This is a genomic window from Pseudovibrio sp. Ad26, assembly GCF_001623285.1.
GTDB classification, from domain to species: domain Bacteria; phylum Pseudomonadota; class Alphaproteobacteria; order Rhizobiales; family Stappiaceae; genus Pseudovibrio; species Pseudovibrio ascidiaceicola.
In genome coordinates, this window is sequence record NZ_LMCE01000095.1 from 112,153 (window position 1) to 169,823 (window position 57,671).

The window sequence follows — 57,671 nt, forward strand, 5'->3', positions numbered from 1 at the left end:
TCGATAGGTCTGATCAGAAACTCCAGTTTCCTGCGGAGTCTTAGTGTAATTACAATTTGAATTAATATTAACTCTTATTTTCAGAAATATTGATTTAACTGATATTCAATTTTGATTTAAATACTTCTCAATTTTGATTAAATACTGACTTTAAAGATTATAACCAAATAAAAATGCGCGAAGGAAAGTAGAGCCTGCCATGATTGGAGGGCGCTACTTGTGTTTGAGTATAAGCTGTTCGCGAAAAGTGTTTTGGGGGTCGCATTGGGTGGGCTAATCAGCCTGTCTCAGGCTCACGCTGAGCAAGTTCCAGGACGCTTTATGCCAATTATCGGACAAGCTACTGCCCCCGTTGGTCATATTGAATTTTGTCAAAACTACCCGCAACAGTGCCGCTATGGTACCAACACGCCGCTGGTTGTCCGCTTGACCAAAGAGCGCTGGCAGGAATTGCTGGATGTAAACGCTTCAATCAACACACAAGTTCGCCCGCTAACAGACGAGCAACTGTTCGGAGTGCCTGAATATTGGACATACCCGCAAGGTGCTGGTGATTGCGAAGAGTACGTTCTGGAAAAACAGCGGCAACTCATTGCCTTGGGCTGGCCGCCAAGCTCCCTGCTCATAACGGTCGTGAAAGACCTGAGTAACGGCGGGCACGCTGTCTTAAGCGTGCGCACTGATCAGGGAGATCTCATTCTCGACAATCAGATCTCTTCAATCTTGCCTTGGTATTCAACCCCATACCGCTACGTGAAACGCCAGTCCGCTCGCCATGCTTCTGCTTGGTCTGCTATTTCGGATAAACGCGTCACCACCGTTGCAAGTATTCCAGAATAAAGCTGCCAAGATCTTGGCAAACAACAAAGCCGCGGGAAATGCCGCGGCTTGTTTTATTTTCAAAAATCGTGATGGCTTCAGAGTTCAACCAGCTGCTCTTTAAAGCGCTGTGCATTCATCACATAGCCATCTGCTGAGCGGATAAGCATGGCCTGAGCTTCATCATCCAACTCACGAACCACCTTCCCCGGCATTCCCACAACCAGAGAACCATCTGGAATAACCTTGCCTTCAGGAACCAGTGCATTTGCGCCGATGATACAGCCCTTACCAATCTTAGCGCCGTTCAAGATTGTCGCGCCCATGCCAATAAGCGAGCCCTCCCCCACAGTGCACCCATGCAAAATCGCCTTGTGACCAACCGTGCAGTTTGCACCAACAACCAGCGGATACCCCAAATCTGTATGAAGAACCGATCCGTCCTGAATGTTGGAACGCGCACCAATATGGATAAGCTCATTGTCACCGCGCAAAACAGCGCCAAACCAAATATTCGCTTCTTCATCCAACTGCACATGCCCAATCAGACTTGCACATGGCGCGACCCAGTAGTTTCCATTTTCAGGAACATTAGGGCTTCTGTCTCCAAGCTTATAAAAAGGCACAAGGTTCTCCTAGATTGCACAAATCAAATCCCGCGCAATCTAGCATACGGCTTGCTCAAAGTGCCAAGAGAAAACTCAAAACAAACGTGCCGGAAAGAATGCTCCACATAGCGGTGAGCCCCCCCGCCGCAGCGAGCATCTTGGGACTAAACGACTCTCGGTAATACCCTTGGATCGCATTGCGCATAAATATAAAAGGACCAGCAACAAGCCATAACCCAACGACAATAAGCCAGGACAGAGGCCCTTTCATCTCAGCAAAAAATCGCGGCGGCTCCCCAGTCACCAAGTGATAGAAGCTACCCAGAATTCCCGCAGTCACAAAACCAGAAGCCGCTATAAACGCGGCCAACAGCAAATCGCCTAGCATGCACTTCCCCCATTCTCAGCTGGCTCAATCCAGCTCAAACGCGTTACTGTGCAGTTGAAAGCAATTCCTATGCCGCGTGCTATCCTCGAGTTAACCTCCTGTTAATATTTACATATGAAATCCGCATAGGAAATAAAGGCAGGTGAACAAACTCCATCCCGTTTCAATTCAGGACGCCCACAGCCCTTAGGAGTCTCATTTTGATGCAAAAAGGGCCCCAAAACGGAGCCCTTCAAATCAATCAGATTTTGCATGAAGCCTTAGAGGCCTTCCACGTCAATATCAAGGATAGCCATCTGGAAGTTCCAGCTCAGTTCGCCATCTTCCTCGTCGCGGAAGATAACGCCAAGAAACTCATCCTTGATATAAACTTCTGCGGAATCATCTTTACGAGGACGCGCACGCACTTCAAGTTCTGGCGACTTGAAAGTATTGCGCATGTAGGTTTGCACCTTACGAATTTCATCAGGCTTCACAGCCGTCTCCTTACCAATTTCACTTCAAACTTGGGGCACAAACTATACAAGTTTATCGTCCTGCCAACCCTAGGAAACTAGCTTATCCTTGTTTGTTTTGCGAGGAAAGTCCTTGACCTTGACCGATCATTTGATCCATGGCACGAGCCGGCTGGTCGCAACCAGCTTCACCCACAACCTTGGCAGGAACACCCGCCACAGTCGTGCACGGATCAACGTCTTTAAGAACCACAGATCCTGCTGCAACACGTGAGCAATGGCCAATTTCCAGATTGCCTAGAACTTTAGCACCTGCACCAATCAGCACGCCCTGACGGATCTTCGGATGACGGTCGCCAGAGACCTTGCCCGTACCACCAAGTGTCACACCTTGCAGAATAGAGACATCATCTTCAATCACAGCAGTTCCGCCAACCACAATGCCGGTACCATGGTCAAAGAAAACACCCCGCCCGATTGGAACCTGAGGATGAATATCCATCTGGAACACTTCAGAGCAACGGCTTTGCAGGTAAAGCGCGAAATCCTCTCGCCCCTGCTTCCACAACCAGTTGGCTAACCGGTGTGTCTGCAGCGCATGGAACCCTTTGAAATAAAGCAGAGGTTCCAGGAAACGGTCACAGGCAGGATCACGATCAAAAACAGCACCCAGATCAACACGGAAGGCCTGAACAATATCAGGAGCCTGATCCAGTACATCCAGATAAGTCTGGCGGATAAGAGAAGAAGAGACAACCACATGGCCTAGCCGGTCAGCCACACGATGAACAATCGCTTCCTCTAGAGAAGAGTGGTTCAGCACCGTCTCGTAAACAAAAGACGCAAGTGCTGGCTCAGAGCTGGCCATCGCCTGGGCTTCAGCTTTCACGCGATCCCAAACAGGATCATGCGATGCGAACTCCTTGGGGCTACTTGAAGAAAATTGCACCATGAAAGAGCGTTCCTTTATGGATAGGACCTATTCAACCTTACATAGGTGCAGACTGTCTCGATCCAAGCCCCACCCACTCACTATGAATTATCCGCCTATAGTACATCACGCAGTATTGCCATTAGAGAAAGCGCGTACCAAACCTGCATAGGCAATTAGAAAGTGAACCTACATTTCCTTCAAAAATCAGAAACTGGTTCTAATTTTAAGCTGCCGCTTGGTACTCTTTTAAAAATGGCATGATCGCAGCAGTGAAAATATCATTCACATCGCCTGCCACCATATGACCAGCTTCTTTCACATCTGTGAATTGTGCATGGGGAACCAATGCGAGAAATTCATCTACATGGCTCTGTTTCACAAGCTCTGATGCCGCTCCACGAACAAGCATACTCGGCACTTTGAGATTAGCCGCTGCCTCCAACAGCTCACTCTGTACCTTGTCTTTCATATCAGCACGATCAGCGTGATGCGTGATAAAGCGAGGGTCCCAGTGCCAGCGATAGCGCCCATCATCCCGTAAACGCAGGTTTTTCGAAAGGCCGTCCAATGTCTTGGGCCGCTTTCGATGCGGAAGATAAGAGGCAATCATGTCCGCCGCTTCTTCCACACTGCCAAACCCGTCCTCAACTTTTTCAGCCATAAACGACAGGATCTTGCTCACCCCGCCTTCATCTAGGCGCGGGGTCACGTCAACCAGAATAACGCCAGCCAGAACGCCAGGACGCAAAGCCCCCTCAGCCAGAATAGACGCAAGACCACCCAAAGAAGCACCGATCGCAATTGGCTTGAAACCGGTTTCCTCATAGATTTGCGAGGCAGCTGCAGCAACATCTGCGCCGAAGTCAGAAAAGAAGTACTTCTCCCCTTCAACCCACGCACTGTCACCGTGCCCACGCATATCAAGACAGAACGCCTGCATACCTGCATTGGCGATCATCTCAGCAGTCTTGCCCCACGAATGTCTCGTCTGCCCGCCACCATGCATCATCATCACCGGCTGGCCTTTTGAGCCGAACCGGTCTGCAACAATGCGGTTGCCGTCGGCTCCGATAAATTCGTGGGTGCCTCTATTCATGAAAATTGCTCCAAAAACTCTAATGTGCCTTTTTTGAAAATCTTGTCGCCAACAGCGGTCATATGGTCCCGGTTGGTAATCTCCAAATAACTGGCATTCGGCATAAGATCAGCAAGCGCCTTTGGATCACCGGCCACGTCATCGTTTGTACCAACAGCAACAAGTGTCGGTGCCGTAATCTTAGATACCATATCCTCAGAAATAGGCTTCCGGGCTGACTGCATACACGCAGCAAGCGCCCGCCGGTCTGATTTGGTCTGCTCTGCAAAGGCTCTGAAGGCACGACCCGTCCGGTCTTTCACATCAGAGATCTTGTCAGCCAACAATCCTTCAATGATTGGCTCAGGATTACCAACACCAGAAATCAAACCATACCCCATCCCGCCAAGCGACAGCGAGCGCACCCGATCCGGCGCTTGCAGCGCACAAAACGCAGAAATGCGGGTGCCCATGGAATAGCCAAGCAAATCCGCTCTATCGATATAGAGATGATCCAGCAGTTTCAGCGCATCTTCGGCCATAACCGGAGCGCCATAATCCTCTGCATTGTAGTACTTGTAGCTTTCACCATGACCACGATTATCAATCGCAATCACACGGCGGCCATCCTTCACCAACAAATCAACCCAGCCGGGATACACCCAGTTGACGAACTTGTTGGATGCGAATCCGTGGATCAGCAGGATCGGATCGCCCTCTCCTTCATCAAGATAAGCGATAGGGTGATCATTATTATTGAATATTGGCATATTACCTAACGTTTACGTAAAGGAAAACTACGGGATCATGGGAGGGTAAATGTAAGGGTGGAGAAAGAAAAGGCCAAAGAACTATCAATTTGGACTAGTCCATCAACTATTCACAGAGGCTGAGACAACACCAGTTCCGCGGTAAAACCTCGGTCCTAGGTGAAAAAACGCAGTACAGTTGTGGACCGCATCGATCTCAAGGCAATCAATCAACTAGAAAACCTGTCTTTTTCACCCGAACCAATTTAATGTCGGCGGCAAATTTTTTGTTCCATGGAGCTTGGCGAAAAAATGGCCGGTAAAGTCGTACCCCACTTTCACAACACCAATGGCGTTGACGCCATTAAAATCGGCGCCAAAGAATTTATGTGCATTGGCGCACGCCCCCCACAGGATCACCCACACGTATTCCTCGACATGGGTGCTGATGACAACATAATCTGCCCATACTGCTCAACGCTTTACCACTACGATGCTGCACTCGCTTCCGCAGAATCTAATCCGGCTGACTGCGCCTGGGCACCTGATGCGGCCTAACAACCGTGTCATCTGATCGATAAAACGAATAAATCGTAATCACATTGCTTTGCCTGGTCCCGATAACCTCAGGCAAAGCACGGCAGGCAAGCTGCGTAATGATACCAAAAAATATTGCTATCGCAGGAGCCGGGATCGCCGGACTTACAGCTGCGTTATACCTTGCCCGTAAGGGCCATAGTGTTTTCCTGTTCGACGCTGCCCCAGAGCTTTCCGAAGTCGGCGCGGGAATTCAGCTATCTCCCAATGCGATGAGATGTTTGCAGGCGCTTGGCTTAGGCCCTGCACTCATGTCCAGAGCCGTCTCTCCGGCCAGCGTCAATATACGCTCCGGCCAGGATGGGTCTCAACTTGCAACCGTTCCGCTTGGCCGCATTGCTGAAGACCGCTATGGCGCACCATACTACGTGATCCACCGGGCAGATCTGCAACAGCTGTTATTGGAAGCTGTCCAGAACACACCGGAAGTCACTCTGCGGCTGGATACCAAGGTAGAATCCGCCGAAATCAACGGTGACACTGTCACGCTCAAGGGAGCGGCTTTCTCAGAAGCTCTTGCAGGTATACCGGATCAGTTTGACCTGCTTATCGGCGCCGACGGTGTCCGTTCAAGCATCCGCCAGACCACATTGGGTGGCGCACCTGCCAAACACACCGGTTTCGTGGCCTACAGAGCAACAGCAGAGCCGCCGTTCAATCTGGAACCTCTCCTAAGCACCTCGGGCCTGTGGCTCGCTCGTGACGCTCATCTGGTTCAGTATCCAGTAAAGAATGGCAAGCTACTCAACATCGTCGCCATCACGAAGGAAGACTGGGAAGAAGACAGCTGGTCCCATCCGGTTGGCAGTGATCATGTCCGCAAGCACTTTCGCAACTGGGCTCCAGAGGCCTTGCGTCTGGTCTACCTGCCGGAAACATGGACCCGATGGTCATTGTGCGAGGTCGACACCCGCCCTGCATGGACCCAGGGCCCTGTGACACTTATCGGCGACGCCGCCCACGCGATCCTGCCATTTTCAGCTCAAGGCGCTGCAATGGCAATCGAAGATGCTGCAGTCCTGTCCAAAATGGTCGACAAACACGGCGCAACACCACAGGCCCTGCAGGCCTATGAGGCTGCCCGCCGTCCACGCATTGAAAAAATGAGCAAGCTCGTGAAGTGGAATGACTGGGTCTACCATATGGGCTTCCCTCTTCGTATTGCACGAGATCTCGTCATGCGGTCCAACACCCCAAGTCAGCTTCTTGATCGGTTTAACTGGATCTATGAATGGACGCCGGAAGACCATACCGACTAAAAACTGATACATGTTCCCGAAAAGTGGGGCCGGTTTTCGGGTAAGAATGCGCATAAGAATAAGCAGCTATAGCTTGGCGCGTGAATGCAGATGAACGCGACACGCTCTGGCTGTCAAAGCCACCCATATTTCAGGAATACAGAAAGCCATGACCAATAAGATCATCACAGCGGGATATGTCGTTATTGGCGATGAAATCCTGTCTGGCCGCACCAAAGATAAAAACATCGGCTTTCTGGCAAGCTATCTCACGGATATCGGCATCGACCTGTCTGAAGTGCGTGTCGTGCCTGACGTAGAAGAAAAGATCGTCGAAGCCGTCAACGCTCTTCGCGCAGAATACACCTACGTGTTCACATCCGGCGGGATCGGCCCGACACACGATGACATCACAGCAGATGCCATCGCGAAAGCTTTCGGTGTCTCAATTGATCTGGACCCACGCGCTTACAAGCTTCTGGAAGATCACTACGGCGCTGAGAACTTTACCCCTGCCCGCAAGCGCATGGCCCGCCTGCCTGATGGCGCCGACCTGATTGAAAACAAGGTGTCCATCGCACCCGGCTTCAGAATGGAAAACGTGCACGTCATGGCAGGTGTACCGGCCATCATGCAATCCATGGTCGATGCCATCGCACCAACACTGGAAACCAGTCAAAAGATGCTTTCTGTGACTATTGAGGCCTCTCTTCCTGAGAGTCGCATTGCCACAGACCTAGGGGAAATCCAGAAAAACTTCCCCGAAACCTCAATTGGCTCCTATCCGCAGTCAAAAGATGGAGTATTTTCCACACAGGTTGTTGTGCGATCTAGGTCAAATGATGTACTGGAACAGGCCAGTGAAGCCGTCCGAGCAGCCGTAGAAGCTGCAAAGACAAAATTTCTTTGAAAGAAGACACATGGATAATCAGCAGCAATCCAAAGCATTCCCGGTCTCTTGGGACCAATTCCACCGCGATTGCCGTGCCCTCTCTTGGCGCCTCGCCGACAAAGGCGAATTTACAGCGATTGTAGCCATCACACGTGGTGGCCTTGTTCCAGCTGGCATTATTGCGCGCGAATTGGGTGTTCGCACCATCGAAACAGTTTGCATTGCATCTTACCACGACTACGACGATCAGGGTGAATTGAAGGTCATCAAGCCAATCGACCCGAAAGTGGTCGGCTCTGAAGGCGGTGAAGGCATTCTCATCATCGACGATCTGGTCGACACCGGTAAGACTGCAAAAGTTGTTCGCGAAATGCTGCCAAAAGCACACTTTGCAACCGTCTACGCCAAGCCAATGGGTCGCGATCTGGCTGATACCATTGTGACTGAAGTTTCTCAGGATACCTGGGTGTACTTCCCATGGGATCTGGGCATGCAGTTCCAGCCGCCAATCTCTAAAGATACCGCAGGCTAATCAGCCCACCGGAATTCTGCATAAGAGTTTCAAAAGCCTCGGCCTCACCGCCGGGGCTTTTTCCGTTCATAAGCCGGTAATGATCCAACCTTCACGAATGCATTTTGGCAGCACGAGACGAAGCGATGAATAACATCGGACTAGCGGCTATCTTAGACAAACTTATCCCCCTTGCTCAAATGTGCCCCCATACTAACTTCATGCCCACGTGACGGGCAGCTGGCGGACCGTCCGTCAGCGTGTCGTGGGCTGGGTGGGGCTTTTGAGAGAGGTAACGCATCTTTCAAAGGTCCGGTGGAACCGATTTTCAGACGTGACTGCATGGTCTGAGAGGAAGGGCCCAAGCTTGAGGGGCATCACGCAGTGGCATTTGTTGGTCAGAGCAATAAATGTCAGGGACAGAGGACCTGTTTAGGCCGGGAAACTTGCCAAAGCAAAGCCGTTGTCTTTCCAGGAAACTGGCTATCGTGTCTTTCAGGATAAGAGGCGATGTTGTCCATATCAAAATGCCCGGGCAAGGCGCGTAGCCAATGCCAAAGACTCATTTCTAACAAGTAGCGCAGGTGTTGCCTGCCGCCTTGCTCATCCCGACTTACGGGAACTCTGGTTCAACACTACATGGGAGGCTATGCGGTGCTTTCAGTGCAGGTGTACACGCATCATCAGATACCATGCTCTTCTTAGGCTTATCCGCCTTAACAGCGCACCTCAATAGACCGATCAGCAATGATCTCGTCAGTATCCAGCCGGCACCCAATCGCGTAGATTTCAACACCTGCCTTTACAGCCGCATCAAAAGCCTCACCATATTTCGGGTCAATATCACGCGCCAGAACAAGCGCATCGCAATCATCACGCTGGATCAGAAACACCATAGCAGAACGATGGCCTTCCCGGACCATATCAGCAAGCTCATCCAGATGCTTTGCACCACGCGCGGTCACAGCATCAGGAAACTCTGCAATCCCATCTTCGCGGGCCAGCGTGACGTTCTTCACCTCAACATAGGTGCGCTTGTCACCCTCACCTTCCAGCAGAATATCGATACGGGAGTTCTTGCCGTACTTCACTTCACGGCGCAGCTTCTCATAACCCACAAGCTCAGGAATACGCCCAGCTTCAATCGCTTCTTCGACCAAGCCATTCGGACGGCTGGTATTGATGCCCACCATCGCACCATCAATCTCGAGCATTTCCCAGGAGTATTTCAACTTGCGCTTCGGATCATCATTTGGCGTCAGCCAGACCTTAATACCCGGATCTTTCAAACCCATCATGGAACCCGAGTTGGCACAGTGCGCTGTGATTTCAGCACCGCCATCATCGAGGGCAACATCAGCCAGAAACCGTTTGTAACGCTTAATCAGCCGGCCAGTGACCAGCGGTACATCAAATCGCATAGCGACCTTCCAAATTATTCAGATTATTTGGACCAGAAATCAGGATCCAGAAGAATGAGAACCGTAAACAGTTCCAGACGCCCCAACAACATCGCAGCACACAAGATCCATTTCACTGGATCAGGCAGCGCAGCAAAGTTGCCGGATGGCCCGATCATGGTGCCAAGGCCCGGGCCAACGTTACCAACGGATGTCGCGGCGGCAGACACAGCGGTCACCAGATCCAGATGGAACAGGGACAGGATCAACGTCAGAATACCAACTGTACCGATGTAAACCACAAGGAACGCAAGAACGGAGAACGTCAGTTCTGGTGTCAGGTGCGTGTTACCATAGCTCACAGAGATCACGCGGTTAGGCCGCACCATCCGCCGCATATGCGCAATCACGGTTCCGAAGAACACAAGAAAACGGAAGACCTTGATGCCGCCCGTTGTCGAGCCTGTACAGCCACCAACAAACTTGAGCAGGAACGCAAGACCGATCACCGGAGCTCCCCAAGCGGTGTAATCCCCCATGGCATAGCCAGTACCCGTCACCACAGAAATCACGTTAAACGCGGATTGCAGGATCGCACTACCAAAACTATCTGCATTGCCAGAAGTGCCGAGATAAATCGTCAGAGCAAGAGAAATCAAACCCACAAGCCACAGAAACGCACGTACCTGCGGATCCCGCCACAGCAACATCGGCTGACCGCGTAGCCCCTGAATGATCAACACGAACGGCAGCGCGCCCACAATCATGAAAACAACTGCAATCCAGCCAGTCACCGGATTGGTGAAGTACCCAAAGGAATTGTCATGCGTAGAGTAACCACCCGTCGCAATTGTTGTGAGACCATGGTTGAACGCATCAAACATCGTCATGCCGGAGAACCAGTAAAGCACAATGCAAAGACTGGTCAGAAGCAGATACGTCAAACTGATCAGGCGGATCAATTCAATGGAACGGCTGACAATCTTTTCGCTTTGATCGGAGCTTTCTGTCTGAAACAGCTGCATTCCACCAATGCGCAGAAACGGTAAAAGCACGATCGCCATAACAACGATGCCAACACCGCCCATCCACTGCATCAACGAACGCCACACAAGCAGCCCCGGCGGAAGTGAATCAAGACCCGTCAGCACAGTAGAGCCGGTGGTGGTGAATCCCGACACTGCCTCAAACGCAGCATCGACATACGCAATACCCAGCCACAAAAACGGCAGAGCTCCAAACGCGGGCAACGAGACCCAGCATAAAGTTGTCAGGATAAAGGTCTGGCGCGTATCCAACCCGTCACGCAGCGCACCACCCATGGCCACGATAAGCAACATGCCAACCAGACCGGTAATTAACGCTGAAATAATAAAGGCTTGCCAGTCAGCATTACGCGACACAACATCCACAAATGCAGGGACGAGCATGGCAGCAGCGAGGCCGACATAAAGGTACCCAAGCACACTTAAAACCGGTCGTATGGAAACCAACATCAATCCGCCGATATAAAATCCAATTTAACCCGCCCGCTAGTCACATGTTGTCCCTTAACGGACGAGATTGGAACGGTATGCTCTCAAACATTTATGAAGCATTGGTTTTAGGCCACTTAGTGATATCTGGCAATTGAATTAATCGGGCAACTACCTATTCACACAACAAGAATGAAACCGAACAGCCCAAACATGCTCAATGCACGAAATCCCTAGTCTTTCAGGGACGTAGCGTCAACGCCAGAATTGAGGGTTAAACAACACCAGCACCGTAAAAAGTTCCAATCTCCCCAGCAACATTGCCGCAGAAAGCACAATCTTCGCACTATTGGGGATGTCGGCAAAGTTTCCGATAGGGCCAACAACATCACCAAGTCCTGGGCCGACATTAGAAACCGCAGTCGTCGCTGCGCTCATAGCAGTCACTAGATCCAGACCAAGTCCACCAAGAATGACAGTAATCAGCCCCACAGTGGCCATATAGACCACTAAAAACGCAAGAACCGAAAACGCCAGTTCAGGTGTGATCTTTGTATCGCCATACCGGACAGGAACCACCTGATCAGGCCGGATCATCTTATTCATGTACGCACGAACAGTGCCAAAGAACACGATAAACCGGAAAATCTTGATGCCACCACTGGTCGAGCCTGTACAGCCACCAATAAACGTCAGCATCAGGAAGAAGCCCATCATCGGCGGGCCCCACGCCGTGTAATCACCAAGTCCATAGCCCGTTGTGGTGATGATTGAAATCACCACAAACAGCGCTTCAACCACAGCACGGCCAAACGTGAACTTGTTCTCAATACCGAGATACAGAGCAGTCAAACTGGAGAGGACAATGATAAGTAAAATAAAGACCCGCGCCTGAGGGTCCTGCAGAAGTGCTTTCGGATTCTTGGTCAAGGATTTGATCAGCACAACGAACGGCAAACCCGAAGCCAGCATAAAGACCACAGCCACCCATTCCGCGGCTGTACTCTCAAAATATGCAAAGGATGCATCGTGGGTGGAAAATCCACCAGAGGACAACGTCGTCATTGCATGGTTCACCGCATCAAACAACGACATGCCAGAAAACACATAAAGGATCATGCAGGTCAGCGTCAGCATGATGTAGACGCCACCAATCAAGCGCGTCAGATCCGTCGCACGGGCAACAATCTTCTCTCCGCGATCAGAACTTTCTGTCCGAAACAGCTGCATCCCGCCAATACGCAACAAAGGCATGAGCAAGATCGCCATAACGATGATGCCTACACCGCCGATCCACTGGGTCAATGAACGCCAGAACAACAAACCCGGAGGCATTCCATCCAGACCAATCAGAACCGTGGAACCTGTGGTCGTAAACCCAGACACGCTCTCAAAAAAAGCGTTCTCGAAACCGATCCCAAGGCTGAGAAAGGGCAGAGCGCCACAGACTGGCATCACAATCCAGGACGCTGTTGTCAACAAAAACGCCTGACGAATGGTGAGATGCTCAAGTTTGTAATTAGCAGTAGAAACAGCAAGCAGCAGGCCAAGCAAACCAACAAACAGAGAAGAGAGTGCAAACGCAATCCAGTCGGGATTGCTGAAGTAAATGTCCAGCAATGCAGGCGCCAGCATCAAAATGGCCAGCCCAACCAGAAAATATCCAAGCACCCGTAATACGGGACCCACCAGTGCCATAATATCTCTCATTTCAAGATGGGCTTCGCCTCGGGCGAGCGCACCAACACGCTTTAATCTCAAATCCTACAGAAACTCGGTTAAACTTCTCAGCAAACAGACACAACAAATCGGTTCGATGATTTTTGAGGTTACTGGGAAGTGAAAATTTGAAGGCTCATAACGAGACCGCAGATAAGTCCGGCAGGATGGATCGCCTATCTACGCCAAAAGTAGGGGGCAGCCAAGTTTTTTCTTATCCGGAATGTTCTCACCTCGGCAAAGTGCATAGCCATCGATGTACAATTTTACCGGGCGTGAAGCCAACTTGGTGTCAACAAAGTCCAATTTAAACTCGGAAAAACACTTGTATTACAAGTTCCCACAGCGCTGCGACAATACTACCTATAAGTCATTCTACCGCGACAGGATGTGATCCTCAGATCACGTTTTTCATTAGCCTTAACACCCGCTCAAAGTGAATTAATTTCATTATACTGTTGTTTTAAATAAGATATTGCAGCCTGAAATTTCACAGTACCTAAAAACAAGGCAATTCAACAAAATCAATTAGATAGCTCATATTGTCGCAGTTTTTCGTCTTATAGATTTCATCAATGACGCGATAGACTCATACGATTTTATTTAAGCTGCGTCCTTCTGCAAGTTCTCGCTGAACACCGTAAGCTTCCCTACGTCATTTCAGCTAGGGGCCTTTCGGAACTGAAGAACAGGGGAAGGGTATTCATGGTCTGAATTTGTGGTTTGCACGGTCTCTTGAAAAGACCCTGGAATCCGGAAGGAAAGATACAGCGAGTTTGAAGCCGCTGACGCAGTTGCACTTTAACACCTCCCATTAAGCTGCAACTCAAAACCCGAAAATCCTGACGGTTCCAACTCCTCCCAGCAAACCAGAAATCAAGGCCATGACGTGAGATGCCTTCATCAGCTTCGCTCACCAAGCAAGCACCGTGAAGCCACACTCTCCTTTCCTCCGTCAGTTTTATGGAGAATGGCTGTTATGCTTCAGCAGACAGACAAACACGAAGAATCCTATAGCGAGGCACACAAGCCTGCGAGCGAGTTCGAACAACGGTCTGATTATCTGGACCACGAACTCCAGATTATGAAACCACGCCGTTGGGGTCTCAACCTGCCGGGCCGCGACTTCCGTTTTGAAATGGAAGATTTTGTTCCTGCAATTGCAGGAACAATCGGCATCTCCGTGATGTACTCTGCGGTTATGACGGCATGGGCAACCGGCCTCACAGCAAAATGGCCACACGTCAATCTTGGTGCTGAGTGGATCATTGAAGTGGTTCGCGTTGAGATGCTCATCCCGGCGCTGCTCTTCTGCATCATCGGCTCTGGTTTCCTCAACCCACGTGCAAACCTTGCAGGCAACCACGGTCCAATGATCCCGCTCATTGGCTCCATCGCTCTTGCAGGCGCACACCCTCTGGCCTTGGCAGCACTCGTCTGTGCCTTCGGCCTACTCCTCAGCTACTTTAAAGGCGGCTCTCGTCTGGTGAACCTAACCAGTCAGGGCGTTGCTGGCGGTTTGCTCGTGTTCCTTGGCTTCATGGGGGCAAAGGGGCAAATCACAACCCTCTTCAGCTGGGCTGGCGGCCTGCAGGCGAAGCATGACCTTGCTTACAGCCTCTCTTACGTCGCTCTGGCAATCTTTGCCGTCAACATCGTGCTCTACGCCTTCCTCGCAAAGGTCGGTAAGCGCTGGCTCGCAATTCCAGCTTGCTCCGTCATCGCGGTTGTTCTGGCGCTCGCACTCGGCGCAGGTGTTGACCTTCAGTTCACCACAGCTCCTGGCCTGCCAAACATGAATCCATGGTACTGGTGGGGTTCTACTGAGACCGGCTGGCAGCTTGGCATCCCTAGCTTCAACCACTTCGTTGCATCTCTGCCTTGGGCAATTCTGGCAGTCGCAATGTGGTCCCCGGACTTCCTCGGCCACCGTATCTTCCAGGAACTCAACTACCCTAAGAACACAGATAAAGTTCTGATGGACGTTGATGACACCATGACCTGCTGCTCCCTGCGTCAGTTCACCGGCACATTTTTCGGCGGTGGTAACATCACCTCCTCCTGGGGCACCTACATGATCCCGGCAGCAATCGCGAAGCGTCCTATCCCTGCAGGCGCAATCCTGCTCGGCGCACTGTGCATCGTTATCGCTACCATCGGCTACCCAATGGACGTAGCAGTATGGCAGCCAGTGATGTCCTGTGCTCTTCTGGTTGGTGTGTTCCTTCCACTTCTGGAAGCTGGCCTACAGATGGTGAAATCCAGCAACGACACCAACTCCGCTGGTATCTGCATCTTCGCAGCCATCGTGACCAACCCTGTTCTGGCATGGGCAATCACCATGTTCCTCGACAACAATGGTCTCATTGGCGACAAGGAACGTGCAGAACGTCTGAGCTTTGCAGACCGCATCATCATTCCAGCAGGTGCAGTGATCATCTGTACTCTGGCAATGGCTGCAGTTGGCATGCTCCCAGGTATTCCAGCTCTCCTGTAAGCTGAACCAAACCAAATCTTAAAAGCGCATCGCCCAGCGGTGCGCTTTTTTCGTTTCCTTAGGCACTGCGACAATACGCACCTGCGTAAAACCTGACGTTAGTAACGCACAGTACGGATGACAACCTCGTCCTCATCTGGCATATTCACAGGCACCAAGCAGCCCTACTCCTCTGATATTTCAAAATAAATCAGAGCGTGCAAAATTTTTCACCGCACCATTTTCTGCTTTTGGCTTTGTCCTATCCTCCACAAACCCACACTGTAATAGATTACATCTATAACGTGATAGACTCTGGCGATTTCAACTAACCATGTGTTAGATGCAGACTCAACGTATGGATGCAGGCTTCCTCCCTCTCGCCTGCCTCCTAGGCGCATTCCCGAAATGGGGCTCGATTTTCGGAAAACAGGATGTAGTCGCAACAAAAGATCAAGGCGGTTTGCCGGGCGAGGCAATGCAAACTGCTTTGATTGCTCTAGGGGTTTGCTGATGTTTAAAATACCAAGCTTTATGCTGAAAGACGCGATCGTAGCCAAGCCGGGCTTCAATCGTTGGCTCGTTCCACCGGCTTCCATTGCAATTCATCTGTGCATCGGTTCTGCCTATGCATGGAGTATCTACAACCCGGCACTTGTCAGAGAAATCGGTGGCATAGCACCAGCAGCTGAAGATTGGTCTCTCAGCTCTGTGGTCTGGATCTTCTCAGTCGCAATTCTATTTCTTGGCCTGTCTGCCGCTGTTGCAGGCAAATGGCTTGAGAAAGTTGGCCCACGCTGCGTTGGCACAACAGCTGCCTTCTGCTGGGGAGGTGGTTACATCATCGGCTCAATTGGCATCATGACCCACCAGCTCTGGCTGCTGTATCTGGGGTATGGCGTCATCGGCGGCTGTGGCTTGGGCCTTGGGTATGTTTCACCCGTCTCCACCCTGATCCGCTGGTATCCTGATCGTCGCGGTCTGGCAACCGGCATGGCTATCATGGGCTTTGGCGGCGGCGCAATCATCGCAGTTCCGCTGAAAAGCTGGCTTCTGGGCCTCTATGCCAAAGCACCTGACTATCTCGGCCCTCTCGCTGACGTACAAACAACCGTAGAAAACGGTGTGCGCTACGTGCAGGTCGCAGGCCAGAAGCTGGAAGCCATTGTCGTCAGTGCATCTCAAGCAGAAGCAGCCTTTGACGGTGCCCAAGCAGGCGTTTACCTAGCAGGCACAGGCAACACTGGCGCAGCATCAACCTTCCTCACATTGGGTATTGTCTACTTCTTCGTAATGATCCTGGCTTCCTTCGCCTACCGCATTCCTGCGCCGGGCTGGAAACCGGAAGGTTGGGAGCCACCACAGGAAGACCCTGCAAAACAAGGCCTTATCACTCGCAACCATGTGCATATTGATACAGCATTGCGGACACCACAGTTCTATCAACTCTGGATCGTGCTCTGCTTCAACGTGACAGCTGGGATTGGCGTGATCTCCGTTTCCAAAACCATGATCTATGAGATCTTTGGCAATGGCATGCCAACCATCGTTGACGGAGCCTTCACCGCAACCTACGTTTTGATGATCTCCGTCTTCAACGCTATGGGTCGCCTCGGCTGGTCTACTCTTTCTGACTATATTGGCCGCAAGAACACCTACACCGTCTTCTTCGTGCTGGGCTCTTTCCTATACCTCTCCATTCCGCTCATCGCAGCTGAAGCAGGTGCTAGCCCCTCCGTGATGTGGCTGGTGATGTTCTACGCAGCCACCATGACCATCTTCACCATGTATGGTGGTGGCTTCGCTACAATCCCCGCCTATCTGGCAGATATCTTCGGCACCAAATTCGTCGGCGGTATCCATGGTCGCCTGCTCACCGCATGGTCTGCAGCAGGTGTAGCTGGTCCGTTCCTCATCACATTCCTGCGCGAACGGTCTGTAAACACCAAAATCCATGAGCTTGCAGAAAAGGTTGATCCCGCCGTATTCCTCCAGACCTTCGGTGAAGGCAAAGAGAAACTGGCTGAGCTCATCGCAGCAAAATCCATCTCTGTCTCAAGACTGATGGAAGTAGCTCCGGAAGGCACAGTTGATCCAACTCCGAGCCTCTACAACACCACAATGTATGTGATGGCTGGTTTGCTCGTCGCAGCACTCGTCTCCAACCTTCTCATGAAGCCAGTCCATCCGAAGTATCATATGGCTGAGGACGCACTGGGCGAAGGAGAAGCTAAAACAACAAAACCGGCAGCATCTGGCAAACAAACATCTGCACCAATGCCTGCTGAATAAAAAGCAAACCCAAACAACTAAGCCCGCGATCATCGCGGGCTTTTTTTATGAGCAACTCGAAAGCAATGCCACTTTGCTAATCAGTCTGCTCTGGTATCAGCGGCTTCTTATACTGTGCGGCGCAATCTGCCAGGGATGTGATAATCGCTGGCTCCAGCTCACGCTTTGTCATCACCATACCAATACTGTGCGAAACAACTGGTTTGATCAGCGGTACGGAAACAATCCCCGCCCCAAGCGACAAGGCAGAAAACTCCGGCAAGATCGCGCAGTACCCCGCACGGATAAACCCGCCAAGCGATGGGATCGTTTCAGCCTCTATCTCAGGGTCCAACTCAACACCTAAAAACCGTAGCGTGCTGTCTACCATCAACCGATTTTGCAGGTTCGGCGAAAGCGCCACCATCGCCCCGGCATTCACAGCCGTCTCCCATTCCACTGCGTCGACCCCTTGCAGGCGATGCCCTGCTGGCATGAATAGACGATAGTCTTCCTCATACAGCGTGAAACTGCTGTGTTTCTTTGCATCGCTGAATTGAGTGTATGTAATGCCCGCATCGATCTGATAATCCTCAAGAGCCTTATGGATTTCATCATGGCTCATCAATTGGATCGTCGCATGTGCATGCGGGTGGCTCTTCTTCAAATCCAGAATAAGGGAGGCTGTCGCAACATCAGCTGAAGGAATAACGCCAATGTTGACCTTACCGAACACCTCAGCACTTTTACCTGCCACCTCGTTTCGCAAACTGTTGCAGTCCGCAAGCACCTTCTTCGCCCAGACGAGAATGCGTTCTCCTTCCGCCGTCAATCCATGAAACTTCTTGCCGCGCTCAATAATGGGAACGCCCAGCTCAATCTCCAACTGGCGAATTCGGCCTGACAACGTTGGCTGCGTCACATTACAAGCCGCAGCGGCACGCGTAAAATGCCGCTCTTGAGCCAGAGTAACGAGGTATTGTAACTGCCGAATATCCAAGGAAGATCACCCTTCACACAACGCTTGATAGAAACGCTCTATAGCACAATAGAGCAATCAGATCAGAATGGGCCCGGACACTAGCATCTGTTTTCTCAAAGAAAAGCAAAACAAATACGCTGCGTACTTACGCCACAGGAATATCAGAGCGACCTTTTCACAGGGTTTCCAGTGCGAACCATGACTTGGCCACATTGCCTCTCTTATCTGCCACTCTCAGTTTCCAGTGATTTGCAATCGGACCTTCCATGGCAAAAATCATTTCACGTCCACTCCTTTGGGCAGTCGGCACAGCCTTTTTCGTCATGCTGGCAGTCTTCGCCACTTACTTACTCTTGCCTTATGATCTGCCCGGCTCCGCAAACCTTACAAAAGTTAAAGATGAACGCCTGCCAGCCCTGCGCGCGGACCTGACCTTCAAAGGAATGACCTTGGGAAACCCCGTTTTCCTGCGAGTCTTTAAAGAAGAAAGCCGGCTGGAAGCATGGATCCGGTCTGGCAAAACCTATCAGCCCTACAAGTCATGGGAGATTTGCAAATACTCTGGTGATCTGGGGCCAAAGCTGAAAGAAGGCGACGGTCAGTCTCCTGAGGGCTTTTACAATGTGTCAGCCAGACAATTGAACCCGAACAGCAGATACCACCTCTCCTTCAATCTCGGTTTCCCGAACGCCTTTGATCAGTCACTGGACCGCACAGGCTCTTACTTGATGGTCCACGGTAACTGCCTCTCCATCGGCTGCTACGCCATGACCAATCAACATATCGAGGAAATCTATCTGCTTGTGGAAGCTGCCCTTCAGAACGGACAAGGCGCAGTCCCAGTCCATATCTTCCCCTTTGAGATGACAGAGGAAAACCTCAGCAAGCACGCCAACTCAAACTGGCTGAACTTCTGGCGCAACCTCAAACAGGGTTACGACCTCTTCGAAGAAAACCGCATACCACCAGCAGTCTCCGCTCAAGAAGGCGAATACCAATTTACTATCTAAGTTTTTTGGGAGAGTAATTTGGTGCGGACGGCGGGACTCGAACCCGCAAGCCCAGGGGCGGCAGATTTTAAGTCTGCTGTGTATACCAATTCCACCACGACCGCTTGCAGGCACTTGAGTACACGAGCAAACCACTTTCGTGCAAGTGCCTCTTTTCCGTTATCCAAGAAGTTCCTATGGCTTATCCCGGATTAAGCCCCTCAAAAAATCGATAGAATCCCAACAGGAACCACGGAATACAACGGGCTTCATAAAATGCGTGCGCAGTTAAGGATCTGACCTTCTTTTTTCGCTACACCTTTCAAAAATACCCGATATAAGTGGGGAAACACCAGATTGCTCCCTAGAATGCCCCTAAAAAAATAGGAGAAGCTTCTACGGAGAAGCAGGGCTTGCGAGCAAGCATAACGGCATTTTACAGTTCCTCATGATGTAATCTGCGTTCGTTCCTGCGCGAAACGGAACAAGGAAAAAACGGGAAAATGATTGACTACGTAGACGCTGCCAACGCGCCCCTGAAAAACACCGGCCAGATCAAGATCTACAGCCAGGAAGATTTTGAAGGTATGCGCAAAGCAAGCCAGATGACTGCACAGTGCCTCGACGCACTTGTGCCGCTGGTGCAACCGGGCGTCACAACGCAGGAAATTGATGACTTCGTTTTCAAGTTTGGCAAGGAGCGCGGCGGCGTTCCGGCAACACTGAACTATCGTGGCTTCAGCAAATCCTGCTGTACCTCCATCAACCGCGTCATCTGTCACGGTATCCCTGACTCGAAGAAGAAGCTGAAAGAAGGTGACATCGTCAACATCGACGTCACCTATATCGTTGATGGCTGGCACGGCGACAGTTCCCGCATGTATCCCGTTGGTAAACTCAAGCCCGCAGCCAAGCGCCTGATCGAAGTCACTCACGAATCTCTGATGCGTGCTCTGGAAGCTGCCAAACCGGGCAACACCACAGGCGACATTGGTCACGCCATTCAGGAATACGTAGAATCAGAGCGCTGTTCTGTTGTTCGCGATTTCTGCGGTCACGGCGTAGGCAAACTGTTCCACGACATGCCAAATATTCTGCACTACGGCCAAAAAGGTGCCGGTATCGAGCTGAAACCAGGCATGATTTTCACAATTGAGCCAATGGTAAATCTGGGACGGCCAGATGTGAAAGTGCTGAAAGACGGCTGGACGGCTGAAACCAAAGACAAAACACTGTCTGCTCAGTTTGAGCATTCTATCGGCATCACCTCAACAGGCTGCGATATCTTCACAAAATCACCAGCAGGCCTGTTCAATCCAATGGAACCGGAAGCCGGAGCCGCTGCCTAACCGCACCAAGTAAGGAGGGGGAATGAAACAAACCAGTTTCGGGTTTCATGAGGTAACTCCCTCTCCTCAGGAGCAGGCACCCGCCGTGCCTGCGCTCCAGAGCCATATCCCTCTGGGCGAACCGGAAACTCTCCCGGTTCCGTCACCTGCCAAGCAAAGCAAATCCCCCAAGCCAGCAGCCAAGCACTACCACGGTCATCGTGCACGTTTACGCGAACGGTTTGAGGAAACAGGCTTGGATGGCCTCCAGTCCTATGAGTTGCTGGAGATGCTCCTCTTCTCATCTATCAAACAAGGTGACACCAAACCGCTGGCAAAAGCACTGCTGGCCCAGTTTGGCTCCTTTGCACAAGTTCTGGCCGCCCCGAAACAACGGCTGGAAGAGGTACCCGGCTGCGGACCACGCACAGCTAGCTTCCTCAAAGAAATGCAGGCCGCATCTATTCTCTACGCTAAAGCACAGGTTGTAGAGCGCGATCCTCTCTCCTCCTGGAGCAAAGTTCTAGAATACGTTCGCGCAGCAATGGCGCACAACGACAAAGAAGAATTCCGCATCCTGTTTCTGGACAAAAAGAACCGCCTCATCGCAGATGAAGTCCAGCAGACCGGAACAGTTGACCACACGCCCGTTTATCCGCGCGAAGTTACAAAACGAGCATTGGAATTGTCAGCCTGCGCGATCATTCTGGTCCACAACCATCCATCAGGCGACCCGACGCCATCCCGTCAAGACATTGAAATGACGACGAAAATTTCAAACACATTAGAGCCTTTAGGCATAGTTCTGCACGATCACATCATCATAGCCGGCTCAGGTCACGTCAGTTTCAGAGGCCTTCAACTCATCTAAGCTATCCCCAGCAGCAGAACTCCATTCACATAAATTTCCCAAGTGATCGATAAAACGCGTCGGTTGTACAGGCTCACTCAAGCAAAATCTCAGAACATAAGCATGGGCAAGTGCGTTTTCGCATACAATCAAGAGTTTTAAAGGCAGCATGAGTAAATTGCCGATGGCGGGACAACCGAGTTCGAAAACTCCCATGACTTCAGCAGTCTTGGGTAGTACTTTCGGCAATACGATTACACGAGGAAAAAAAATCGGAGCCCGCATGATGGCTCTGTTGATCCTGTGTGTTGTAGCTGCAGCTTTGGCTGTTGGGTATCTGGCGTTCTACTGGTCAACCCAGCGCGCGCTCGATTTCGAGGTCGATAAAGAAGTTCGCCTCGTACAGAGCAACCTCAAAGTTTTCCGCAATGGGCTCGCAAATGAAGCAGAGCGCATCGCCATCTCTAACAAGGCGTATGCTTCGGTCCTGTCAGAAGAAACCAACATCTTGCTGGATGAGGATCTGACACCGACCCCAAGCACACGGGGTGACCGGGATATCTTCGTCATCCTCAACAAGGATATGAAGCCCCTCTACACCTACCGCCGCGATCTGCCATGGCACAGCGAGGTCTTTGAAGATCAGCTTCGCGGTCAGCTGGATGCCACACTGTCTGAGCTGGAAACCCGGGCCAACACGAAGCAAACGCAGTTCCGTGTACCTGAACCACTGCGCAGCCACGCCCCTCTGGCGTTAAGTTTGCGCGATGTTGTTCTGGTTGATGGTGCAATCGGCCTCGCGACAGTTGCAGCAATAACTCCGTCAACAGCACCGCCAAAAGGTATGCCAAAAGTTGCCGGTTATCTACTTTGGGTACGGTCACTGGACATCCGGTCCATCAGATCCTTTGAGGAATCAACTGGCTTGTCGGAAATGTTCATCACCACGAACAAGCCAAAAGCCGACTTCCAGCGTGTATCCCTGCCATTGCTCCGCCGTAATGGCGAGATCATCGCCAACCTGAGTTGGAAAACCACCGCAGCCTCGGGCGCGATCTACACCAACTCATCACCGTATTTTCTGGGAACCATCATCGCTATCTTGCTGATGACAATTCTCATTCTGCTCCGCTACATCAAGATGACAGACCGTATCTTGCAAAATGAAGCAGATGCGACACATGCAGCACTCCATGACGCCTTGTGTGGCCTGCCCAACAGAACATGGTTCGAGATTTTTGCAGCTGACGTGCTGCGACGCGACCGACAAAAACAGCGAATTACTGGCGTTGTATTTCTGGATCTGGACCATTTCAAACAGATCAACGACAGTTTGGGCCATTCCATCGGGGATGAAGTCATCAAGCTCGTCGCCGAGCGTCTCAAAGTGTCGATCAACATGGAAGACCGGGTCGCGCGCGTCAGTGGAGATGAATTCCTCATCGTACTGGCGCACCGCACCAGCATGGATGAGATCATCGAAACCTGCATGTACATCGAGAAGATGCTCTCAGATGCATTCAAGGTGGAGAAACACAAAATCCTGACCACAGCCAGCATGGGCGTTTCACTCTCCCCGGCGCATGGTCATGACCTGACTGAACTTTTGCGCAGAGCAGACATTGCGCTCTATCAGGCGAAGAAACTTGGCCGTGGCCGTTATGTGCTCTTTGAAAAGGAGATGGAGGACACCCTTCAGATCTCGCGTGAAATCGAAGAGGACATCAAACGCGCGCTCAATGCCAACGAATTCCAGAACTACTACCAGCCGATCATGGACAGCACCGGCAAGAACATTCTGGCAGCCGAGGCTCTCATTCGCTGGAACCATCCCAAAAAAGGCCTTTTGCCACCAGCAGCGTTTTTGCCAGTTGCTGAAGAATCCATGCTCATCAATCGCATTGGTGAATGGGTTCTGGAGAACGCGATCAAGGATGGCTCAACCCTGAATGACGTCACCATGTGCGTGAACGTCTCTCCAACCCAGTTGCGGCACCCGGAATTCCCAGAGCTGGTCAACACCTTGCTTGAAAAGTACCAGCTGGAACCTAACCGTCTGGAGCTGGAAGTCACCGAAGACGTTCTCATCAACTACTCAGAGACTGTGGTTGAAGTCATCGAACGCCTTCGTAATCTCGGCGTTAAAATTGCGCTGGATGATTTCGGAACAGGCTTCTCATCTCTCAGCTATCTGCGCCGCGATCTGTTCGACAAAATCAAGATCGATCGTTCCTTCATCAATGGCGCAGTGACGGATGCCAAAGCCAGAGAAATTCTGGCAAGCTCAATCACCCTGGGACTTCGTCTCGGCATGGAGGTGTGTGTTGAAGGCGTGGAAGAGGAAGAACAGAAAGAGCTTCTGCTCACTATGGATTGCCCAATGATGCAAGGCTATCTGTTTTCCCGCCCAATCCCGCTTGGCAAGTTCCGTCTGTGGCGTGATGACATGGACGAAGACGTGGAACAGAAACCACGCAAAATCAGAGTGGGCGCAGCAGAGTAATCTGCGTCCTTCCCAACCGGTTGTCATCTCGACTTAGTTTTCAGAAAAACTCTTCCAGATCGCAGCAAATGTCTCGCTGGTTTCCTGCTTGAAAGCAAATGGTCGCTTGGCCGCTTCCTCCCAGCGCACACCGGAATTTTTCAGCACCGCAACGCCCTGTTGCCCAAACTGCATCTTAAGCTGATCCACGAGCCAGGCCTTCACCTGATCACAGCGCTGAACCGCAAGACCACCACTCTCGTGCAACATGGAGTGATGCCTGTCGCAGGCATCAATAAGCTCACTAAGACCTCTGTTGTCCATTGCACTCAGCATCAGCACAGGCACCTTCCAGTCCCCTCGCTTCGCACTCAAGCTCATGGCACCTTCCACATCCGCACGGGCACGGCTGGCAACGTCCCCCATATCAGCCTTGGTCACGCAGATAATGTCCGGCAGTTCCATGATGCCTGCCTTCATAAACTGAAGGCTGTCGCCAGACCCTGGCTGTATGCAAAGCACGCAGGTATCAGCCACAAGGGCTACATCGGCCTCAGATTGCCCAATACCAACACTCTCCACAATCACCCGGTCCATCACAGCCCGCATCAGGACCACCGCCGCGATAGCGTGCTCAGAAAGTCCCCCAAGCCGGTCACGAGCCGCCATGGAGCGCACGAAAATCTTCTGGTCTTCTGGATCAGTAGACAAACGCGTCCGGTCGCCCAACAGCGAGCCACCTGTCACCTGAGACGATGGGTCAACCGCAATCACCCCAACGCTTTTGTCTACGCGGCGATAGTCCGAAATCATTGCATTTGTCAGGGTGGATTTCCCAACACCGGGAGGTCCGGTTAGCGCGATTACATGCGCGATTGGGTTTTGCAACGCCTCATCCAGTAAAGAGATCAACTGAGGATGCCCCTCATAGCTCTCAATAGCGCTGAGCAAACGTGCAAGAGCTGGCTTACCGCCAGCTCTCAGGTCTTCCAGATTGGCAGGAGCCGACCGAGGCCAGCTCCTCTCCTTTTTCACAAAGCCACTCACCCCTTGTTCCGCTGTGCCAGCACTGCCTGAGCAGCAGCAAGACGTGCAACAGGAACACGGAATGGAGAACAGGACACGTAATTCAAACCAACAGTTTCGCAGAAGGCGATGGAGGCTGGATCACCCCCATGCTCCCCGCAAATACCAAGTTTGATATCAGCTTTCGTCTTACGGCCATTCGTGGCTGCAAGTTTCACCAATTGGCCAACACCGTCCACATCCAGAGAAACGAACGGATCCTTCTCCATCACCTTCCGCTCCTGATACTTGCCCAGGAAGGACGCGGCATCATCACGAGAGATGCCAAAGGTGGTTTGCGTCAGATCGTTGGTGCCAAAAGAGAAGAACTCGGCAGACGCAGCAATCTCTTCAGAAAGCAGCGCGGCCCGTGGCAACTCAATCATGGTGCCAACAGAGTACGCAGGCTTTTCGCCCAGTTCCTTGGCCACAACTGCAGCTGTACCGTCAATGCTTTCGCGAACAATATCCAACTCGCTCTTCAAACCAACCAGCGGCACCATAATCTCAGGTGTCACCTTACGGCCATGGCGCTTGGAAACGTCAAGAGCAGCTTCAAAGATAGCCCGCGCCTGCATCTCTGCAATTTCCGGATAGGAAATCAGCAAGCGGCAGCCACGATTGCCAAGCATCGGATTGAACTCTTCCAGCTCTTCCGCCCGCTCACGCAGCTCTTCCGGATCAATGTCCATCTGCTTGGCGACTTCAGCAATGTCCTCTTCCGTTTTCGGAAGGAACTCATGCAATGGCGGATCAAGCAAACGAATGGTGACCGGGCGATCAACCATCAGCTCAAAGATATCGATGAAGTCCTGACGCTGGATCGGAAGCAACTTCGCAAGCGCAGCTTTACGCTCCTTCACCGTGTCAGACAGGATCATCTCACGCACTGCAAGAATACGCTCACCTTCAAAGAACATATGCTCGGTACGGCACAGACCAATGCCTTCAGCACCAAAAGAAAGCGCCACCTTCACATCAGCAGGCGTTTCTGCATTGGTGCGAATGTTCATGCGGCGAATATTATCAGCCCATTCCATCAGCTTTTTGAAGTCACCAGAAAGCTCAGGCTCCTGCATCTGAACTTTGCCAGCAAGCACCTGACCATTGCCGCCATCAATGGTGATTGTATCACCCTTGCCAAAGCTGCGACCATCAACCGTCATGATCTCATTACGGGCATCAACACGAATGGTTCCAGCACCAGCGACACAAGGTTTACCCATACCGCGCGCAACAACAGCCGCATGACTGGTCATACCCCCACGTGTTGTCAAAATGCCTTCCGCGGCATGCATGCCATGAATGTCTTCAGGGCTGGTCTCTGTACGAACCAGAATAACAGGGCGGCCATTGGCCTTTTCTGTTTCAGCATCGTCAGAGTTGAACACGATCGCACCGCAAGCAGCACCCGGAGAAGCTGGCAAACCAACAGTCAGCTCATCCCGTTCACTGGCAGGATCAATGGTTGGATGCAGCAACTGGTCCAGAGAAGACGGCGCAATGCTCGCGACGGCTTCTTCTTTGGTGATCAGACCGCTCTCGGCCATATCAACCGCAATCTTCAGCGCAGCTTTCAGCGTCCGCTTACCATTACGGGTCTGAAGCATCCAAAGCTTGCCGTGCTCAACGGTAAACTCCAGATCCTGCATATCGCGGTAATGGGTCTCCAACCTGTCACAAACAGCCTGGAACTCCGCAAACACCTCAGGCATGGTCGCTTCAAGAGATGGTTTTTCGGAATGCGCCTCAATGCGGGCTTTCTCGGTGATATCCTGCGGCGTACGAATACCCGCAACAACATCTTCACCCTGCGCGTTGATGAGAAATTCGCCATAAAGCGCGTTTTCACCAGTGGACGGGTTACGGGTAAAGGCAACACCAGTCGCAGAGTTTTCGCCTGTGTTACCAAACACCATCGCCTGCACGTTCACTGCAGTGCCCCAGTCCTCTGGGATTTCATGCAGGGCGCGGTAAGTCTTGGCCCGTGGGATCATCCAGCTCTTGAACACGGCGCCAACGGCACCCCAGAGCTGCTCTTCAGGATCCTCAGGGAAAGGACGACCAAGCTCTTCTTCAACCTTGTCCTTATAAGCCGCAACGATCTGTTTCCAGTCGTCACCGGTCAGGTCAGTATCAAGGGAGTGGTCGTGCTCGTCCTTGAAATCCTCCAGAATTTCTTCGAAGTGATCGTGGTCTACGTCCAACACTACATCAGAGTACATCTGGATGAAACGACGATAGCTGTCATAAGCAAACCGGTCATCGTTTGCATCTTTGGCCAGCGCTTCAACAGTCCGGTCGTTGAGACCCAGATTCAGAACCGTATCCATCATACCCGGCATGGAAACACGGGCACCGGAACGCACAGACAACAGCAGCGGTTTGGACGTGCTGTTGAACTTACGCTCTGTCAGCTCTTCAACAGCCGCAATGGCAGCATGAACCTGCTCTTTAAGCTCGGAAGGATACTGCTGGCCTTCATCATAATAGTGCGTGCAAACTTGAGTTGTAATGGTAAAGCCGGGAGGGACAGGCAATCCTAGTCTGCTCATCTCGGCAAGGTTTGCACCCTTACCGCCCAGCAGCTCCTTCATAGAAGCATCGCCCTCGGTTTTGTTTTCTCCAAAGATGTAGACCCACTTGGTCATAACACCCCCCTTTATTGAGTGAGACGACAACCAATCTCACTTGGAATTGCACCACTGCCCACTATCTGCAATGAACAGGGTCATTATAGCAAGAGACTCAGACCTCGACCTTAGTGTTATTGCGTAAATACTTCTGAATTCTTGAGAAATATCAATATACTTACTTATCCGCAGATACTTGAAAAAATGTAGGTTCAATTGAAAGAATGTTCGGATACACTTAACAACATGCGGTGAGTTATCCGGCTGCTATAAAAACGCCATTCTTCGCTACTAACAGATTGATGTAATATTGAGTCGCAATCGGCTCTCAATGAGAGACATATATGACCCTGACAAGCTATTTTGCGCTGTTCCGCTCCAATTCTGCTTCTGCTCAGAACAATGGCCGTATGACCTATCATTCTGTTAATAAAAGCAGATTCTCAAAAAGGGCCTTAATGGCCTCAGCGCTGGCGCTTGTTATGGTGAGCTCACCACTTGTCCCCGCACAAAGCGCGAAGGCAAACTCCCAGTCCTTACCGGCTGCAAGCTCTCTGTCAGGAAGTTACCTGTCAGGCAGAAGCGCCCTTCTCGCTCAGGATCTGGCCGCCGCGTCCAACTATTTCACCTCAGCTCTGCAAGGTGATCCGGCTAATTTTTACATTCTCGACCGCGCATTTGTCACATCTCTGGCAAATGGCAATGTTGAAAAAGCGCTCCCTCTGGCAAATCGCATTCTGGAAGAAGACAGTGAGCACTTCCTTGCGCAGCTGGCCGTTGCCGCGCAGCGCATCCACGAAGGTGACTTCACCACCGAACTGCCAGACGCTGTCACACAAAATGTGAACCCGCTGTCCCGCCTGAGCTTTGCTCTTGTTTCAGCCTGGGTCAAAGCAGGTCAGGGCAAAACAGATGAAGCCATCGCAGATCTGACAAGCACCACAGGTGCCAAGTGGTTTGACCTCTTCATCAACTTCAACGCAGGCCTGCTCGCCGAGTACAACAACAATCCCCATCAAGCTGCAGAATTTTACAAGGCAGCCTACGAGATTGACCGCGGCGCTCTGCGCAATGCCATTTCCTACACCCGCATGCTCGCCGCCTCTGGCAGACAACAAGAAGCGCTGGATATCGTTGCCGAATACGAGCAACTCATTCCAGAACACCCGCTCCTCGTCACTTTGAGAGACAAGATTGAGAGCGGTGAGGTTATTGAATCTGTCGCCAAGTCACCAGCTGAAGGTCTGGCAGAAGCCTTGCATGGTCTTGGCATAGCTGTCAGCAAAGAAGGCGAAGAGCTCTCCGCAAATTACCTGCAGCTCGCCACCTACCTCAATCCGAAGAACGATTCAGCCCTGATTGGTCTGGCCTCCTTATTTGAGCAGCTTGGCGACAATGAACGCGCCATTGAATATCTGTCAGCGGTATCTGACGGATCTCCAATGAAACGCGAAGCTGAAATCCAGATCGCGCTCCATTACAACATTCTGGACAATCTGGAAGAAGCCCGCGCACATCTGGAAAAGCTGGTGAAAGCAGACCCAAGCGATCTGGAAGCCATTACGTCTTTGGGTAACGTGTTGCGCGGTCATTCCCTCTTTGAAGAGGCAGAAACCTCTTACAATCAGGGTTTGGATACCCTCAGCGAAATTCAGGCAAACCACTGGACGATCCTATATTTCCGCGGCATCACCCGCGAGCGTCAGGACAAGTGGGACGCAGCTGAAAAAGATTTCCGTGAAGCTTTGACCCTCAAGCCTGAACAGCCGATGATCCTCAACTACCTCGGATACTCCCTGGTGGATCGTGGTCTGAAGCTCGATGAAGCTCAAAAGATGATTGAACGCGCTGTTCGCCTGCGTCCAACCGATGGGTACATCGTCGACAGTCTCGGCTGGGTTTACTATCGTCTTGGCCGTTATGAGGAAGCTGCCGAAAAGCTGGAACGAGCCGTCGCTCTGCGTCCACATGACCCAATCATTAACGATCATCTGGGCGACGCCTACTGGCAAGTTGGCCGCAAACTGGAAGCACGGTTCAAGTGGAACCATGCCCGCGACCTTGAGCCAGAGCCAGAAGATCTGAAGCGCATTCTCGACAAAATTGAAAACGGCATGGACGAAGCTGTTCCGGTTGGTCTGGCGAGCTCCACTGACAACAAGTAGTTCATAACACGATCATAGTATGATGACTTTGGAAGATACAAAGGCAGCACGGGTTGAGGAATTAGCCCGTGCCAAGGTGAACCTTGCGCTCCACATCACTGGTCAGCGAGAAGACGGCTACCACATGCTCGACAGTCTTGTGGTGTTCCCGGAAGTCGGTGACCAGATCTCGGTTGAGCCAGCCCCTCACCTTTCACTCCAGATCACTGGTGAATTCGCAGCAAAATTACTGGGTGAATCTGCTGACAATCTGGTCATCAAAGCCGCGCAGATGCTGGCAGAACATGTGCCATCCACATCAGGTGCACAGATTGAGCTGGATAAGTCTTTGCCCGTCGCGGCAGGCATTGGCGGCGGCTCCGCAGATGCGGCTGCCACGCTTCGGGCACTTGCAAAAATCTGGGGCGCATCCCCATCTCCTGCCGACCTCTCCAAACTGTCCCTGAGCCTTGGTGCTGACGTGCCTATGTGCCTGGAAGAAAATCCAGCACGCATCCGCGGCATTGGCGAAATCATCGAGCCACTCTCTGGCTTTCCATCAGGTGCCATAGTGCTGGTGAACCCACTGGTCGAAGTTTCAACTCCAACCATTTTCCACGCTCTGGAGAAGAAGGACAATGCCCCGCTGCCAGAAATGCCAGCACAGTTCGAAAGCATGAAGGCATTGGCCAACTGGCTTAAAACTTGCCGCAACGACCTGCAAAAACCTGCCATCTCTCAGGCTTCAGAAATTTCCGAGGTGTTGGACCTTCTGGCCTCCCAGCCAGAAACCCTCCTCGCCCGCATGTCCGGCTCCGGCGCCACCTGCTTCGCTCTCGTTGAAACCCTAGAAGCCGCTCAAGCCATAGCCTCCCACTTGCAAGAGGCACGAGAAAACTGGTGGATCAGAGCGGCCCGGATTTAGGTTGGAACCGCGGCAACAGAAGCTGTGGCTCATCGACATCCAGTTATGGGTAGTATCAGCAAAGATGACTGTTTGGATATCAGAGCGTATCAGACGTTACCTTCCGCCAGCCCCTTTAGAACTCAACAAATTAGCACTCATTAATACGCGACGGTGTTAAGGGAATTCGACAATGGAGCTCCTCCACACTTATATGCAATGCATATGGTATCCGGCTGATCTGCTAGGAGGCAACCAGATTCGAGAGGGGTATCCCGAAGTTATTGAGCGCCGCTTGCAACAGACATATACACATCGCAATTATTAGTGGAACTTCTTTTGCCTCAAGTTTCTGTGCCAAAACCCAGTTGCGAAAATTCTCTGGAAATCTGCTAAACACCCACTTTGCTAACCGGTTTAGTCCATATTTTCTGAGTGGAAAGCTAATAAACCAAACAACGTAGAACGGCGCTGCTAGCAGGACTATGTAGAAAAAAGAAGCAACTAGCGTGATGAATGTATGCAGAATTCGTGACTCCTCTGGGTCAGTTGTCAACCAAAACCCTGAGTAAATCGAATGTGCAATAACTGCGACAATGCATATGAACATGAATACGTCCTTGCTTGTCAGCGGCTCTTCAACTGGCTGCTCTTGGGTACTGCTTGGTGCCTTTAAACTAGCTACGACAAACCCAACGTTGGGAATGGAGTTAAGCCGCCTGCTCGCTGCAATCGCGTCAATACTCCACGCAAACTCTTCATCAATAACAATTGCAAGTGTTTCGGGGATCTTATTTTCGTCTGTCAGTAGCCTTTTCGCTTCGAGTGCTAGCAAACGTTCGAATACACGTTGTGTTTCAAAGCTTTCTTGATATCGCGACTGCTTAAAAAGTATGGGTATGGAAGGATATTCCGCGCGCGCGAGCAGCTCCTTGAGCTTTTCGGTGATCTCTGGCTCAAGTGTATTTTGGTCTTTCTCGCTCACTTGAGCAAAAGGCTTTCCGAAGTCTTGTACTTCAAAGCCTTGCGCCTCAAAGTCAGTTTGGTTCTCGATTTCAAGTTTTACACTTTCCACCTTCTGTCTTGATTGATCGTTCTCTGATACCTCATAGTCAATATTGATGGATTTATAATCGGCATAACTGGTCGCTTGCGCCTTTGTGCTAATTTTAGGGTCAGTAGATGAAACAGGCTTTATGGTCGACGGAAACTCATCGGTCTTATTACTGTTATCCACGCCATCAGTCTGCTGGTGCAACAGATCTTTAATCTTCGGGCGCGCCTGTTGAGGGGCATCATTGTCGAGTGAAAGCTTTAATGCAGCCTCCCGGGCTCGCTGTAATGCTTGAAATACCTCGGGATCCGAACGATCTATAGCCTTCAACTTTACCGCATAAGACCGTTTGATTTCGCGTAGTGTTGAAGGGCCCAAAAGGCCAAGCTGAGACCATGGCCAATCAACTGACATAGAAGCGATCAATCATGTCAAGTTGTTTGCTTAACTCATCGCGCTGAACCTTAATGAGTTTTGGATCTTGCTTTTCAAGCACACTTTGGAAGTCGACCATCATATGCATTATTTCTTCGCGATTATCACTCATTGTCATTTCGAACAATCTGTTAAGCCGGCTTAATAGGGCTAGATTGGCTTCATCGTCTTTCGGGTGAACTTTTAAATGAGCCAGTGACGCGATCTTCTGCTTAATCTCTACGTCATCTAACTTGCTTGTATTTGTCTCAACAATCATGGTGTTCTTTACACCAGTGGAATCGCATTTTGCCTCAATCTCAATCAAACCGGAAACGTCATAAGTAACGCGAACATCAACGGCTTCTTTCCCGGCTTTATTTCTTGGAATGCACACATTGAACTCGCCTAATGCAATATTATCATGAACATGAGCCGCTTCCCCCTGATAAACATCTATGCACATACGTGTCTGATTGTCGGCCGTCGTGCGAAATCTTTCTGACCGACTGGCGGGCAAAGGTGTGTTACGCTCTATGATTGGTACAAACAGATCAGAAATGCGTTTTCCTGACACCCCTTCCCAAGAAGATCCAACTCCAACCGAAAACGGAGACACATCTGTCATCACAACATCATCAAGGGCCTTATCTTCCGCAATCAATGCAGCTTGTATAGCAGCACCCATGACCACGGCATGATCTGGATTAATCGTAGCATCTGGAAACAAGTGCGCTTCACGAGCAGCTAGACGCTTGGCCAGTGGCATCCGGGTAGCCCCACCAACAAGTATAACTCGGTCAATATCACGTCGGTTGCCATCATTATCATAAAGACAAGCATGAATTGGTCGCCGCATACGTTTAATCAGTGCCCCCGCAGCAGCCTCAAAAGCTTCTGGCGAAAGGCAGGCTTTAAACTCTTCCTCACTTGAAGCAAGCGAAAATTTAAATTCAAAGGCTTCATCAGAAGATAGCTGTTGCTTTGCTTTCTCCGCAAAGTATAAAAGTCTATTTTGATCTTCAATTGATAGTATATCAAGCTCTTTACCGATATCATCGGCGAGCAGAGATTGAATGATGCGCGTAAAGTCTTCACCACCAAGATATGCATCACCTGAAGATGCTTTAACCTCCATTACACCATCATAATGTTCTAGCACGGTTACATCAAAAGTGCCTCCGCCTAAATCGAATATCATAAACTGGCTTTCGCCTTCACGATCATTCAGGCCGTAAGCAAGCGCTGCGGCAGTCGGCTCATTAATCAGCTGTAATGGTGTCAGTCCTGCAAGAAGACAGGCAGTTTGCGTTGCCTCACGCTGAATCTGATTGAAATAGGCAGGAACGGATACTACGACATCTGTAATCTCTGTACCAAGTTCAGTTTCTGCATCAAATTTCAATTTTTTCAAAACAAGAGATGAAAGCTCAGGAGCGGTTAGGTCATATGGGCCAAGCCTGATTTTTGCATTCGCGCCCATTTTTCGTTTGAATGCTGCGGCAGCCATTTGAGGCTCACTCGCCGCAATATCCCAAGCTGCTTGACCAACAAGAAGCCCGTAATTTCGAACCGCCACAACAGACGGAGTCAACAGTTTTCCAAGACTGTTCGCAAGTATGCGAGGAGCCCCATCTTCAAAAATGGCCAGCAAGGAGTTGGTTGTTCCTAGGTCTATTCCAATAATAGGCTTTTTCATAAAATTACCGACAAGTTGTCTAATTAATATATGTATGTATGCAAAAATAACATTTGTTGATATTACTATATACCTTGGAGAATTTAACCCACTTGTGCCAAGTGCATAAAAATACTTATCCAGTTTTTTGTGCATCACCAAGTGCTCGCAGCCGCATTATTGTCGACGAGTGAGAAATTCCCTTCCGGCGGGTAGGTGAGTTATCAGAGAAGAATCTCAATCACATTCAATTAGAAGCAAAGCCTCATTCTGAGAGTGTCCCCCCCCCACTACCCTGAGAGGGCGCTAGACTTACCGCTCAGATCTTGATCTGTCATCGATCACTCAACACCCCGCGCTTACAGTCAGCTACAAACTCAAAAATAGAGCCGCAATCACCACCTTTTCACAAGACAAGTTGATCTTCATTCATAGTACTGGCTCAACAAAAAAAGCACCGGGCATTTCTGCTACGGCGTTTTTACATTCTTCGACTGCTCTTCGATTGACGCACACAGGCAATACAGAAGTCCATGGCTTCTTTCAGCGCCTGCTTGGCAGGGCCATCTCTCAGGCTTCAGAAGTTTCCGAGGTGTTGGACCTTCTGGCCTCCCAGCCAGAAACCCTCCTCGCCCGCATGTCCGGCTCCGGCGCCACCTGCTTCGCCCTTGTTGAAACCCTGCAATCCGCCCAAGCCATAGCCTCCCACTTGCAAGAGGCACGAGAAAACTGGTGGATCAGAGCAGCACGGATTTAAATCCAACTTATGTGCATACAGGCCACTTCCATAAATGCCTTTTGGGGAGCGGCAGCCCGTTCCTGCAGCCAAGTGGATTCATGATGGGGACACACTTCCCTATCTTTGCCTCCAAACCAAGCTCACCTTTCCCATCACTGATTCACTCGATCATTCGTGAGCTAAACACAGTTCGCCTATGGTCTGGTTTGCCAACGGGTTTACCTGCAATCCGCAGTTGTCCTCAGGTACCCACTACAATACCAGCAAGTTTCCAGCGGGTAAAACCTTGGCCGGCCCTACCTTTTCCAATCGTTGTTGCAACATCATCAAGACAAGTTATGGCTCAATAAGTTTATTTGATTTTGATTTTCTCCACTCTGAAATCATCCTTCAGGCATAATAAAATGCGGAGAGAATATGACTAATACGCCTAAGTTGACCACCGCCTTTGGTTCTCCAGTTCCTGACAACCAGAACGTTCAAACCGCCGGGCCTCGCGGTCCAGCTCTGCTGCAGGATGTTTGGTTCCTAGAAAAAATGGCTCACTTTGATCGTGAGGTTATCCCTGAGCGCAGAATGCATGCCAAAGGGTCAGGAGCTTATGGAACTTTCACAACAACCAACGACATCACCAAATTCACTCGCGCTAAGATATTCTCTGAAATTGGCAAGAAGTCCGACTTGTTCATGCGGTTCTCGACCGTGGCTGGTGAGCGCGGCGCTGCTGACGCAGAGCGTGATATTCGCGGTTTCGCCATGAAGTTCTATACTGAAGAAGGCAATTGGGATCTGGTAGGCAATAATACGCCAGTCTTCTTTCTCCGCGACCCGCTAAAATTTCCAGATCTGAACCATGCAGTAAAACGTGACCCACGCACAAATATGCGTAGCGCTGATAACAACTGGGATTTTTGGACAAATCTGCCTGAAGCTCTGCATCAGGTCACGATCGTTATGTCAGATCGAGGTATTCCGGCGACTTATCGCCATATGCACGGTTTTGGAAGTCATACCTATAGTTTCATCAACGCGGACAACGAACGTTATTGGGTTAAATTCCATTTTGAAACCCAACAAGGTATCAAAAACCTGACGGATGAAGAGGCCGCTCAAATCGTCGCGCATGATCGTGAAAGTCACCAGCGGGACCTTTATGACAGCATTGAAAATGGCGATTTCCCGAAATGGAAACTTTCGGTCCAGATTATGCCAGAAAAAGAGGCTGGCAATTATCACATCAACCCGTTTGATCTAACAAAGGTATGGCCTAAGTCAGATTATCCGTTGATCGAAGTTGGCGAGCTTGAACTCAACAAAAATCCAGAGAACTACTACGCTGAGGTTGAACAGGCTTCATTTGCGCCTTCAACAATTGTGCCTGGCATCAGTTTTTCTCCCGACAAAATGCTTCAAGGCCGCCTGTTCTCTTATGGTGATGCTGCGCGGTATCGTCTTGGAGTTAATCACTCGCAAATCCCGGTCAATGCACCGCGCTGCCCATTCCATTCCTATCACCGCGACGGAGCCATGCGGGTTGATGGCAACAATGGTTCGCGTATTGGATATGAACCAAACATGTTTGGGGAATGGCAAGAACAGCCAGATTTCTCCGAGCCACCGCTTTCCCTGGAGGGTGCTGCAGGCCATTGGGATCACCGAGTGGATGAAGATTATTATTCTCAGCCCGGTGCTCTTTTCCGCTCAATGAATGCAGAACAGAAAGAAGCTCTGTTTGCAAACACAGCCCGCTCGCTTAGCCCCGCACGTATTGAGATCCAACACCGTCATGTCCGCAACTGTTACCGCGCGGACCCTGCTTACGGCACAGGTGTTGCAGCTGCGCTCAACATCAACATCGCAGATGTAAAAGATATCTAAACTACATTGAAAGCCACAGATCAGGGGCTCTACCGAAGCCGATACCCCATCAAAAAAGCCCCTGATCTTTAATTGCCGAAGTACATTCTAAGGGAAAAATTAAATGGATTTCAAAGGTAAAGATACGCATATCAATCGGCGCACGCTGTTAACGCGCGGTTCCACAATGGCTGTAGCAACAGGAGCATCTGTCGTTGCGAGCAATGCCTGGAGCGCGAGCGAAAACGGTGAGGATCTAAGCACCAAAGTCCTTCAGGTCATATCAGAACTGGAAGCAGAAAAAGATTCCGGACTGGCAGCTATTACATGGTCCAGACAACATATCGCGAACAGATTGCGTGCATCACTTGATATGCCCATTGAGCAAGAAGAGTACAACAAGAACTACCGAGACTATTACGACTACAAGCTGCAAAAAGCTTGATTTAAAATAGTTTTTTCAATGCACTGCTGCATCTTTATTTTAAGACAAGCAGCAGTGCGAACTACTATTTAGTTTGGATTTTTGCTCGAGTCTCATCTTCAACACCTGCTATCGTGTACCCTTGATACGCAATTCCCATTCCCAATACCGCCAACAAAAAAGCGCCGGGCATTTCTGCCGCGGCGCCTTTCAATTTCTTCAAACTGCTCTCTGATTAACTCACACGCGCAATACAGAAGTCCACTGCTTCTTTCAGCGCCTGCTTAGCAGGGCCGTCTGGCAGGCTGGACAGAGCGTCGATTGCAGATGCTCCATAGTCGCGTGCGCGCTGTACAGTGTCTGCCAGAGCGCCGGTGTCGTTCAGCAGCTTGATCGCGTGGTCCAGATCGCCGTCTTTGATGTCTCCATCTTCCAGACAACGTTTCCAGAACGCTTTGTCCTCATCGCTACCACGCTCCATAGCGTAGATGACTGGCAATGTGATCTTACCCTCATGGAAGTCGTCACCAACATCCTTACCAAGGTCAACAGTTGCACCGCCATAATCCAGTGCATCATCAACCAGCTGGAAGGCGTAACCAAGCTCAAGACCGAACTTGCGTGCAGCAACGCGGATCTCATCACCCTTATCAGCAATCTCAGGGCTAACCTCACAAGCAGCAGCAAACAGCGCAGCAGTCTTCGCCTCAATCACCCGCAGGTACATTTCATAGGTCGTGGTGGTATCCTGCGCAGCACCCAGCTGAAGCACTTCACCCTCTGCAATAATCGCGGAGGCTTCAGAAAGAATGCGCAGCGCTTCCAGAGAGTGCACATCAACCATCATCTTGAAGGCCTGACCAAGCAGATAGTCACCCACCAGCACGCTGGCCTGGTTGCCCCACAACTTGCGAGCAGCCAGCTTACCGCGGCGCATATCGCTTTCATCAACCACATCATCATGCAGCAAAGTTGCAGTGTGCATAAATTCAACAGATGCTGCGAGGATGACATGACCGTCGCCCTCATATTCAAACATCTGCGCAAACGCCAGTGTCAACATCGGGCGCAAACGCTTCCCACCTGAGTCAATCAGATGGCGCGCGATTTCCGGGATCAGCTCAACATTAGAACCGGCTTTGGAGAGGATCAGCTCGTTCACCTTCTCCATGTCACCTGAAACGAGCTCTACGAGCCCCTGAATTCCAGCTGGTTTGGCTGTCTGAGATTGAAGACCAACAACGCCCACGGGATACCTCTATTTTGATTCCAACGGGACAATAGGTTGGTAGATAGTCTCGGGCAAGCTTTAGTAAGAATTTGCTGCCAATAAAGTAGTGTCGAAGGGATAATTTACCAATCACAATTAGTTTTTTTCACAATACCAACCCTAACCTGCATACTTTCTGGCAAAATAGGCAACACTCTTCAAGAGGACATCATCGTGGAAGAACTCATCAGAACAACAGATCCCGTCCTCATCTCGCATCTTGAAGCACTGCTGGGAGGCGCTGAGATCATCTACTTCGTCGCCGATACCAACATGAGCATACTGGATGGCTCACTTGGTTTTCTACCACGCCGGATCATGGTGGAAGCAGATCGGATGGATGAAGCCTGTCAACTTATGCGCGATGCTGGATTAGAGCACTATCTAAAAGACGCGTGAAAACTTCTCTTTAGATAAACAATAGGGATTGCATGAAAACCGGCAGCCTGTATCAGTGCGTTATTGCGACTTATGTGATCCGGCACCGCCATGACCAACCCTGAAACACCTCAATCTCAGCAACAAACCACCAAGGACAAGTTCCTCGGCGGTAAGGTCATGGTTGAACAACCAGCAAAAGGCCGTCACAGAGCCGGACTGGATGCTGTTTATCTGGCAGCGTCCCTGCCACAAACCACAACTGGCACACTTTACGACCTGGGCACAGGCGTTGGCACCGCAGCTTTTTGCGCGGCTCATCGCCTGCCAAATATCAAAGCCGTCGGTGTGGAGGTTGACCCTGTCACCGCAGCTTTGGCCCGTAAAGGTCTCTCCCTGCCGGAAAACGCAGGTTTTGCAGAGCGAGTTTCCATTCTGGAAGCCAACCTCACCGCAAAGGGCAGCATTCGCCACCAAAGCGGACTTGGCTCATCCATCGCGGATCATGTGATCATGAACCCGCCTTACTACGACAGCACCCGCTTTCGCGTCACGCCAAAATCAGACCGTGCCCCAGCCCACGCGCTGGACGAACGCGGCATCGAGCCTTGGATCAAGACCGCGAAAGATCTGCTTAAGGACGGCGGAACGCTCTCCATCATCTTCAGAGCAGATGGCCTGCAAGACCTCCTCGACCCCATGCAACGCCGTTTCGGAGCCATTGATATCATCCCGATCCGGCCAACAGCCGACGCACCAGCCACCCGCATCATTGTCCGCGCAGTGGCCGCCAGCAAAGCCCCGCTCCAGATCCTGCCGGGCTTCACCCTGCATGAAGAAGCAGGCGGCACCTTCACCCGGCAAGCCACCACCGTCATGCGCGACGGCATGGGCCTTGGCCTCACAAACCGTTGAGCAACACGGCTAACCTGCGCAGAACAATCCGCTTTCAATATACGTTTTTCTCCCTATTATGATCGCAAGGCGCAAATCAAAGCGCAGCAGATGACAGGGCGGGAGCAGACTATTTATGAGCAGCAAGGTTGATCTACCAAACTCCATTGAGGAAACCCTCACGCTCTTAAGTTCTGGCGGGTATCTGGCAGATCGCGCACTCGCAACCGTGCTGCACCTGTCTCTGCGCATGAAACGCCCCCTCTTCCTGGAAGGCGAGGCAGGCGTTGGTAAAACCGAAATCGCCAAAGTCCTCTCAGCCACGCTCAACCGTCCACTGGTCCGCTTGCAATGTTATGAAGGGTTGGACGTCTCCTCCGCCGTTTACGAGTGGAACTATGCCGCTCAGATGGTCGAAATCCGAATGGCTGAAGCATCCGGCAGCGTAAACCGCGAGAACCTCAACACCGCGCTCTACAGCCCTCGTTTCCTGATCAAGCGCCCGGTGCTTCAGGCATTGGAAACCACGGAGCTTGGCGCGCCGATCTTCCTGATCGACGAACTGGACCGTACCGATGAAGCCTTCGAGGCTTTCCTGCTGGAAGTACTGGCAGACAGTCAGGTGACCATCCCGGAACTCGGCACCATCAAGTCCGAGGAACCGCCGATCACCATCATCACCACCAACCGCACCCGCGAAATCCACGACGCCCTGAAACGCCGCTGCCTCTATCATTGGGTGGACTACCCGACAGCAGAGCGCGAACTTCAGATCGTGCAGACCAAACTGCCAACAGCCGCAGCAACCCTTTCCGGGCAGGTCGTCGCCTTCGTGCAAAAGCTGCGTGAGGATGACGCCCTCTTCAAAAAACCGGGTGTCGCTGAAACTCTGGATTGGGCAACCGCCCTCACAGAGCTGCAAGAAGTCGCGCTCGATCCGGAAATGGTGTCCGACACACTCGGTGTCCTGCTCAAGTATCAGGAAGACATCGACCGCATCAAAGGCTCCAGAACCCGTGCGATCCTTGACGAGATCCGAATGGAAGCCAACTCACAGGCCACCATCGCTGGCAGCATGCCTGCCCCAACAGCATAGCCTTACCTGATGCAGGATACCCTCGCCCCCGCACCATCTCCGCGCCCACCGCATGGGCGCATCACGGAAAACATCGTCCACTTTGCCAGAACCCTGCGCAAAGCGGGCTTGCCTGCGGGCCCGTCTTCTGTGGTGGATGCAGTGAGCGCGGTCACCATCAACGGTATTGAGAACAAGCAGGACCTCTACTGGACCCTGCATTCTGTCTTCGTCCATAAACGCGACCAGCAACCTGTCTTCGATGAAGCCTTCCGGCTTTATTGGCAAAGCAAAGGCCTCGTTGAAAAGATGCTGGCACTGCTGTCTCCCGTTGCCCCGGCAGGACAACGCGAACCAGAAAAGCCACGCACCGCTCAATCCCGTGTCGCCAATGCCTTTGAGGCCAACAAGCAGCGCGAGGCCAAAGAAACCAAACCACTGGTAGAGGTAGACGCCCGCTTCACCGTCTCGGAAAAAGAAGTCCTGCAAAAGAAGGACTTCGCCCAGATGACTGCCGAGGAGATTACCGAAGCCCGCAGATCCCTCGCCCGCCTCACTATGCCTGCAGATCAGGTTCGTTCTCGTCGCTTCAAGCCCGTCCATTCACACACTCTGGGCAAACAGGTTGATGCCAGAAGAACCATGCGTGCCACACTGAAGGCAGGCGGTTCCATCATCGATCTCAAACACAAAGCACCTGCTCAGGTTCATCCCCCCGTAGTTGCCCTCTGCGATATCTCGGGCAGTATGAGCCAGTATTCACGCATCATGCTGCACTTCCTGCATGCTCTGTCAGAAAAGCGCAAAACCCATACCTTCCTGTTTGGCACACGGCTGACCAACATCACCCGTGCCCTGCGCATGAAGGACCCGGACGAAGCCCTCGCGGCCTGTACGGATGAGGTTGAAGACTGGTCCGGCGGCACACGCATCGCCAGCTCACTCCAAGCCTTTAACCGCACCTGGCTCCGACGTGTCTGCCACGGTGGCCCTGTGGTTCTGCTCATAACGGATGGGCTGGAACGGGAAGCCTACGACGAACTGTCCCTGGAAATGGACCGTCTCCACAGGTCTTGCAGAAGACTAATCTGGCTCAATCCGCTGCTGCGCTACGACAAATTTGAGGCCAAAGCCCGCGGAATTCAGGCAATACTGCCGCATACCGATGAGTTTCGGGCAATCCATTCATTGGATGCGGTCAAAGATCTTTGTCTGGCGCTGAATGACAAGCGCATAAATAGTACATATGATGCGACGCAGAGATTCCTCTAGCACACATCCTGCTCAAACCTTCGGCTCGCCTGCGTGAAAACAGCAGAAAGCCCAACCTTTCTGTCAGATCCGATGACATTCAAAGTACTTCTGCACATTGTAAAAACAGTATCAGCAATCTACGCCAAGCGGTTCAACATCAACCGAGATGAGATCTGGTATCTTGCGAAACTTCAGGAAGAGCTCGGAGAGCTGACGGCAGCTCATATGAAGGCCACCCGTCGCGGGCGCTCTGGCTCAGCCACTCCAAAAGAGTTGCATATGCAAAAGGAAGACGAAGCCGCAGACCTGCTGGCCCACCTTCTGCTTTATGCAGACCGCAATGATCTCGATCTGGAAAAAGCAATCCGCCGCAAATGGATGGCCCACCTGCCAGCGGAAATCATGGACAAGCAAGTCTGATACACCCACCTATCAGACGTCACAGAACGATGTTATCTCCTTCAATGCCTTTCAAACTCACCATGAAAGGCAATGACTTCACGCATATTGAGCAATGCCGTTACCAACATGCCTGAGCCATTCAGGTCATGGCTGGGTTGGGCGTCGCAGCCCTTGCCCGTGAATGCTGCCAATTGGTGCTGTTGACGTTGGAGAGAAGTTCAGTCTGCCCGATTTCCCTGCATTACCAATCATGTTGTATACAAGAGTTCGAAGCGGTAAATCCGAAGAAGCGATCGCTGTACTCTCCGTAGCTTTCAGAAGCGCGGTGCCGAACTAATGCAGGATGAAAATAAGTATCATCCAGAAGCTCTAGTGAGGAAATCCAGCGAACTCAGCGCAGAGCCTGCATTCACGGCACCTAGGTCAGAAGTTTATCTTCCAAGCTGGCGTGTCCAAAATCCGTTTGAGAAAGCCGCTTTTCCCTTAAAAGGTGTTGTATGACATAGGCAACCGAGAGAGCATCATCCAAAGCGTCGTGCCCTCTTAATGGGGGATGCTCCACCTCAAAGTAATCTGCCAAGTCGTTGCTGCGCGTCCGTTCAATATCCTCATAAGGCATTCCCGCAGCGAGCATGAGCTTACAGGCGTTATCGAATTGATCTGCGGGTATGCATGGCTTGATACCTGCAATATAACAACTAATCGCCATCATATTCAGTTCGTCTTTCCCCCAAGACCAAAGTTTAGCACCTTCAGAAAACTCGCGGAACTGTTCATTGGCCTCCTGCAAAGAGACACCCGCGCTATCAATCGTCTGTTGCTCAATACCCGTCAGCTTTGTGAAGAATGGATCAAGAGTATACTTGCTGCCATACCGATCAACTGGATTGACGTAGACTTTGAATGTATCAACAATTTCAAAACTATCACTGAGCGAAATTTTGGCGGCACCAATCTGGGCGATAACCGGATCAGGGTCATATGGACCGCACCAAAATCTCTTCGGCGCATTTTTAACGACAAGGAACTCACAGTCAAAGACGATCGCCATTTTCATAAACGCCTCCACTACGGTAATTCTGATCAATTTGCTGCAACAGGATAGTAACTACTTCTGATCCTAGAGACGATCTGAAAGAAGAAGAACCTAAAGCCGAAACCTCAACACCACAGCGTGCCAGCACCATAGCCGACACTCGCTCATCTACCGCGCAATAGTGATTGGTTTGCTGTTGCTTGCCAGTTGGCCTTCCCAGCGGTTCCATTCTGTCATGCGCATACTGCCTTTGGCGCGGGAGAAGTTATCAAACAAAACGAGCTCTTGGCCTTTCATGCGCCAGTTAGAAACAAAGAACAGATCCCCATCCATGCAGTGATTGAAACTGGCAGAGTACCCATCATCCTTTGGTTCTGTGCTGAGAGTCAGCTCACAGACGCGCTCCTCAGAGTTGAGATAAACAGTCCAGCCGCCAACCATGTCCTTCACCTGCACAACCGGCTTTGAACTGCGTTCCTCTTGTTTTCCAAGAGCTGCTGCCGCAGCCACACCAGCCAAAAAGGCAGTCGCAGTACCCGGATCAACTGTTGCCTGAGCTGAGCTGCTTGTTGTCTTTGTAACAACAGTGCCATCTGCCTTGCTGTAGGTATTGCTCTGCGAAGCCTGATCCTGCGCAACAACACTCTGGTTAGAGGAAGCAGTGGCGGGCGGTTGCGCAGCAGGCACAGACGCACTGTAAGGTTCAGCACCTCCTCCAGCACTTTGACAGCCAGCAAGCGCCAGCAAACTTGCGATAACGACAAACCTCTTCATTTCATTCCCCCCAAAGAATACGTCCAACCTCTCCGTGTTCTGCTGTCTTGTCAGTCTCCCAAACGAACAAGACCAAGCGCAGGGTCCCCACCTTCTCGCGCTTCACGCCAATTGCCACCTTCGCTTTCATGAAAAGACGCAATCACTTGACTTCTGTGATCAAACAGAAGCAGAACATCTTGCCTCATGTTCCACGACCATACATTTGGCTCACCAGAACACACGGAACTTGCTGCATAATTTCCACCAAACTGCGCTGTCTTCAACTGCAGTGCGCACGGTGTTTGCCCTTCACCGCGTATGACAGACCATTTGCCCGCAAGCGCCGCAATAGCTGCCAGTTTTTCAGTTGTCTTGTGAGTGCTCGCAACAGTCAGGTTTGCATTAGATTTTTTAACCGCCAGCTCAGCCAGATCAGCAGGGTCGCCCACATAAGTCGGCACGCAGCCAGCCACTGCAAAACCTATTGAAATAATGAAGGTTTTGAACCGCATGAATACCCCTGATCATGCACAGACAAGCACTCAAACGCCCCACATCTGCTGTCTGCACTTGTTCCGCCAATTTTTCTAATATAGAAAAATTGAATTAAATTGATAGTTTAACCTAGTAAATCTGAGGGTGATTTGAACAGGGTAAACTCTGAAGTATTCACTATTAGAGCGTATTCCCGAAAAGTGGCTCCGGTTTTCGGATAAGAATACGCAAAAAAAGAGTTAGAGCTTGGTGTGTGAATGCATATGAACGCAACACGCTCTAAAGTGAGTTCCTCATACGCATCACAGCAGACAACACTATGAATACATAATGCATTTCAGATAATTACAAAGAGAACGAACCATTATACTGCAAACCCGGGGTTACCCTTCTTGAACAGGACGACAAAAGGAACCGGATTTCTGGATTGCCTCAAGAGGGACCAGATTCAGCATGTACTGGTCGGCGTCTACACCTGAATGACCAAGTGCAACAAATTGGTAGACACCATCCAGCCAGCAGCCATCCTCCACAAACTCAGGCAGCTCATAAAAGTCCAGGGAGCGCACATCATCCTGCCGGCCATTGTCATCAACCAGCCATTCAATAACCAGTGGTGTAGGCTGCCCGGTACTGTTCTTGATCTGGGTAAGCTCTTCACGCAAAGCTGAACAATACTGTTCATCCAGATTGCCCAGCTTCACTCTGAGATGCCCCATCAGACCATGATAGGTAGGCGGCGGAGCTGTAACGGTGTAAGCAAACGGCCTCGCTTCCTCGCCTGCTGGCACATCAACAGGCATTGCCGTCACCTCCCAACGCGGAACAGGTGTTTTGCCATCCCCTGCCTTGCAAAGCGGTAGATCAACCTGTTGGGCCGCCTCTACGGAGCCAACCCCAAAAACTGAAAAGACAATCACACATACCCATGATCTCATATGGTCCTAGTTCCCTAATGGTGTCGCAAATTCAGAAAGCTGTAGCGCCCAAAGCGCGGTTAAACGGTTGTAGCATTCCATGCCCAGAACAGGAGCGAGCGTTCCCTTTGGGTTCATGGCATACGGAATATTGCAGGTGTTGTTGCGAAAGGCCTTCCAGTTCCGGCCAGCTTCAACAAGCATGGTCTTCGTGGGCTTGTTCTCATTTCGCCTCAACTCCTTCTCAGAATTCAAAATCATCTTTTCCCAAAGGGCTGTTTCGCGTGAATAGCATTCCCGCATACCCATGCTGGTCTGGTCCTGCAACTTCATGGCGCAAGTTTCAAAGACCTTTCCAATGCACTGAACTCTGTCGTTGAACACAAGCCCCCCTTTTCGCAGGCACTCATGAAACGCCTTGATTTCTTCAGGTCGCGGCGTGTTAGGCCCCTGCGCGGCAGCAGCGCCAGAAGAACAAAGAAATGCAATCAACACCAAATATCGAATGATCATTGGGCACCTTCAATATAGAAGGCGCCAGTGTACGCGTGGAACCTTAAGCCAGAAGTAGCCAATAAGAACAGAGCGCATTCAACCTTAACGACGCTCTTCCAACCTCCCTAAACTCCAACAAAAAAGGGTCCCGGAGCATCGCCCCGGAACCCTCACAAAATCTGAATGAACTCAGGCTTTAAATCTTAGCGGTAACCGTAAGAACCGTCTTTCCACTCGTACCAAACGTAACCTGGCAGAGACACATCGCCCTTCTCGTTGAAGGACAGTTCACCAAGAACGGTGTCGAACTTGCCAGCGTTCAGCTTCTCTACAACTGCATCATAGTCGGTAGAACCAGCTTCAGCGGCAGCTTTTGCCCATGTCTGGATCGCAGCATAGGTGTAAAGTGCATAACCTTCAGTGGTTTTACCAGCAGCTTCAAGAGCAGCCACAACAGCAGCAGCTTCAGCGTTGTTACGTGGGTCCGGTGGGAAGGTCATCAAAGTGCCAGCACCAGCAGGGCCAGTGATGGACCAATACTCGTCAGTCACAAGAGCATCACCGGAAACCAGAATGGTGTCCATGCCCTGATCAACCATCTGACGCTTCATCAGACCAGCTTCAGTGTGGTAACCACCAACGTAAAGAACGTCGACTTTTTCAGATTTCAGCTTTGAAACCAGCGCGGTGTAATCTTTTTCACCAGCGGTGTAAGCTTCATAAAGCGCTTCCTGCTTACCAGCAGCGTTCATCACAGCCTTAGTCGCGTCAGCAAGACCTTTACCGTAAGCAGTCTTGTCGTGGATCACAGCAATGTTCTGATCGCCGAACTCAGTCGCAAGCGTAGTACCGGCAACCCTGCCCTGCTGGTCATCACGACCACACACACGGTAAGTACCAGGTCCTGGACGCTCGTCAGTGTACTTCGGGTTGGTGGATGCTGGAGTGATCTGGATGATACCCTCTTCAGCATAAACCTGAGAAGCTGGGATGGAAGAACCGGAGCAGAAGTGACCAGCCATGAAGGCTACGTTTTTACCAACCATCTGGTTAGCAACAGCAACAGCCTGCTTAGGGTCACATGCATCATCGCCAACTTCCAAAACAAGCATCTCGCCGTTCACACCGCCAGCAGCGTTGATGTCAGCAACAGCCTGTTCAGCACCAGCTTTCATCTGCGCACCAAACGATGCGTACTGACCAGTCATTGGGCCTGCAGTAGCAATAGTGATGTCAGCCATAGCCGCGCCAGACATTGCCATAGCAGCAACACCGGCAACGCTTGCCAAAAGATACTTTTTCATAAAAAACTCCCCGAGTCAGGTGCATTTTCTCAATTAAAATTGAGCGGGAAACATCACTATCTCCCACCAGAGCAGGCAAACCCCTCGCCTGCTCAATGCTTCCGACAATGAGACCTCTCCGTACTCATCATCTGGATGCCTAGCCAGTCACCAGTGTGACCCAGAACTGACCGAATGCGCAACAATTATCTAAGTAATTTTGCGAATTAGTAATTATCTTGCTGGCCCGGCTTCAGCTTCCAGCCAAAGGGACCTGTTTTGTTATAAAGCCAGCTGTACTGCGTCACCATCTGCTTGGTGCGTGTCATGCGATAACTCGCCAACGCAATGCCGATGAGAATGGCGTAATCCACCACCAGGTACTGAATGGAAAGCAGAGGCTCTTCAAACAGCGCAAACGACAAGAATCGCATGGCCAATGACAACAGGAAGATGAACCAGAACAGGATCGGCAACGGCCGCCACGTAGTCGCAATAGAGCGCCCCGTCGCAGCAGCAGCCAGACCGCCTAAAACAACAACCAGCATGATAAAGGCAGGCATCGAGCTGCCGTAAAGAATACCCATCTCTTCGCTTCCTTAGTGCGCGCCGCCTTCAAGATAAGCTGCCTTCACCTCTTCACGAGACAAAAGCTCCTTACCAGTGCCGGTCATGGTGATTGTGCCGTTGACCATCACGTATCCCCGGTGAGCCAGCTTCAACGCGTGATACGCATTCTGCTCAACAAGGAACACGGTCAGACCATCGGTCCTGTTCAGCTCACGGATCGCATCAAAAATCTGCGCCACGATAATCGGAGCCAGACCCAAAGACGGCTCATCCAGCAGCAGAAGACGCGGGCGGCTCATCAAGGCACGGGCAATCGCAAGCATCTGCTGCTCACCACCCGACAACGTCCCACCGCGCTGCTGCTGACGTTCTTTCAAACGCGGAAACAGCTCAAACGCACGGCGCAGGTCTTCCTCAAAGTGCTCATTACCGGCAACCATACCGCCCATCATCAGGTTCTCTAAAACCGTCATGCGTGGGAAGATACGGCGACCTTCTGGTGACTGAGCGATACCGGTCCGCATAATCTCGTAGGTCGGCTTGTAGGTGATATCCTCACCGCAATACGTCACAGACCCGTTACGAGCCTGCGGCGTACCGCAAACGGTCATCATCAGGGTCGACTTCCCTGCACCGTTCGCGCCGATCAACGTCACGATCTCACCTTCATACACATCAAGATCAACACCATGCAGTGCCTGAATCTTGCCGTAGAAAGTTTTAACTCCGCGAATGCTCAGGAGTGGTTGTTGAGCGCTCATGCTATGCCCACCTCCTCTTCAACCTGATCGACTTCATCATCCTCAACCCCCAGATACGCCGCGATCACATGCGGATCGTTTTTGACGAACTCAGGCGTGCCATCAGAAATCTTCACGCCGTAATCCAGCACCACAACGTGGTCGGAGATTTCCATCACAACAGACATGTCGTGCTCGATCAGAACAACCGAGGTGTCATGCTCTTTGCGGATATATTGAAGCAGAGTGTTCAGCTCCAGACTTTCCTTCGGGTTCAAACCAGCAGCTGGTTCGTCCAGACAAAGAAGTTCAGGGCCAGTACACATGGCACGGGCAATTTCCAGACGGCGCTGATCGCCGTAAGAAAGATCAGCCGCAGGCGCATCTGCACGGTCAATCAGATCAATGCGCTCCAGCCAGTACTTGGCGGTTTCAATCGCATCCACATTGGACTTTTTGTAACCACCCAGCCCCAGCAGACCACCAATGGTCCAGTTGGAAGCAACCATCAGCGGATTGTGCTGTGCGACCATCAGGTTTTCCAGAATGGTCATGCCGCCAAACAGGCGGATGTTCTGGAACGTGCGGGCAACTTTCGCGTCCGCCGTAATCTTGAAGTCTGCCATCCGCTCCAAAAGGTGCTTTTCACCATTGGAGCGGTTCATGACAAGACGGCCTTCAGTCGGCTTATAAAAACCGGTGATGCAGTTAAACACTGTGGTTTTACCCGCACCGTTCGGCCCGATCAGCGCAGTAATATCACCGCGCCCAATGTTGAAGCTCAGGTCGTTGATCGCCGTCAATCCGCCGAAGCGCATGGTCAGGTGCTCAACCTTCAGAACAGGGTTGTTGTCCCAGGTGCTCATCCGTGGCCCTCCTGAACGAGATCGGCAGAGATGCCCTTAGCGTTTTTGGAAAGTGCCACACTTGGCGTTCTGCTTGAGATCAATCCACGCGGTTTCCAAACCATGATAACCACCATGATCATACCGAAGACAAGCATGCGGTACTCTTCAAACTCACGGAAGAATTCAAAGCCACCGATCATCACAATAGCTGCGATCACCACGCCAATCTGTGAGCCAAGACCACCCAAAACCACAATCGCAAGAATAATCGCAGATTCAAGGAAGGTGAAACTCTCAGGAGAAATGAAGCCCTGACGCGTTGCAAAGAAGGAACCCGCAAAGCCGGCGAACATCGCACCAAGAGCAAAGGCTGTCAGTTTGGTATTCGTTGTGTTGATACCCAGTGCCCGACAAGCAATCTCATCTTCACGCAAAGCTTCCCATGCACGACCAATCGGCATCCGGCGCAAGCGCATGGTCACGAAGTTCGTGAACAAGGCCATTGCGAAGATGAGGTAGTACAGGAAGATGATGCGATGAATACTGCTGTAATCCAGCCCGAAGAAGCTGGCAAAACCGCCTTCACCACGGGTAAATTCCAACCCGAAGAAGCTTGGACGCGGAATACCGGAAAGACCGTCAGGCCCGCCTGTAAACTGATACCAGTTCAGCAGCACAACACGAATGATCTCACCAAACGCAAGCGTCACAATGGCAAGGTAGTCCCCTCGAAGCCTCAAAACCGGGAAACCGAGAATGACACCCCAAAACGCTGCCAGAATACCGGCGAGCGGCAGACAGAGCCAGAAGGAGAAGCCGAAGTAGTGTGCGAGCAATGCATAGGAGTAAGCTCCAACCGCATAAAACGCCACATAGCCCAGATCCAGCAATCCAGCCAGACCAACCACAATGTTCAGGCCCCAGCCCAACATCACATAGGTCATCACCAGAATAGCCAGGTCAATATATTGACGCGACCCACGGGCACCAAGCCAGAACATCAACGCAAATGGAAGCGCAACAGCCAAAACGACCAGGCCATATTTAAGCACATTAGAGGAGCCCCCCCCCAATCCACCCTTTGGCAATAGGCCAGAGAGGTTGAGAGACGGCGGATCTTCCCGTTTCCAGAAGAAGATGTTCATGGCGAGACGGCCAGCGAACACAACGAGCACTGCAACTGCAACCGCTAACCAGCGGTGTTCCAGAAACAGCTCCGCGCCGCGGCCAGACGCCACATCAACGCGCAAACCAACCATGACACAGGCAAGGGCGAACGTAATAACCGCAGCACCCAAACTGTCTTTTACACTTGCAACAAGCAAGCTGTCTTTTTTTCTTGCTTGCATCAGACCTTCTCCACCTCAGGTTGGCCGAGAAGTCCTTCCGGCATAAAGATCAGAACAATCGCCAGGATCGAAAACGCGGCAACATCTTTGTACTCAACGGAGAAGTAGCCAGACCAGAACGTCTCGATAAGCCCGATCAGCAATCCACCCAGCATTGCACCCGGCAGCGATCCGATTCCTCCCAGAACCGCAGCGGTAAAGGCCTTCACACCAGCCAGGAAGCCGATGTAAAAATCTACCACACCGTAATACAGCAGGAACATAAGACCCGCGACTGAAGCCAGAGACGCACCCATCACAAAGGTGAGAGAGATTGTGCGGTCAACATTCACACCCAGCAAGGACGCCATTTTCCGGTCCTGCTCACAAGCACGCTGAGAGCGGCCCAGATTGGTATTGTTGATGAGATAAGTAAAGCCACCCATCAAAATGACCGTCGTCACAACAATCAGGATCTGGATGTAAGACAGGTTTACGATAAAGCCAGAACCATCTGCACCACCATCAGTCAGCTGAAAGCTGCCGGAAAAGAGAGGTTGCAATGGCTTGTTCTTGGCGCCTTGAGAAACCTGCACGAAGTTCTGAAGAGCAATTGATGCACCAATTGCAGTAATCAGCGGTGCAAGACGGAATGATCCGCGCAAAGGCCGATAGGCAATGCGCTCTACTGTCCACCCCCAAACAGCAGTCAAAGCCATGGCCACAACAAGAACGAGGGCCAGAGCCAAAATCAAAAGAAGCACCGGTGTAGCGGCTGTAATGCCAAGTGCAACAATTAGAATAAGGGCTACGAAAGATCCGACCATGAAGATATCGCCATGGGCGAAGTTAATCATGCCGATAATACCATAGACCATTGTATAGCCAATGGCGATGAGACCATAAATGGACCCAAGCGTCACACCATTGATAAGTTGTTGGAGAAAGTAATCCATGTTTTATTTTGTTCCCCGCATGAGATCAGCTTTTAGTTGCTGTCCAGTCTGAATGCCTCCGAATTCAGACCCCGAATATTTTATGGTAAGCTGACCTGTAAGTATATTACCCATACTTATAAGTCCGTATTTTGGAATTTTCCTATTCTTTATATGCGTCAGGCGCATTTTTATTTCATACAATCCAAAATCTAGACTTATTCCTACTCCCGACAATCCACTAGGACAGACTCTGAGACCAGAGCACCACAACCCATACGTGAATTTTGTTCATCCGTAGAAAGCCTCTGCCCTGCCCTGTAATATATCACAGCTAATGTATACTGACCATATCCAGACAAAAACTGCAAGATGGTACCCAGGATTTTTTGAAGATTTCCCATTCGCCCGCGCGTGGAGACTCTGCTGAGCCTTCTATTTTTAATGAAAATTCCAGAACAGCAAAACGCACCCTTAAAACCAGAACATAGCCTCTGGTATATTAATCAGTTTTTCGCAGTAGAACTAGCTTTTATCAGCAAATGGCTATAACTACTCTATTTCAAATACCTGTCGTTATTGTGCGACTGAAAAGTACTAATGAATATTGTACAGTGTGAAACACAGATCATACCTGTGGGAATATCTTGGAACGAACTGGATGACGACAGCTTTAACCATGGCGCCAACTGAAAATACGAATAAAAGTCTCGCCTCGCATGAATTTAGAGAGGCAATGAGTCGTTTAGGCGCTTCCGTTCATTTGCTGGCCAGTGCTGGCCCTGCTGGGCGCATTGGCGCAACCGTTTCATCTGTGTGTTCCGTCTCTGACGATCCCGCCACCTTGCTTGTCTGCCTCAACCGCAGCGCAAAGGTGAATCAGGTAGTCAAAGACAACGGCGTTTTCTGTATCAACACACTCATTCATGATCATACAGACTTGTCGAACGTCTTCGCTGGCCAAGGCGACTTGCCAATGGAAGAGCGCTTCGCAAAAGGAAGCTGGGGCACCATGGCAACAGGAAGTCCTGTTCTGGAAAGTGCACGTGTCAGTTTCGATTGTCATATCAAAGAAGTAACAGAAGTCGGCACCCATTCAGTTCTATTTGGTGAAGTGGTCGCTGCACGTCTGGGTGAATTTGCACCTGCTCTGATCTACCTCGACCGAAATTACCACTCAGTCTAAGGGTGTTCCCTATTCCAGTTTTCAGAATAGATTTATCTTGAAACAGGGACGTCGGACATATCTTTGCCCGAAAGGGCCTACAGATTTTCAAACCAAGATATGCATAAAGACAATTAGTTAGAGTGTCCCTGCGATTTTTTCATCGCTAAGGCACTTCCTGTACGTTTTGATAATAAATTAGGGAAACACCATGTCCCCAACACCGCGCAACCTGATCACCGATGTTCCGGGATTGAAGGTCGGCAATGCTCATTGCGAAAAGACCAAATCAGGTGTCACCGTTCTCATTCCCGACGAGCAGGCCGTTGCCTCCGTCGCCATCATGGGCGGCGCTCCCGGTACACGCGATGTTGCCTTGCTCGAGCCAGAGCAAACCGTCAATGCCATTGATGCGCTCGTTTTGTCAGGCGGCTCTGCATTCGGGCTGGATGCAGGCAGCGGTGCGCAGGTTCGACTGGCAGAACTCGGCAAAGGTTTCAGTGTTGGCAGTGCTGTCATTCCAATTACCCCCACAGCCATTCTATTCGATCTTCTCAACGGAGGGGATAAATCGTGGGGCAGAAATCCAGTCTATCGTGAAATGGGCATTGAGGCCGTCGACAATGCAGCCGACGAATTCGAACTCGGCACCGCAGGCGCAGGCTTCGGAGCAACCACCGCTGATCTGAAAGGCGGACTGGGCTCAGCCTCCCTCGCCCTCCCTCGCGGCGGCACCGTCGGCGCGCTGATCGCCGTCAACGCACTGGGCCGCACCACAATTGGCGACACGCCCTACTTCTGGGCAGCTCCAAGCGAACAGAACGAAGAATTCGGCGGACTAGGCTGGCCAACCGAAATGTCAGGTATGGACCGCACCGTGCAAACCAAGTTCACGCTCGGCACAATCGACTTATCCCCGAACACAAACACCACCATCGGCGTTGTCGCAACTGACCTGATATTAACCAAGTCAGAAGCCAAACGGATTGCCACAGCCGCCCACGACGGCTACGCCCGCGCCCTATGGCCAGCACACACACCAATGGACGGCGATCTGCTCTTCGTGATTTCTACCGGCAAACGAAAAATGCAGGAGCCGATGGTCGAGCTGCTGGAACTGGGTGCATACGCTGCTCAGACAGTCTCCCGTGCCATCGCGCGCGGCGTGTACTGCGCACAAGAGTACCCGGGTGATACTGTACCAACATGGAAAAACCAGCATCGATCACGGTAGATTTGAATTCCCTATTCCGCTATTTCCGTTAAGGTAACGATCCACATAGCAACGCGAACCAACGTACAAAAACGTTAAATTGCGCAAAACAACGCAAATTCGCGCAAAGTGCCTGATCAAGTTGTTGTGGGGAGTGCCGTGAAGGCAAAAAAGATGCGCCGCCTCTGGTGTTGGGGGCAGAGGCGACGCGGGGGAGCAAAGGACGGAGTGTGCGGTAAATATACGCCGCCCCTTGCTTTTCTCATGGGCCTTCCCGGTTTTAGGTAACCGGGAAGGCCTTTTTCTTAAGCCGGTTCCGGCTCAGCCTTCTGATCAATGGAAGGTTTTTCTTCCAGTTTTTTCAAAGACTTCTCTGCCTTACCTTTGCCTGCACCCTCACCTGGATGGATGCGGTAGAAGATGATGAAAAGCAGCGGAACAGCCAGCAATGTCAGCAGCGTCGCAAACGTCAGACCACCCATAATGGTCACAGACATACTCGCGAACATCGGATCAACAATCAGCGGAGCCATACCAAGGATCGTTGTGATCGCTGCCATAGACACCGGACGCAAACGAGAAACACTTGCGTTGACAACAGCTTCAAACCGGTCTCCACCATGCTCCAACTGCAGGTCGATCTCTTCCAGAAGCACGATCGCATTCTTGATCAACATACCTGACAGCGACAACACACCAAGGATCGCCATGAAGTCGAGCGGCATACCGGTACCAAGCAGACCAATCACAACACCATTGATAGACATCGGTACGATCAGCCAGATGATGAGTGGTTCCCGCACCTTAGAGAACAGCAGGATGGAGATAACAATCATCACGAGGAAGGTAACAGGCACCTTACTGCCCAGCGACGCATTCGCATCCTGAGAGTTCTCGTACTCACCACCCCATTCCATGGAATACCCATCAGGAAGTGGAACACTTTCAATCGCACCCCGAATTCGAGCATGAGCAACCGAAGCTAACTCATCCGGAGCACTCGCCCCAAGCACACTCAACGTCTTCACACGATCCCGACGACGGATCAAAGTATCCTCAGCTTCAGTAGAGATGCCGGAAGTCACCTGATCAATCGGCACATACTTGCGCTGCTGAGAGCTCCAAACCAGTGTGTTTATAAGGGCTTCGGACGCAGTCTCACCTTCGCCGCGCTTACGTTTCACGATGATCGGAATGTCTTCATCCAGATCACGATAGTCGCCTGCACGGATACCATCAGAGGTAAACTGAACCGCGGTTGAAAGGTCCTGTCTCGTGATGCCAGCAATACGAGCACGCTGCTCATCAAACTTCGGATGCATCACCAGCTCACGTTCACGCCAATCGGTACGAACATCACTCAAGCGGTACTGAGGATCCTTGAAGATCTGGATCATCTCTTCAGAGATAGCACGCAGAACGTCAGCATCTGGACCAGTGATACGAGCTTGAACATCAGCACCAGACGGCGGACCAAACACCAGCCGCTCGGTATAAACTTGTCCCTGAGGCAACTCAGCAACACCGAACGCACGGATCTTCAGTGCAAGATCATTAATGATATCAGTGTTTTCAGTTCGAACAATCACCTGACCATAGTTGGAGCTACCGTCTTGAGCTGAGTAAGTCAGCATAAAGCGGGTCGCACCCTGACCAATGAAGGAGTTGGTTGAAACGACACCTGGCAAAGACAGGATCTCGTTTTCCAGCTTCTCCATATCACGCGCAGTCGCATGAATGTCGGTACCATGCGGCAACCAGTAGTTCACGTAAAACAGCGGTGTCGCAGAGTTCGGGAAGAAGGAGTTTGCAACAAACTGGAAGGACCAGAAGCAAACCACTGTCACACCGATCAGAGCTGCCAGAGACAACCAACGCAGTTTCAGCGTCAGCACCAGGATCTTACGGAACATGGTGTACATGAAACCGCGGTAAGGATCATGCTCATCACCGGAGATGGCAGCCATCTTGAAGAAGTATTTACCAAACAACGGCGTAACGAGGATCGCAAACAACCAGGACATCAACAGGGAGATGCCAACCACAGCAAACAGCGAGAACATGAACTCACCGGTACTGTCACTGGAAAGACCAATACCAGAGAACGCCATGATGCCGATGACTGTCGCACCCAGAAGCGGCCATTTGGTCTGCTCAACAACGGTCGACGCAGCTTTGATAGGCCGCATACCGCGTTGCATGTTGATCATCATACCTTCGGCAACAACAATGGCGTTGTCCACCAACATACCCATGGCAATAACAAGCGCACCAAGCGAAATACGCTCAAGCTCAATACTGCCCAGCTTCATAATCAGGATCGTTGACAAAACGGTCAGCAACAGAACCGAGCCAACCACCACAGCAGCACGCCAGCCCATGAAGATGCCGAGCACCACAATCACGATAGAAACAGACATTACAAGGTTCCAAACAAAGGAACCAACGGCCTGATCAACCACTTTGTGCTGCTCGTAGATAGGGATGACTTCCATGCCAATAGGCAGGTTCGCACGCAAGTCATTCAGATGCGCTTCAACGTCTTGCCCAACGGCCACAACGTTTGTGTCTTCAACAGCAGCAACACCAAGGGTAACCGCGCGCTGGCCGTTATGACGAACCAAAACCTTCGGATTTTCAGGCTCTTGTACAGAAAGTGTCGCCACATCGGACAAACGAACCATCGCAGTAGAACCCGGATTACCGATCACGAGGTCCTGAATACTACGGTAGCTGTCAAAGGCAGAAACTGTCGAGATACGAATGCGCAGATCACCGGATACGGTCGTACCGTTCGCTTGGATAGCGTTTTCTGCATTCAGCACATTCTGTACGTCTGCAATGGTAATTCCCAGTTGCGCCAACCGGTCCTGATCCATCGCAATGATGATCTCATCCTCAGGCTCACCAAGAATAGAAACCTTCGCAACGTTATCGACAGTCAGCAATTCACGGCGCAGCTCTTTCACGGTCTTACGGATATCCCGGTTGGAGTATCCATCAGCCGTCAGAGCATAGTACATGCCGAACACATCGCCGAAGCTGTCATAAACAATCGGAGTGCGGACACCATTTGGCAGGTTTGGCACTTCGTCGTTTACTTTACGACGCAGCTCATCCCACACCTGAGGCAGCTCAGTGCCATCATAGATGTCTTTCATTTCCACCTGAATACGGGAGAGACCCGGTTCAGAGGTACTACGAACTTCTTTCAGCTGAGGCATCTGCTGAATGGCACTTTCAAGCCGTTCAGTAACTTCTTCCTCAACTTCCGCAGCGCTGGCACCCGGATAAGAGGTGATCACCTGTGCTTCTTTAATGGTAAATGCTGGATCTTCCAGTCGTCCAATGCCGCTCAAGGCCCAAATGCCCCCAAGAAGAGCAATCAGAACAACCATCCAGACATTGACCGGCTTCTCGATCGAGTAGCGTGCAATATCCATATCAATAACTCCTAGACGCTACTC

The 57,671-nt window shown here is 51.2% G+C and carries 51 protein-coding genes and 1 tRNA gene; 23 read left to right on the top strand and 29 right to left on the bottom strand.

Annotation, left to right across the window (positions count from 1 at the left end; all coding sequences use genetic code 11):
* The first annotated feature begins 219 nt into the window (after positions 1-219).
* Positions 220-840: a transglutaminase-like cysteine peptidase gene (locus PsAD26_RS21875; protein WP_063300844.1), complete on the top strand. Its 621-nt coding sequence runs from the start codon at positions 220-222 to the stop codon at positions 838-840.
* A 77-nt stretch (positions 841-917) separates the two neighbouring features.
* Here the strand turns inward: PsAD26_RS21875 and PsAD26_RS21880 are convergent, their stop codons facing one another.
* The 6 genes from PsAD26_RS21880 to PsAD26_RS21905 all read right to left on the bottom strand — a co-directional run bounded on the left by PsAD26_RS21880 (position 918) and on the right by PsAD26_RS21905 (position 5,049).
* Positions 918-1,445: a gamma carbonic anhydrase family protein gene (locus PsAD26_RS21880; RefSeq protein ID WP_063289533.1), complete on the bottom strand. Its 528-nt coding sequence runs from the start codon at positions 1,443-1,445 to the stop codon at positions 918-920.
* Positions 1,446-1,500: 55 nt separating this feature from the next.
* Entirely contained in the window at positions 1,501-1,815 is a 315-nt protein-coding gene (locus tag PsAD26_RS21885; RefSeq protein WP_063289534.1) for a hypothetical protein, read from the bottom strand.
* Between the two features lie 260 nt (positions 1,816-2,075).
* Positions 2,076-2,291, bottom strand: coding sequence for a DUF3126 family protein (locus PsAD26_RS21890; RefSeq protein WP_063289535.1), 216 nt, complete (start codon positions 2,289-2,291; stop codon positions 2,076-2,078).
* An 82-nt stretch (positions 2,292-2,373) separates the two neighbouring features.
* Positions 2,374-3,222: a serine O-acetyltransferase gene (gene cysE / locus PsAD26_RS21895; RefSeq protein ID WP_063289536.1), complete on the bottom strand. Its 849-nt coding sequence runs from the start codon at positions 3,220-3,222 to the stop codon at positions 2,374-2,376.
* 205 nt (positions 3,223-3,427) lie between these two features.
* On the bottom strand, positions 3,428-4,300 hold the full coding sequence (locus tag PsAD26_RS21900) for an alpha/beta hydrolase (protein ID WP_063312126.1): 873 nt from the start codon (positions 4,298-4,300) through the stop codon (positions 3,428-3,430).
* Complete coding sequence (locus PsAD26_RS21905; RefSeq protein ID WP_063289538.1) at positions 4,297-5,049, bottom strand: alpha/beta hydrolase; 753 nt, start codon at positions 5,047-5,049, stop codon at positions 4,297-4,299. The genes PsAD26_RS21900 and PsAD26_RS21905 overlap by 4 nt, the downstream gene beginning before the upstream one ends.
* Positions 5,050-5,340: 291 nt before the next feature.
* On the opposite strand from PsAD26_RS21905, the gene PsAD26_RS21910 reads away from it, so the two are divergent.
* The 4 genes from PsAD26_RS21910 to gpt all read left to right on the top strand — a co-directional run bounded on the left by PsAD26_RS21910 (position 5,341) and on the right by gpt (position 8,287).
* Positions 5,341-5,586 carry a zinc-finger domain-containing protein gene (locus PsAD26_RS21910; RefSeq protein ID WP_063312234.1) on the top strand — a complete coding sequence of 82 codons (246 nt, stop codon included), beginning with the start codon at positions 5,341-5,343 and terminating at the stop codon, positions 5,584-5,586.
* A gap of 98 nt (positions 5,587-5,684) precedes the next feature.
* Positions 5,685-6,884: an FAD-dependent oxidoreductase gene (locus PsAD26_RS21915; RefSeq protein ID WP_063300848.1), complete on the top strand. Its 1,200-nt coding sequence runs from the start codon at positions 5,685-5,687 to the stop codon at positions 6,882-6,884.
* Between the two features lie 148 nt (positions 6,885-7,032).
* Entirely contained in the window at positions 7,033-7,773 is a 741-nt protein-coding gene (locus PsAD26_RS21920) for a competence/damage-inducible protein A (RefSeq protein WP_063300849.1), read from the top strand.
* A gap of 10 nt (positions 7,774-7,783) precedes the next feature.
* Positions 7,784-8,287 carry a xanthine phosphoribosyltransferase gene (gene gpt, locus PsAD26_RS21925; RefSeq protein ID WP_057462537.1) on the top strand — a complete coding sequence of 168 codons (504 nt, stop codon included), beginning with the start codon at positions 7,784-7,786 and terminating at the stop codon, positions 8,285-8,287.
* Positions 8,288-8,982: 695 nt separating this feature from the next.
* On the opposite strand, the gene sfsA is transcribed toward gpt, so the two are convergent.
* The 3 genes from sfsA to PsAD26_RS21940 form a co-directional block, all read right to left on the bottom strand.
* Complete coding sequence (gene sfsA / locus PsAD26_RS21930) at positions 8,983-9,687, bottom strand: DNA/RNA nuclease SfsA (protein ID WP_063300850.1); 705 nt, start codon at positions 9,685-9,687, stop codon at positions 8,983-8,985.
* A 23-nt stretch (positions 9,688-9,710) separates the two neighbouring features.
* On the bottom strand, positions 9,711-11,162 hold the full coding sequence (locus PsAD26_RS21935; RefSeq protein ID WP_057462539.1) for a TrkH family potassium uptake protein: 1,452 nt from the start codon (positions 11,160-11,162) through the stop codon (positions 9,711-9,713).
* 234 nt (positions 11,163-11,396) lie between these two features.
* Positions 11,397-12,812, bottom strand: coding sequence for a TrkH family potassium uptake protein (locus PsAD26_RS21940; RefSeq protein WP_084403786.1), 1,416 nt, complete (start codon positions 12,810-12,812; stop codon positions 11,397-11,399).
* A gap of 1,027 nt (positions 12,813-13,839) precedes the next feature.
* On the opposite strand from PsAD26_RS21940, the gene PsAD26_RS21945 reads away from it, so the two are divergent.
* Both PsAD26_RS21945 and PsAD26_RS21950 read left to right on the top strand, forming a co-directional pair.
* Entirely contained in the window at positions 13,840-15,357 is a 1,518-nt protein-coding gene (locus tag PsAD26_RS21945; protein WP_208985803.1) for a DUF3360 family protein, read from the top strand.
* Positions 15,358-15,849: 492 nt separating this feature from the next.
* Positions 15,850-17,628 (top strand): OFA family MFS transporter, encoded by a 1,779-nt coding sequence (locus PsAD26_RS21950; RefSeq protein WP_063312128.1) that lies wholly within the window; start codon positions 15,850-15,852, stop codon positions 17,626-17,628.
* A gap of 76 nt (positions 17,629-17,704) precedes the next feature.
* On the opposite strand, the gene PsAD26_RS21955 is transcribed toward PsAD26_RS21950, so the two are convergent.
* The gene (locus PsAD26_RS21955) at positions 17,705-18,607 is read right to left on the bottom strand and encodes a LysR family transcriptional regulator (RefSeq protein ID WP_063312129.1); all 903 of its coding nucleotides are present in this window, start codon (positions 18,605-18,607) and stop codon (positions 17,705-17,707) included.
* A 248-nt stretch (positions 18,608-18,855) separates the two neighbouring features.
* Between PsAD26_RS21955 and PsAD26_RS21960 the strand changes: the two genes are divergently transcribed.
* Positions 18,856-19,599 (top strand): murein L,D-transpeptidase family protein, encoded by a 744-nt coding sequence (locus PsAD26_RS21960; RefSeq protein ID WP_084403774.1) that lies wholly within the window; start codon positions 18,856-18,858, stop codon positions 19,597-19,599.
* Positions 19,600-19,618: 19 nt separating this feature from the next.
* Here PsAD26_RS21960 and PsAD26_RS21965 read toward each other — a convergent pair.
* Positions 19,619-19,703, bottom strand: a tRNA-Leu gene (locus PsAD26_RS21965).
* Between the two features lie 378 nt (positions 19,704-20,081).
* Here PsAD26_RS21965 and map point away from each other — a divergent pair.
* From map to PsAD26_RS21980, 3 genes are all read left to right on the top strand, one after another.
* A complete protein-coding gene (gene map, locus PsAD26_RS21970; protein ID WP_063312130.1) occupies positions 20,082-20,927 on the top strand; it encodes a type I methionyl aminopeptidase in 846 nt (281 codons plus the stop codon).
* Positions 20,928-20,949: 22 nt separating this feature from the next.
* Complete coding sequence (gene radC, locus PsAD26_RS21975) at positions 20,950-21,777, top strand: DNA repair protein RadC (RefSeq protein WP_063312131.1); 828 nt, start codon at positions 20,950-20,952, stop codon at positions 21,775-21,777.
* A gap of 262 nt (positions 21,778-22,039) precedes the next feature.
* Complete coding sequence (locus PsAD26_RS21980; protein ID WP_208985804.1) at positions 22,040-24,259, top strand: bifunctional diguanylate cyclase/phosphodiesterase; 2,220 nt, start codon at positions 22,040-22,042, stop codon at positions 24,257-24,259.
* Between the two features lie 33 nt (positions 24,260-24,292).
* Here the strand turns inward: PsAD26_RS21980 and PsAD26_RS21985 are convergent, their stop codons facing one another.
* Positions 24,293-25,273, bottom strand: coding sequence for a methylmalonyl Co-A mutase-associated GTPase MeaB (locus PsAD26_RS21985; RefSeq protein ID WP_208985805.1), 981 nt, complete (start codon positions 25,271-25,273; stop codon positions 24,293-24,295).
* 8 nt (positions 25,274-25,281) lie between these two features.
* Positions 25,282-27,954, bottom strand: a complete 2,673-nt coding sequence (ppdK, locus tag PsAD26_RS21990) for a pyruvate, phosphate dikinase (protein WP_063312133.1) — start codon at positions 27,952-27,954, stop codon at positions 25,282-25,284.
* A gap of 326 nt (positions 27,955-28,280) precedes the next feature.
* Here ppdK and PsAD26_RS21995 point away from each other — a divergent pair, with 326 nt between their 5' ends.
* Positions 28,281-30,101, top strand: a complete 1,821-nt coding sequence (locus PsAD26_RS21995) for a tetratricopeptide repeat protein (protein ID WP_063312134.1) — start codon at positions 28,281-28,283, stop codon at positions 30,099-30,101.
* A 19-nt stretch (positions 30,102-30,120) separates the two neighbouring features.
* Positions 30,121-31,005, top strand: a complete 885-nt coding sequence (locus tag PsAD26_RS22000) for a 4-(cytidine 5'-diphospho)-2-C-methyl-D-erythritol kinase (protein WP_208985806.1) — start codon at positions 30,121-30,123, stop codon at positions 31,003-31,005.
* A 223-nt stretch (positions 31,006-31,228) separates the two neighbouring features.
* Here PsAD26_RS22000 and PsAD26_RS22005 read toward each other — a convergent pair whose 3' ends face one another.
* Together PsAD26_RS22005 and PsAD26_RS22010 are read right to left on the bottom strand one after the other, a co-directional pair.
* Positions 31,229-32,452: a YIP1 family protein gene (locus PsAD26_RS22005; protein WP_063312135.1), complete on the bottom strand. Its 1,224-nt coding sequence runs from the start codon at positions 32,450-32,452 to the stop codon at positions 31,229-31,231.
* On the bottom strand, positions 32,442-34,286 hold the full coding sequence (locus tag PsAD26_RS22010) for an Hsp70 family protein (RefSeq protein WP_084403775.1): 1,845 nt from the start codon (positions 34,284-34,286) through the stop codon (positions 32,442-32,444). The genes PsAD26_RS22005 and PsAD26_RS22010 overlap by 11 nt, the downstream gene beginning before the upstream one ends.
* 262 nt (positions 34,287-34,548) lie before the next feature.
* On the opposite strand from PsAD26_RS22010, the gene PsAD26_RS22015 reads away from it, so the two are divergent.
* From PsAD26_RS22015 to PsAD26_RS22025, 3 genes are all read left to right on the top strand, one after another.
* A complete protein-coding gene (locus tag PsAD26_RS22015) occupies positions 34,549-34,887 on the top strand; it encodes a hypothetical protein (RefSeq protein WP_063312137.1) in 339 nt (112 codons plus the stop codon).
* Positions 34,888-35,286: 399 nt separating this feature from the next.
* Entirely contained in the window at positions 35,287-36,747 is a 1,461-nt protein-coding gene (locus PsAD26_RS22020) for a catalase (protein WP_063312138.1), read from the top strand.
* Positions 36,748-36,850: 103 nt separating this feature from the next.
* Positions 36,851-37,171, top strand: a complete 321-nt coding sequence (locus tag PsAD26_RS22025) for a hypothetical protein (protein WP_208860466.1) — start codon at positions 36,851-36,853, stop codon at positions 37,169-37,171.
* A 64-nt stretch (positions 37,172-37,235) separates the two neighbouring features.
* Here the strand turns inward: PsAD26_RS22025 and PsAD26_RS29740 are convergent, their stop codons facing one another.
* Complete coding sequence (locus PsAD26_RS29740; RefSeq protein WP_193758332.1) at positions 37,236-37,373, bottom strand: hypothetical protein; 138 nt, start codon at positions 37,371-37,373, stop codon at positions 37,236-37,238.
* A gap of 12 nt (positions 37,374-37,385) precedes the next feature.
* Positions 37,386-38,399 carry a polyprenyl synthetase family protein gene (locus tag PsAD26_RS22030; protein ID WP_063312139.1) on the bottom strand — a complete coding sequence of 338 codons (1,014 nt, stop codon included), beginning with the start codon at positions 38,397-38,399 and terminating at the stop codon, positions 37,386-37,388.
* A 195-nt stretch (positions 38,400-38,594) separates the two neighbouring features.
* On the opposite strand from PsAD26_RS22030, the gene PsAD26_RS22035 reads away from it, so the two are divergent.
* From PsAD26_RS22035 to PsAD26_RS22055, 5 genes are all read left to right on the top strand, one after another.
* A complete protein-coding gene (locus PsAD26_RS22035) occupies positions 38,595-38,819 on the top strand; it encodes a DUF2007 domain-containing protein (protein ID WP_063312140.1) in 225 nt (74 codons plus the stop codon).
* A 90-nt stretch (positions 38,820-38,909) separates the two neighbouring features.
* A complete protein-coding gene (locus PsAD26_RS22040; RefSeq protein WP_063312141.1) occupies positions 38,910-39,713 on the top strand; it encodes a methyltransferase in 804 nt (267 codons plus the stop codon).
* 115 nt (positions 39,714-39,828) lie between these two features.
* Complete coding sequence (locus tag PsAD26_RS22045) at positions 39,829-40,788, top strand: MoxR family ATPase (RefSeq protein WP_063312142.1); 960 nt, start codon at positions 39,829-39,831, stop codon at positions 40,786-40,788.
* A gap of 9 nt (positions 40,789-40,797) precedes the next feature.
* A complete protein-coding gene (locus PsAD26_RS22050; protein WP_063312143.1) occupies positions 40,798-42,039 on the top strand; it encodes a VWA domain-containing protein in 1,242 nt (413 codons plus the stop codon).
* A gap of 72 nt (positions 42,040-42,111) precedes the next feature.
* Entirely contained in the window at positions 42,112-42,441 is a 330-nt protein-coding gene (locus PsAD26_RS22055) for a hypothetical protein (RefSeq protein WP_063312239.1), read from the top strand.
* Positions 42,442-42,841: 400 nt separating this feature from the next.
* On the opposite strand, the gene PsAD26_RS22060 is transcribed toward PsAD26_RS22055, so the two are convergent.
* From PsAD26_RS22060 to PsAD26_RS22110, 11 genes are all read right to left on the bottom strand, one after another.
* Positions 42,842-43,480: a 3'-5' exonuclease gene (locus PsAD26_RS22060; RefSeq protein ID WP_063312240.1), complete on the bottom strand. Its 639-nt coding sequence runs from the start codon at positions 43,478-43,480 to the stop codon at positions 42,842-42,844.
* Between the two features lie 147 nt (positions 43,481-43,627).
* Positions 43,628-44,233, bottom strand: coding sequence for an AprI/Inh family metalloprotease inhibitor (locus tag PsAD26_RS22065; RefSeq protein ID WP_063312144.1), 606 nt, complete (start codon positions 44,231-44,233; stop codon positions 43,628-43,630).
* Between the two features lie 50 nt (positions 44,234-44,283).
* The gene (locus tag PsAD26_RS22070) at positions 44,284-44,727 is read right to left on the bottom strand and encodes an AprI/Inh family metalloprotease inhibitor (protein WP_063312145.1); all 444 of its coding nucleotides are present in this window, start codon (positions 44,725-44,727) and stop codon (positions 44,284-44,286) included.
* A gap of 366 nt (positions 44,728-45,093) precedes the next feature.
* Positions 45,094-45,648, bottom strand: coding sequence for a hypothetical protein (locus PsAD26_RS22075; protein ID WP_063312146.1), 555 nt, complete (start codon positions 45,646-45,648; stop codon positions 45,094-45,096).
* Positions 45,649-45,654: 6 nt separating this feature from the next.
* Positions 45,655-46,140 carry a lysozyme inhibitor LprI family protein gene (locus tag PsAD26_RS22080; protein ID WP_063312147.1) on the bottom strand — a complete coding sequence of 162 codons (486 nt, stop codon included), beginning with the start codon at positions 46,138-46,140 and terminating at the stop codon, positions 45,655-45,657.
* A gap of 185 nt (positions 46,141-46,325) precedes the next feature.
* Positions 46,326-47,426 carry a branched-chain amino acid ABC transporter substrate-binding protein gene (locus tag PsAD26_RS22085; RefSeq protein ID WP_063298013.1) on the bottom strand — a complete coding sequence of 367 codons (1,101 nt, stop codon included), beginning with the start codon at positions 47,424-47,426 and terminating at the stop codon, positions 46,326-46,328.
* A gap of 206 nt (positions 47,427-47,632) precedes the next feature.
* Positions 47,633-47,992, bottom strand: coding sequence for a DUF6867 family protein (locus PsAD26_RS22090; protein ID WP_063312148.1), 360 nt, complete (start codon positions 47,990-47,992; stop codon positions 47,633-47,635).
* Positions 47,993-48,004: 12 nt separating this feature from the next.
* Complete coding sequence (locus tag PsAD26_RS22095) at positions 48,005-48,736, bottom strand: ABC transporter ATP-binding protein (RefSeq protein ID WP_063312149.1); 732 nt, start codon at positions 48,734-48,736, stop codon at positions 48,005-48,007.
* The gene (locus tag PsAD26_RS22100) at positions 48,733-49,581 is read right to left on the bottom strand and encodes an ABC transporter ATP-binding protein (protein ID WP_063312150.1); all 849 of its coding nucleotides are present in this window, start codon (positions 49,579-49,581) and stop codon (positions 48,733-48,735) included. The genes PsAD26_RS22095 and PsAD26_RS22100 overlap by 4 nt, the downstream gene beginning before the upstream one ends.
* Positions 49,578-50,912 (bottom strand): high-affinity branched-chain amino acid ABC transporter permease LivM, encoded by a 1,335-nt coding sequence (gene livM / locus PsAD26_RS22105; protein WP_063312151.1) that lies wholly within the window; start codon positions 50,910-50,912, stop codon positions 49,578-49,580. Before livM ends, PsAD26_RS22100 begins: the two co-directional genes overlap by 4 nt.
* On the bottom strand, positions 50,912-51,847 hold the full coding sequence (locus PsAD26_RS22110) for a branched-chain amino acid ABC transporter permease (protein WP_057462563.1): 936 nt from the start codon (positions 51,845-51,847) through the stop codon (positions 50,912-50,914). The genes livM and PsAD26_RS22110 overlap by 1 nt, the downstream gene beginning before the upstream one ends.
* A gap of 715 nt (positions 51,848-52,562) precedes the next feature.
* On the opposite strand from PsAD26_RS22110, the gene PsAD26_RS22115 reads away from it, so the two are divergent.
* Positions 52,563-53,012: a flavin reductase gene (locus tag PsAD26_RS22115; protein ID WP_244278299.1), complete on the top strand. Its 450-nt coding sequence runs from the start codon at positions 52,563-52,565 to the stop codon at positions 53,010-53,012.
* Positions 53,013-53,202: 190 nt separating this feature from the next.
* Positions 53,203-54,225, top strand: coding sequence for a P1 family peptidase (locus tag PsAD26_RS22120; RefSeq protein ID WP_063312152.1), 1,023 nt, complete (start codon positions 53,203-53,205; stop codon positions 54,223-54,225).
* A 284-nt stretch (positions 54,226-54,509) separates the two neighbouring features.
* On the opposite strand, the gene PsAD26_RS22125 is transcribed toward PsAD26_RS22120, so the two are convergent.
* Entirely contained in the window at positions 54,510-57,647 is a 3,138-nt protein-coding gene (locus tag PsAD26_RS22125; RefSeq protein ID WP_063312153.1) for an efflux RND transporter permease subunit, read from the bottom strand.
* Positions 57,648-57,671 lie beyond the last annotated feature (24 nt).

Coding starts and splice junctions, on each gene's coding strand:
- PsAD26_RS22005 (WP_063312135.1), bottom strand. CDS start 32,452: ATGTCAGTTGATTGGCCATGGTCTCAGCTTGGCCTTTTGGGCCCTTCA.
- PsAD26_RS22095 (WP_063312149.1), bottom strand. CDS start 48,736: ATGAGCGCTCAACAACCACTCCTGAGCATTCGCGGAGTTAAAACTTTC.
- PsAD26_RS21910 (WP_063312234.1), top strand. CDS start 5,341: ATGGCCGGTAAAGTCGTACCCCACTTTCACAACACCAATGGCGTTGAC.
- PsAD26_RS22085 (WP_063298013.1), bottom strand. CDS start 47,426: ATGAAAAAGTATCTTTTGGCAAGCGTTGCCGGTGTTGCTGCTATGGCA.
- PsAD26_RS21885 (WP_063289534.1), bottom strand. CDS start 1,815: ATGCTAGGCGATTTGCTGTTGGCCGCGTTTATAGCGGCTTCTGGTTTT.
- PsAD26_RS21960 (WP_084403774.1), top strand. CDS start 18,856: ATGGCAAAAATCATTTCACGTCCACTCCTTTGGGCAGTCGGCACAGCC.
- PsAD26_RS22070 (WP_063312145.1), bottom strand. CDS start 44,727: ATGCGGTTCAAAACCTTCATTATTTCAATAGGTTTTGCAGTGGCTGGC.
- PsAD26_RS22100 (WP_063312150.1), bottom strand. CDS start 49,581: ATGAGCACCTGGGACAACAACCCTGTTCTGAAGGTTGAGCACCTGACC.
- PsAD26_RS22075 (WP_063312146.1), bottom strand. CDS start 45,648: ATGAGATCATGGGTATGTGTGATTGTCTTTTCAGTTTTTGGGGTTGGC.
- PsAD26_RS21935 (WP_057462539.1), bottom strand. CDS start 11,162: ATGTTGGTTTCCATACGACCGGTTTTAAGTGTGCTTGGGTACCTTTAT.
- ppdK (WP_063312133.1), bottom strand. CDS start 27,954: ATGACCAAGTGGGTCTACATCTTTGGAGAAAACAAAACCGAGGGCGAT.
- map (WP_063312130.1), top strand. CDS start 20,082: ATGATTGACTACGTAGACGCTGCCAACGCGCCCCTGAAAAACACCGGC.
- PsAD26_RS22010 (WP_084403775.1), bottom strand. CDS start 34,286: ATGCACAAAAAACTGGATAAGTATTTTTATGCACTTGGCACAAGTGGG.
- PsAD26_RS21980 (WP_208985804.1), top strand. CDS start 22,040: ATGATGGCTCTGTTGATCCTGTGTGTTGTAGCTGCAGCTTTGGCTGTT.
- PsAD26_RS21995 (WP_063312134.1), top strand. CDS start 28,281: ATGACCCTGACAAGCTATTTTGCGCTGTTCCGCTCCAATTCTGCTTCT.
- PsAD26_RS21920 (WP_063300849.1), top strand. CDS start 7,033: ATGACCAATAAGATCATCACAGCGGGATATGTCGTTATTGGCGATGAA.
- radC (WP_063312131.1), top strand. CDS start 20,950: ATGAAACAAACCAGTTTCGGGTTTCATGAGGTAACTCCCTCTCCTCAG.
- PsAD26_RS21945 (WP_208985803.1), top strand. CDS start 13,840: ATGCTTCAGCAGACAGACAAACACGAAGAATCCTATAGCGAGGCACAC.
- PsAD26_RS22115 (WP_244278299.1), top strand. CDS start 52,563: ATGAGTCGTTTAGGCGCTTCCGTTCATTTGCTGGCCAGTGCTGGCCCT.
- PsAD26_RS22000 (WP_208985806.1), top strand. CDS start 30,121: ATGATGACTTTGGAAGATACAAAGGCAGCACGGGTTGAGGAATTAGCC.
- livM (WP_063312151.1), bottom strand. CDS start 50,912: ATGCAAGCAAGAAAAAAAGACAGCTTGCTTGTTGCAAGTGTAAAAGAC.
- PsAD26_RS22025 (WP_208860466.1), top strand. CDS start 36,851: ATGGATTTCAAAGGTAAAGATACGCATATCAATCGGCGCACGCTGTTA.
- PsAD26_RS21905 (WP_063289538.1), bottom strand. CDS start 5,049: ATGCCAATATTCAATAATAATGATCACCCTATCGCTTATCTTGATGAA.
- PsAD26_RS21900 (WP_063312126.1), bottom strand. CDS start 4,300: ATGAATAGAGGCACCCACGAATTTATCGGAGCCGACGGCAACCGCATT.
- PsAD26_RS22120 (WP_063312152.1), top strand. CDS start 53,203: ATGTCCCCAACACCGCGCAACCTGATCACCGATGTTCCGGGATTGAAG.
- PsAD26_RS22125 (WP_063312153.1), bottom strand. CDS start 57,647: ATGGATATTGCACGCTACTCGATCGAGAAGCCGGTCAATGTCTGGATG.
- cysE (WP_063289536.1), bottom strand. CDS start 3,222: ATGGTGCAATTTTCTTCAAGTAGCCCCAAGGAGTTCGCATCGCATGAT.
- PsAD26_RS22090 (WP_063312148.1), bottom strand. CDS start 47,992: ATGGGTATTCTTTACGGCAGCTCGATGCCTGCCTTTATCATGCTGGTT.
- PsAD26_RS22020 (WP_063312138.1), top strand. CDS start 35,287: ATGACTAATACGCCTAAGTTGACCACCGCCTTTGGTTCTCCAGTTCCT.
- PsAD26_RS22080 (WP_063312147.1), bottom strand. CDS start 46,140: ATGATCATTCGATATTTGGTGTTGATTGCATTTCTTTGTTCTTCTGGC.
- PsAD26_RS22045 (WP_063312142.1), top strand. CDS start 39,829: ATGAGCAGCAAGGTTGATCTACCAAACTCCATTGAGGAAACCCTCACG.
- PsAD26_RS22060 (WP_063312240.1), bottom strand. CDS start 43,480: ATGAAAATGGCGATCGTCTTTGACTGTGAGTTCCTTGTCGTTAAAAAT.
- gpt (WP_057462537.1), top strand. CDS start 7,784: ATGGATAATCAGCAGCAATCCAAAGCATTCCCGGTCTCTTGGGACCAA.
- PsAD26_RS22055 (WP_063312239.1), top strand. CDS start 42,112: ATGACATTCAAAGTACTTCTGCACATTGTAAAAACAGTATCAGCAATC.
- PsAD26_RS22110 (WP_057462563.1), bottom strand. CDS start 51,847: ATGGATTACTTTCTCCAACAACTTATCAATGGTGTGACGCTTGGGTCC.
- PsAD26_RS22050 (WP_063312143.1), top strand. CDS start 40,798: ATGCAGGATACCCTCGCCCCCGCACCATCTCCGCGCCCACCGCATGGG.
- PsAD26_RS22040 (WP_063312141.1), top strand. CDS start 38,910: ATGACCAACCCTGAAACACCTCAATCTCAGCAACAAACCACCAAGGAC.
- sfsA (WP_063300850.1), bottom strand. CDS start 9,687: ATGCGATTTGATGTACCGCTGGTCACTGGCCGGCTGATTAAGCGTTAC.
- PsAD26_RS21950 (WP_063312128.1), top strand. CDS start 15,850: ATGTTTAAAATACCAAGCTTTATGCTGAAAGACGCGATCGTAGCCAAG.
- PsAD26_RS22065 (WP_063312144.1), bottom strand. CDS start 44,233: ATGAAGAGGTTTGTCGTTATCGCAAGTTTGCTGGCGCTTGCTGGCTGT.
- PsAD26_RS21915 (WP_063300848.1), top strand. CDS start 5,685: ATGATACCAAAAAATATTGCTATCGCAGGAGCCGGGATCGCCGGACTT.